General features: G+C 73.1%; 53 protein-coding genes and 1 riboswitch (1 of these 54 cut by a window edge). Of the genes, 23 read left to right on the top strand and 30 right to left on the bottom strand.

The window, feature by feature from the left end; all coding sequences use genetic code 11:
- Together NOD94_RS16335 and NOD94_RS16330 are read left to right on the top strand one after the other, a co-directional pair.
- Positions 1-66: the end of a neutral zinc metallopeptidase gene (locus NOD94_RS16335; RefSeq protein WP_281206653.1), read on the top strand. Its footprint begins 825 nt before the window's first position; only the last 66 of its 891 coding nucleotides appear in the window; its start codon lies off the left edge, out of view; the stop codon is at positions 64-66.
- 76 nt (positions 67-142) lie between these two features.
- Complete coding sequence (locus NOD94_RS16330; protein WP_281206652.1) at positions 143-538, top strand: VOC family protein; 396 nt, start codon at positions 143-145, stop codon at positions 536-538.
- Between the two features lie 37 nt (positions 539-575).
- Here the strand turns inward: NOD94_RS16330 and NOD94_RS16325 are convergent, their stop codons facing one another.
- A complete protein-coding gene (locus NOD94_RS16325; protein WP_281206661.1) occupies positions 576-1,916 on the bottom strand; it encodes a hypothetical protein in 1,341 nt (446 codons plus the stop codon).
- A 242-nt stretch (positions 1,917-2,158) separates the two neighbouring features.
- Positions 2,159-3,289, bottom strand: a complete 1,131-nt coding sequence (locus NOD94_RS16320; RefSeq protein ID WP_281206651.1) for a hypothetical protein — start codon at positions 3,287-3,289, stop codon at positions 2,159-2,161.
- Positions 3,290-3,674: 385 nt separating this feature from the next.
- On the opposite strand from NOD94_RS16320, the gene NOD94_RS16315 reads away from it, so the two are divergent.
- From NOD94_RS16315 to NOD94_RS16285, 7 genes are all read left to right on the top strand, one after another.
- Positions 3,675-4,949 (top strand): inorganic phosphate transporter, encoded by a 1,275-nt coding sequence (locus NOD94_RS16315; protein WP_281206650.1) that lies wholly within the window; start codon positions 3,675-3,677, stop codon positions 4,947-4,949.
- 28 nt (positions 4,950-4,977) lie between these two features.
- The gene (locus tag NOD94_RS16310) at positions 4,978-5,199 is read left to right on the top strand and encodes a hypothetical protein (RefSeq protein ID WP_281206649.1); all 222 of its coding nucleotides are present in this window, start codon (positions 4,978-4,980) and stop codon (positions 5,197-5,199) included.
- Between the two features lie 127 nt (positions 5,200-5,326).
- A riboswitch (cobalamin riboswitch) is annotated at positions 5,327-5,483 on the top strand.
- A gap of 35 nt (positions 5,484-5,518) precedes the next feature.
- The gene (locus tag NOD94_RS16305; RefSeq protein WP_281206648.1) at positions 5,519-6,481 is read left to right on the top strand and encodes a cobalamin biosynthesis protein; all 963 of its coding nucleotides are present in this window, start codon (positions 5,519-5,521) and stop codon (positions 6,479-6,481) included.
- The gene (locus tag NOD94_RS16300; protein ID WP_281206647.1) at positions 6,478-8,040 is read left to right on the top strand and encodes a cobyric acid synthase; all 1,563 of its coding nucleotides are present in this window, start codon (positions 6,478-6,480) and stop codon (positions 8,038-8,040) included. The genes NOD94_RS16305 and NOD94_RS16300 overlap by 4 nt, the downstream gene beginning before the upstream one ends.
- Before the next feature lie 169 nt (positions 8,041-8,209).
- Positions 8,210-10,357, top strand: coding sequence for a putative cobaltochelatase (locus NOD94_RS16295; protein WP_281206646.1), 2,148 nt, complete (start codon positions 8,210-8,212; stop codon positions 10,355-10,357).
- Positions 10,357-10,956, top strand: a complete 600-nt coding sequence (gene cobO, locus NOD94_RS16290; protein WP_281206645.1) for a cob(I)yrinic acid a,c-diamide adenosyltransferase — start codon at positions 10,357-10,359, stop codon at positions 10,954-10,956. Before NOD94_RS16295 ends, cobO begins: the two co-directional genes overlap by 1 nt.
- Positions 10,956-12,341: a cobyrinate a,c-diamide synthase gene (locus NOD94_RS16285; RefSeq protein ID WP_281206660.1), complete on the top strand. Its 1,386-nt coding sequence runs from the start codon at positions 10,956-10,958 to the stop codon at positions 12,339-12,341. Before cobO ends, NOD94_RS16285 begins: the two co-directional genes overlap by 1 nt.
- A 13-nt stretch (positions 12,342-12,354) precedes the next feature.
- Here NOD94_RS16285 and NOD94_RS16280 read toward each other — a convergent pair whose 3' ends face one another.
- A complete protein-coding gene (locus tag NOD94_RS16280; RefSeq protein ID WP_281206644.1) occupies positions 12,355-13,080 on the bottom strand; it encodes a ZIP family metal transporter in 726 nt (241 codons plus the stop codon).
- Between the two features lie 173 nt (positions 13,081-13,253).
- Between NOD94_RS16280 and cobC the strand changes: the two genes are divergently transcribed.
- Together cobC and NOD94_RS16270 are read left to right on the top strand one after the other, a co-directional pair.
- Complete coding sequence (gene cobC, locus NOD94_RS16275; protein WP_281206659.1) at positions 13,254-14,663, top strand: Rv2231c family pyridoxal phosphate-dependent protein CobC; 1,410 nt, start codon at positions 13,254-13,256, stop codon at positions 14,661-14,663.
- Between the two features lie 417 nt (positions 14,664-15,080).
- Positions 15,081-16,244 (top strand): CapA family protein, encoded by a 1,164-nt coding sequence (locus NOD94_RS16270; RefSeq protein WP_281206658.1) that lies wholly within the window; start codon positions 15,081-15,083, stop codon positions 16,242-16,244.
- A 121-nt stretch (positions 16,245-16,365) separates the two neighbouring features.
- Here NOD94_RS16270 and NOD94_RS16265 read toward each other — a convergent pair whose 3' ends face one another.
- Positions 16,366-17,319, bottom strand: a complete 954-nt coding sequence (locus NOD94_RS16265) for an SCO1860 family LAETG-anchored protein (protein ID WP_281206643.1) — start codon at positions 17,317-17,319, stop codon at positions 16,366-16,368.
- A gap of 333 nt (positions 17,320-17,652) precedes the next feature.
- On the bottom strand, positions 17,653-18,744 hold the full coding sequence (locus NOD94_RS16260) for an amidohydrolase family protein (protein WP_281206657.1): 1,092 nt from the start codon (positions 18,742-18,744) through the stop codon (positions 17,653-17,655).
- Positions 18,745-18,826: 82 nt separating this feature from the next.
- Here NOD94_RS16260 and NOD94_RS16255 point away from each other — a divergent pair, with 82 nt between their 5' ends.
- Complete coding sequence (locus NOD94_RS16255) at positions 18,827-19,897, top strand: aminotransferase class V-fold PLP-dependent enzyme (RefSeq protein WP_281206642.1); 1,071 nt, start codon at positions 18,827-18,829, stop codon at positions 19,895-19,897.
- Positions 19,898-19,949: 52 nt separating this feature from the next.
- On the opposite strand, the gene NOD94_RS16250 is transcribed toward NOD94_RS16255, so the two are convergent.
- The 8 genes from NOD94_RS16250 to NOD94_RS16215 form a co-directional block, all read right to left on the bottom strand.
- The gene (locus NOD94_RS16250) at positions 19,950-21,008 is read right to left on the bottom strand and encodes an aminotransferase class V-fold PLP-dependent enzyme (protein WP_281206641.1); all 1,059 of its coding nucleotides are present in this window, start codon (positions 21,006-21,008) and stop codon (positions 19,950-19,952) included.
- Between the two features lie 120 nt (positions 21,009-21,128).
- The gene (locus NOD94_RS16245) at positions 21,129-21,833 is read right to left on the bottom strand and encodes a DsbA family oxidoreductase (protein ID WP_281206640.1); all 705 of its coding nucleotides are present in this window, start codon (positions 21,831-21,833) and stop codon (positions 21,129-21,131) included.
- A 77-nt stretch (positions 21,834-21,910) separates the two neighbouring features.
- A complete protein-coding gene (locus NOD94_RS16240; RefSeq protein WP_281206638.1) occupies positions 21,911-22,411 on the bottom strand; it encodes a GNAT family N-acetyltransferase in 501 nt (166 codons plus the stop codon).
- A gap of 96 nt (positions 22,412-22,507) precedes the next feature.
- Entirely contained in the window at positions 22,508-23,956 is a 1,449-nt protein-coding gene (locus NOD94_RS16235) for a penicillin-binding transpeptidase domain-containing protein (protein ID WP_281206637.1), read from the bottom strand.
- A gap of 62 nt (positions 23,957-24,018) precedes the next feature.
- Positions 24,019-24,684, bottom strand: a complete 666-nt coding sequence (locus NOD94_RS16230; protein WP_281206636.1) for a response regulator transcription factor — start codon at positions 24,682-24,684, stop codon at positions 24,019-24,021.
- The gene (locus NOD94_RS16225) at positions 24,681-25,976 is read right to left on the bottom strand and encodes a histidine kinase (protein ID WP_281206635.1); all 1,296 of its coding nucleotides are present in this window, start codon (positions 25,974-25,976) and stop codon (positions 24,681-24,683) included. Before NOD94_RS16225 ends, NOD94_RS16230 begins: the two co-directional genes overlap by 4 nt.
- A 175-nt stretch (positions 25,977-26,151) precedes the next feature.
- Positions 26,152-27,135, bottom strand: a complete 984-nt coding sequence (locus tag NOD94_RS16220) for a hypothetical protein (protein ID WP_281206634.1) — start codon at positions 27,133-27,135, stop codon at positions 26,152-26,154.
- Between the two features lie 154 nt (positions 27,136-27,289).
- Complete coding sequence (locus NOD94_RS16215; RefSeq protein WP_281206633.1) at positions 27,290-28,165, bottom strand: IclR family transcriptional regulator; 876 nt, start codon at positions 28,163-28,165, stop codon at positions 27,290-27,292.
- 137 nt (positions 28,166-28,302) lie between these two features.
- Here NOD94_RS16215 and NOD94_RS16210 point away from each other — a divergent pair, with 137 nt between their 5' ends.
- From NOD94_RS16210 to NOD94_RS16195, 4 genes are all read left to right on the top strand, one after another.
- A complete protein-coding gene (locus NOD94_RS16210; RefSeq protein ID WP_281206632.1) occupies positions 28,303-29,826 on the top strand; it encodes an aldehyde dehydrogenase family protein in 1,524 nt (507 codons plus the stop codon).
- Between the two features lie 74 nt (positions 29,827-29,900).
- Positions 29,901-30,122 carry a hypothetical protein gene (locus NOD94_RS16205; RefSeq protein ID WP_281206631.1) on the top strand — a complete coding sequence of 74 codons (222 nt, stop codon included), beginning with the start codon at positions 29,901-29,903 and terminating at the stop codon, positions 30,120-30,122.
- A gap of 62 nt (positions 30,123-30,184) precedes the next feature.
- The gene (locus NOD94_RS16200) at positions 30,185-31,432 is read left to right on the top strand and encodes a TerD family protein (RefSeq protein ID WP_281206656.1); all 1,248 of its coding nucleotides are present in this window, start codon (positions 30,185-30,187) and stop codon (positions 31,430-31,432) included.
- Between the two features lie 101 nt (positions 31,433-31,533).
- The gene (locus NOD94_RS16195; protein ID WP_281206630.1) at positions 31,534-31,707 is read left to right on the top strand and encodes a hypothetical protein; all 174 of its coding nucleotides are present in this window, start codon (positions 31,534-31,536) and stop codon (positions 31,705-31,707) included.
- A gap of 52 nt (positions 31,708-31,759) precedes the next feature.
- Here NOD94_RS16195 and NOD94_RS16190 read toward each other — a convergent pair whose 3' ends face one another.
- Together NOD94_RS16190 and NOD94_RS16185 are read right to left on the bottom strand one after the other, a co-directional pair.
- A complete protein-coding gene (locus NOD94_RS16190) occupies positions 31,760-33,199 on the bottom strand; it encodes an alkaline phosphatase PhoX (RefSeq protein ID WP_281206629.1) in 1,440 nt (479 codons plus the stop codon).
- Between the two features lie 224 nt (positions 33,200-33,423).
- Positions 33,424-34,950, bottom strand: coding sequence for a hypothetical protein (locus tag NOD94_RS16185; RefSeq protein WP_281206628.1), 1,527 nt, complete (start codon positions 34,948-34,950; stop codon positions 33,424-33,426).
- 427 nt (positions 34,951-35,377) lie between these two features.
- On the opposite strand from NOD94_RS16185, the gene NOD94_RS16180 reads away from it, so the two are divergent.
- Together NOD94_RS16180 and NOD94_RS16175 are read left to right on the top strand one after the other, a co-directional pair.
- Complete coding sequence (locus NOD94_RS16180) at positions 35,378-37,225, top strand: endonuclease/exonuclease/phosphatase family protein (RefSeq protein ID WP_281206627.1); 1,848 nt, start codon at positions 35,378-35,380, stop codon at positions 37,223-37,225.
- Between the two features lie 249 nt (positions 37,226-37,474).
- Positions 37,475-37,729, top strand: a complete 255-nt coding sequence (locus NOD94_RS16175) for a hypothetical protein (RefSeq protein WP_281206626.1) — start codon at positions 37,475-37,477, stop codon at positions 37,727-37,729.
- Between the two features lie 103 nt (positions 37,730-37,832).
- On the opposite strand, the gene dapD is transcribed toward NOD94_RS16175, so the two are convergent.
- Together dapD and NOD94_RS16165 are read right to left on the bottom strand one after the other, a co-directional pair.
- Entirely contained in the window at positions 37,833-38,813 is a 981-nt protein-coding gene (gene dapD, locus NOD94_RS16170) for a 2,3,4,5-tetrahydropyridine-2,6-dicarboxylate N-succinyltransferase (RefSeq protein WP_281206625.1), read from the bottom strand.
- A 9-nt stretch (positions 38,814-38,822) separates the two neighbouring features.
- Positions 38,823-40,055: an MFS transporter gene (locus tag NOD94_RS16165; protein ID WP_281206624.1), complete on the bottom strand. Its 1,233-nt coding sequence runs from the start codon at positions 40,053-40,055 to the stop codon at positions 38,823-38,825.
- 95 nt (positions 40,056-40,150) lie between these two features.
- Between NOD94_RS16165 and NOD94_RS16160 the strand changes: the two genes are divergently transcribed.
- Complete coding sequence (locus NOD94_RS16160) at positions 40,151-41,026, top strand: winged helix-turn-helix transcriptional regulator (protein ID WP_281206623.1); 876 nt, start codon at positions 40,151-40,153, stop codon at positions 41,024-41,026.
- Positions 41,027-41,074: 48 nt separating this feature from the next.
- Here NOD94_RS16160 and NOD94_RS16155 read toward each other — a convergent pair whose 3' ends face one another.
- The 12 genes from NOD94_RS16155 to NOD94_RS16100 form a co-directional block, all read right to left on the bottom strand.
- The gene (locus tag NOD94_RS16155) at positions 41,075-41,608 is read right to left on the bottom strand and encodes a TetR family transcriptional regulator (RefSeq protein WP_281206622.1); all 534 of its coding nucleotides are present in this window, start codon (positions 41,606-41,608) and stop codon (positions 41,075-41,077) included.
- Positions 41,608-41,931 (bottom strand): multidrug efflux SMR transporter, encoded by a 324-nt coding sequence (locus NOD94_RS16150; RefSeq protein WP_281206621.1) that lies wholly within the window; start codon positions 41,929-41,931, stop codon positions 41,608-41,610. Before NOD94_RS16150 ends, NOD94_RS16155 begins: the two co-directional genes overlap by 1 nt.
- Before the next feature lie 62 nt (positions 41,932-41,993).
- Positions 41,994-43,409, bottom strand: coding sequence for a DUF3616 domain-containing protein (locus tag NOD94_RS16145; protein ID WP_281206620.1), 1,416 nt, complete (start codon positions 43,407-43,409; stop codon positions 41,994-41,996).
- A 189-nt stretch (positions 43,410-43,598) separates the two neighbouring features.
- Entirely contained in the window at positions 43,599-43,943 is a 345-nt protein-coding gene (locus tag NOD94_RS16140; RefSeq protein WP_053681645.1) for a metal-sulfur cluster assembly factor, read from the bottom strand.
- A complete protein-coding gene (gene sufU, locus NOD94_RS16135; RefSeq protein WP_281206619.1) occupies positions 43,940-44,404 on the bottom strand; it encodes a Fe-S cluster assembly sulfur transfer protein SufU in 465 nt (154 codons plus the stop codon). Before sufU ends, NOD94_RS16140 begins: the two co-directional genes overlap by 4 nt.
- Before the next feature lie 36 nt (positions 44,405-44,440).
- Positions 44,441-45,697: a cysteine desulfurase gene (locus NOD94_RS16130; RefSeq protein ID WP_281206618.1), complete on the bottom strand. Its 1,257-nt coding sequence runs from the start codon at positions 45,695-45,697 to the stop codon at positions 44,441-44,443.
- Complete coding sequence (sufC, locus tag NOD94_RS16125) at positions 45,694-46,458, bottom strand: Fe-S cluster assembly ATPase SufC (RefSeq protein WP_281206617.1); 765 nt, start codon at positions 46,456-46,458, stop codon at positions 45,694-45,696. Before sufC ends, NOD94_RS16130 begins: the two co-directional genes overlap by 4 nt.
- Before the next feature lie 7 nt (positions 46,459-46,465).
- The gene (locus tag NOD94_RS16120) at positions 46,466-46,795 is read right to left on the bottom strand and encodes a bifunctional 3-phenylpropionate/cinnamic acid dioxygenase ferredoxin subunit (RefSeq protein ID WP_281206616.1); all 330 of its coding nucleotides are present in this window, start codon (positions 46,793-46,795) and stop codon (positions 46,466-46,468) included.
- Positions 46,795-47,973 carry a Fe-S cluster assembly protein SufD gene (gene sufD, locus NOD94_RS16115; RefSeq protein WP_281206615.1) on the bottom strand — a complete coding sequence of 393 codons (1,179 nt, stop codon included), beginning with the start codon at positions 47,971-47,973 and terminating at the stop codon, positions 46,795-46,797. Before sufD ends, NOD94_RS16120 begins: the two co-directional genes overlap by 1 nt.
- Positions 47,974-48,035: 62 nt before the next feature.
- On the bottom strand, positions 48,036-49,451 hold the full coding sequence (gene sufB / locus NOD94_RS16110; RefSeq protein ID WP_281206614.1) for a Fe-S cluster assembly protein SufB: 1,416 nt from the start codon (positions 49,449-49,451) through the stop codon (positions 48,036-48,038).
- Complete coding sequence (locus tag NOD94_RS16105) at positions 49,448-50,203, bottom strand: MarR family transcriptional regulator (protein ID WP_281206613.1); 756 nt, start codon at positions 50,201-50,203, stop codon at positions 49,448-49,450. The genes sufB and NOD94_RS16105 overlap by 4 nt, the downstream gene beginning before the upstream one ends.
- 101 nt (positions 50,204-50,304) lie before the next feature.
- Positions 50,305-51,096 carry a formate/nitrite transporter family protein gene (locus tag NOD94_RS16100; RefSeq protein WP_281206612.1) on the bottom strand — a complete coding sequence of 264 codons (792 nt, stop codon included), beginning with the start codon at positions 51,094-51,096 and terminating at the stop codon, positions 50,305-50,307.
- Between the two features lie 122 nt (positions 51,097-51,218).
- On the opposite strand from NOD94_RS16100, the gene NOD94_RS16095 reads away from it, so the two are divergent.
- The 4 genes from NOD94_RS16095 to NOD94_RS16080 all read left to right on the top strand — a co-directional run bounded on the left by NOD94_RS16095 (position 51,219) and on the right by NOD94_RS16080 (position 55,138).
- Positions 51,219-52,145, top strand: a complete 927-nt coding sequence (locus NOD94_RS16095; protein ID WP_281206611.1) for an ABC transporter ATP-binding protein — start codon at positions 51,219-51,221, stop codon at positions 52,143-52,145.
- Entirely contained in the window at positions 52,142-52,924 is a 783-nt protein-coding gene (locus NOD94_RS16090; protein WP_281206610.1) for an ABC transporter permease, read from the top strand. The genes NOD94_RS16095 and NOD94_RS16090 overlap by 4 nt, the downstream gene beginning before the upstream one ends.
- Before the next feature lie 84 nt (positions 52,925-53,008).
- Complete coding sequence (locus NOD94_RS16085; protein WP_281206609.1) at positions 53,009-54,145, top strand: hypothetical protein; 1,137 nt, start codon at positions 53,009-53,011, stop codon at positions 54,143-54,145.
- A gap of 33 nt (positions 54,146-54,178) precedes the next feature.
- Positions 54,179-55,138: a COX15/CtaA family protein gene (locus tag NOD94_RS16080; protein ID WP_281206608.1), complete on the top strand. Its 960-nt coding sequence runs from the start codon at positions 54,179-54,181 to the stop codon at positions 55,136-55,138.
- 28 nt (positions 55,139-55,166) lie between these two features.
- Here the strand turns inward: NOD94_RS16080 and NOD94_RS16075 are convergent.
- The coding region (locus NOD94_RS16075; protein WP_348652334.1) for an amidohydrolase family protein at positions 55,167-55,765 on the bottom strand (599 nt) is incomplete at its 5' end.

Below are 55,765 nucleotides of genomic sequence, written 5' to 3'. Positions count from 1 at the left end.
CGCCGGCAGTGGTTCTACCAGGGCTACCGGACGGGCGACATGGCCCAGTGCAACACCTTCCGCTGACTGCCGACGGCGCCTGCCATGCTGTGGTGCGGGTCACATCGACGCACCAGCACGTCCACGAGAGGAAGTGATCGTCATGGCAGGCGTTCCGTCCATCGTCCCGACCCTGCTCTACCGCGACGCGAAGGCGGCGATCCAGCAGCTGACGGAGGCGTTCGGCTTCACCCAGGTCTCGGTCTACGAGGGGGACGGCGGCACCGTGGTGCACGCCGAGCTGTCGTACGGGAACGGCGCGGTGATGCTGGGCAGCAAGGGCACCGGCGGCGCCTTCGACAAGGCCATGGAGGGCGCCGGGCCTGCCGGGGTCTACGTCGTCGTGGACGACGTGGACGCGCACCACCGCCGGGCCGCCGAGCACGGGGTGGAGATCCTCATGGAGCCGACCGACCAGGACTACGGCTCGCGGGACTACATGGCGCGCGACGGCGAGGGCAACGTCTGGAGCTTCGGCACGTACGCGCCGCAGGTCTGACCCGCGGCGCGCACCCGTCCGTTCGGGTCCGCCCCGGCTACGCGCCGCCGGTGTGGACCTGGAAGGCCGCCCGCCGGACGGCCTTGGCCAGGGCCGGGTCGGGGTGGGCGGCGGCCAGCGCGACCAGGACCTGCACGGTGCGGGGGTGCCCCACCGCGCGGACCTCGTCGAGCAGCCGGGGGACGGTCGTGCGGACGGCCGAGTCGAGGTGGCGCGCCAGCAGGTCGGCCTCGCCGTGGTCGGCGATGGCGGCCGCCGTGTCCACCCAGAGCCAGGTCGACTCCTCGGCGGTGAGGACCTCCTGGGCCTCGTCGGGGTCGACCCCGTCGTGCTCGGCGAGCCACAGCAGGGCGTACGGGCGCAGGGCGGGTTCGCGTACGGCGGCGCGGACCTCGCGCTCGGCGGGGGCGCCGACCACGCGCAGCGCCTCGAAGGCCAGGCCGCGCAGGAGGGCGTCCTCGCCCCGGGCGGCGTGCAGCAGCTCGCTGACGGCGTGCCCGACGGGCCGGGCGGCGAGCCAGGCCTGGTACTCGGCGCGGGCCGGTCCCGGGGTGAGCCGGGCGCAGCCGTGGAGCATGGCTGCGGCGGACTGCTCGATGTTCCCGGCCGGGCTCTGCGCGGCGACGCAGATCTGCTCCAGCTTGACCCAGACGGCCCAGCTGCCGAGCGGGGTGAGGGTGGCCCGCGCGGGGCCCAGGGTGACGGCGTCGACGGCGGCGAGGCCCCCGAGCGCCCAGCGCAGCAGGCGGGCGAGGGGAAGGGGCCGGGATTCGGCGGGTACGGCCTCGCCGGCCGGGTCCCGGGATCCGGCCGGCTCCCCCGCGTACGGGACCTCGCAGCGCTCGTCGCGCAGTTCGGTGACGCGCTGGCCCAGCAGGTCCAGCAGATCGGGGACGGTGACGGGACCGGCCGACAGCTGGAGGAGGGAGAGGAGCTGGGGCATCGCCTCGACGACCTCGGCGACGGCCCCGGGGGCGATGTCGGCGGGGGCGGGGTGGACGAGGGACCAGGCGTCGAAGAGGGCCACCCAGCCGCGCAGGACGGCGGTGTCGTCGCGGTCCCAGGCGCGCAGGCGCCAGCCGGGGCGGGCGTGGCCGCCGTGCACCTCGACGAGGCCGGAGAGTCGGGCGCGGTCCCAGCCGACCCGGATCTGACCGTGCGTCAGGCGTAGTTCCGCGGCGGCCCGTTCCACGTCGGAGGCGGGCAGCGCGCCCGCTGTCGCGGGGCGCCCGCCATCGCCCGCCCCGAGGTTCAGCTCGGCCCAGCGGGCCAGCCGTACCGCGTCGGCGAGGGAGGCGCGGGCCCGGTTCGCCAGGTCTGCCGTGGCGGGGGTGCCCGCCGGCGGCCGGGGGGCCGGCCGGGTTCGCCGGTCGGTCACCGCCTTGCGCGCCGTGGCGACGGAGCGCGGGGAGACGAGTCGGAGTCTGGAGTCGCGAGCCAACTGCTCATCAGGCTTTCGGGACGTCACGGATGCAGTCTCGCCCGTCACTGGCCGAAAGCCCAAACGGAACCAGCCGTTTCCACAGGTCAACCGATGGATGAACCGGGACAATCCACCCTCTACGCCGCGTCCGGCACGACCCCTTCACCCCCGCGCCGCACGGCATGCCCGACGGCGCATCACATGAGGGGGGTGAGGAAGCGGCGCAGCGCCTCCTCGTACCCCGCCGGGTCGACGTTCCACATCGCCCCGTGCGGGGCGCCGCGCACGGTGTGCAGGGTGACCAGGTCGGGCCGGGCGGCGGCCAGCCGCCGGGAGGGCTCCCAGGGGGCGAGGGTGTCGTCGGGCCCGTGGAGGATCAGCACCGGGACGCGCAGCGCCGCCGGGTCCGCGCCCGGCGGCCGGCGGTCGGCGCGCAGCCCGGCCCGACCCTCGGCGGCCCGTACCGCGAGCGGGATCAGGGGGCCGGGGGTGCCGCGGGCGGCGGCGAGGGCGCGCAGGGTCGTGTGCCAGTCCAGGACCGGCGAGTCCAGCACCAGTCCGGAGATCCGGTCGGCCAGCGCGGAGCGTTCGACGGCGTGCAGGGCCATGGTGGCGCCGGTGGACCAGCCGTGCAGGACCACCCGCCGCGCTCCGTAGCGCAGGGCGTAGCGGATGGCGGCGTCCAGGTCCCGCCACTCCGACTCACCGAGGTGGCCGAGGCCGTCCGGGGAGGCGGGGGCACCGAGGTCGCCGCGGTAGGCGAGGTCGAGGACCGGCAGGCGGTTGCGGTGCAGGAAGGGCATGACCACCATCGGGTGCTCCCGGCCGGCGCCGAGCCCGTGGACGGTGATGACCCAGGTGTCCCGGGCCGCGGGCACGAACCAGGCGGGCAGTGCGCCGAGCTCGCCGGGGACGTCCACGTCGGCGTGGTCGAGGCCGAGCGCGGTACGCGGGTTGCCCAGGTGCACCTGGGGGGTGAGCGTGACCCGGGCCCGCGGGGTGAGGCTGCCGTGGGTGACGGCGAGGAGGCGGCGCACGACGGTGTCCGGGTCGCGCGGGACGTCGGGCAGGACGGGGCCGACCACGGCGTGCACGCCGGGCGCGGACAGGCCCCAGGTGCCGGGCAGCAGGGAGGCGAGCGATCGGGTGAGCGTCACCCGGCCCGCGGCGGTGGAGTGGACGCTCAGCCGGGGCCCGCCGGGCAACGGGCGGCCGGGTTCGGGCCGCAGGGCGGCGTCGGCGGCGTACCGGCCGGCCGCGACCGCGGCTGCTCCGGCACCGATCAAGGTCGTTGTGACGGCCGCTGCCGTCGCTGTGGCGGTACGCACGGCTCCAGTGTCGGGGCGGGCCGGCGGTCGGGCCACCGGAGGCGATCCCTTCGCGCCGGCGGCCGACGGAACCGGAACCCGGCCGGAACGCGTTCGGGGTGATGGCCGGAACGGGGTCGGCCGGCGCCGGCCGAGGGCCCTCGCGCGTGATCTGGGTCTCTTCCGTGCCACCGCGGGCAGGTTCCCCGGGCCGGAAGTCCTCCCGGAAGGGGCGTGTTCGCCCCGCTCTGACGTGCACGAATCGCTATATTCGCGGTGGAACCGGGAGATAGGTCCCGATCACACGGCGCACCGGGACACCACTCCGCCCGCCCCAGTTCACCTTCCGTTCATCCAGGTTGCCTACGGTCGCCGAGCCAATGACGTCAAACAGAAGCCTGGGTAAATGGAGCACATAACGCTTCTCCTCGGGATCGTGATCATCACCGCTCTCGTGTTCGATTTCACGAACGGTTTCCACGACACGGCCAACGCGATGGCCACCACCATCTCGACCGGCGCCCTCAAGCCCAAGACCGCGGTCGCCATGTCCGCCGTGCTGAACCTCGTCGGCGCTTTCATGTCCGTGGAGGTCGCCAAGACGATCTCCAAGGGCCTGGTCAACGAGGAAGGCATTCAGCCGGAGGTGATCTTCGCCGCCCTGGTCGGCGCGATCCTCTGGAACCTCGTCACCTGGCTGGTCGGACTCCCCTCCAGTTCTTCCCACGCCCTCATGGGTGGCCTGATCGGTGCCGCGGTCGCTTCCGCCGGCATGGGCGCGGTCAACGGCAGCGTCGTCGTGACGAAGGTGCTGATCCCCGCGATCGCCGCCCCGCTCGTCGCCGGCGTGGCCGCCATGCTGGCCGCGAAGTTGACGTACAAGCTGGGCAACAAGGTCGGCGAGAAGACCTCCGCCAAGGGGTACCGCGCCGGTCAGATCGCCTCGGCCGGTCTCGTCTCCCTCGCGCACGGCACCAACGACGCGCAGAAGACGATGGGCATCATCACCCTGGCGCTGATCGCCGGAAACGCCCTGCCCGCCGGCGCCAACCCGCCGGTCTGGGTCATCGTCTCCGCCGGCCTGGCCATCGCGATGGGCACCTACCTGGGCGGCTGGCGCATCATCCGCACCATGGGCAAGGGCCTCACCGACCTCCAGCCGCAGCAGGGCTTCGCCGCCCAGACCTCGGCCGCGAGCGTCATCCTGGCCTCCTCCACCCTCGGCTTCTCCCTCTCCACCACCCACGCGTGCTCCGGCGCCGTCATGGGTGCGGGCCTGGGACGCAAGGGCGGCGTGGTCCGCTGGTCCACCGCCACCCGCATGTTCATCGCCTGGGGCCTGACCCTGCCGGCCGCCGCGCTCGTCGCCTCCATCGCCGAGCTCGTCATGCGCACCGGTGACATCGGCATCGCCGCGGTCACGGTCTTCCTGGTCGGCTCCTGCTTCGCCATCTGGCTCATCTCCCGCCGTCAGGTCGTCGACCACAACAACGTCAACGAGCTGGAGACCTCCACCGGCGCGACGGACGAGCCGGGTGTCGTCACCACGGCCATGGCAGCCGTCACCGTCCCGCCGACCACCGCCGCGGCCGGTACCACCGCCGCGGTGACCGACGAGGACCTCAAGGCCACCATCCCGGCCTCGACCGCGACCCCCGCGGCTCCGGCCGCAGCGGTCTGACCCCGAGAACGACAGAGGATTCTGCGGTATGAAGATCGACTGGGCATCACTCGGCTCCGTCTTCGGAGTCAGCCTCACCGCCACGGTCGCCCTCGTGGCCCTCTTCACCCTTGGCCTGGTGGGCCTGTCCAAGCACGAGGCCGCCACCGAGCAGGGCGGCGCCGCGGTCATGGCCCGCAGCGGCGCGTATGTCTGCTTCGCGCTCTGCGCGGCGGCCGTGTCGTACGGGATCTACCTGATCGTCAGCTGAGACGGTGCGCCTGAAGCTCCCTCCGGGTCTCCCGGGGGGAGCTTTCGCATGCCCCGGCGCACCCCCGCCCGGCACCCCGCCCGGCACCTGACCGCGCACCCGCCGCAGGTCAACGGCAAGTTGACGGGCGTTCTCGGTGCGTGGTGGACTGCGCGAGCCAATACGGCGGCATGGAAGAGGAAGTCCGGTGCGAATCCGGCGCGGTCCCGCCACTGTCACCGGGGCGGCGCACACGGTGCGCGCCCCGGGAGCCAGGAACTCTCGCCGCCGGACACGTCGAACCAGGGCGCGGACCCTGAGTGAGGACATAGCTGCCACCATGCGTGCCGATCGCGTCTTCGCGTACGGCGCCGCGGCGGGCCTGATCGGCGACCGGATCCTCGGGGATCCGCGCCGAGGGCACCCCGTGGCCGCCTTCGGGAGAGCCGCCGCCGCCGTCGAACGTGCCCTGTGGCGCGACGACCGCGCCCGCGGCGTCCTCCATACCCTGGTGTGCGCCGGGGGCGCGACAGCCGTCGGCGTCCTGGCCGCCCGCGCCGTGCGATCCCGCCCCGCCACCGCCCGCGTCGCCCTGACCGCCGCCGCCACCTGGGCGGTCGTCGGGGGCACCTCGCTGGGCCGGGAGGCCCGTGCCATCGGTGGGGCGCTGGCCGTCGGGGACACCGAGGTCGCCCGTGAACGGCTGCCCCACCTGTGCGGGCGCGACCCCCAGTCCCTGGACGGGCAGCAGATGGCCCGGGCCGTCGTGGAGTCCGTCGCCGAGAACACCTCCGACGCAGTCGTCGGGGCGCTGGTGTGGGGGGCCGTCGCCGGGGTGCCCGGCCTGCTGGCCTTCCGCGCCGTGAACACCCTGGACGCCATGGTGGGCCACAAGTCGCCCCGCCACCTGCGCTACGGCTGGGCGTCCGCCCGCCTCGACGACCTGGCCGGCTGGCCCGGAGCCCGGCTGACGGCGCTCGCCGCCGTCGTGGCCGGTCCCGACCGGCGGGGAGCCGTACGCGCCTGGCGCGCCGACGCCGCCGCCCACCCGAGCCCCAACGCCGGACCGGTGGAGGCCTCCTTCGCGGGGGCCCTCGGCGTCCGGCTCGGCGGCACCCTGTCCTACGGCGGCCGGACCGAGCACCGTGCCGTACTCAACGGGGAGACCGGGCGGCCCGTGGAGGTCGCCGACATCGAGCGGGCCGTACGCCTGTCGCGGCAGGTGACCTGGCTGGCGCTGGGTGCCTGCGTCGCGGGCCGGCTGCTGGTCTCCCGTACCGATCGGAAGGGACGGCGCGCATGAGCGGCGCGAGGCGCGGCGGCGGAATGCTGGTCGCCGGCACCACATCGGACGCGGGCAAGAGCGTGGTCACGGCGGGCATCTGCCGCTGGCTGGCCCGCCGGGGCGTGAAGGTGGCCCCCTTCAAGGCCCAGAACATGTCGCTGAACTCGTTCGTTACCCGGGAGGGCGCCGAGATCGGCCGCGCCCAGGCCATGCAGGCCCAGGCGGCCCGGGTGGAACCGACGGCCCTGATGAACCCGGTGCTGCTCAAGCCGGGCAGCGACCGCAGCAGTCAGGTCGTGCTGCTCGGCAAGCCGGTCGGCGAGATGAGCGCGCGCGGCTTCTTCGGGACGGCGGGCCCCGACCGGATCCCCGGCTCGGCCGCGCCCGGTGGGCACCGCGAGCAGCTCCTCGGCGTCGTCACGGACTGCCTGGAGCAGCTGCGGGGCACGTATGACGCCGTGATCTGCGAGGGGGCGGGCAGTCCGGCCGAGATCAACCTGCGCCGGACCGACATCGTGAACATGGGCATCGCGCGGGCCGCGCGGTTCCCCGTCGTCGTGGTCGGGGACATCGACCGGGGCGGCGTCTTCGCGTCCTTCTTCGGGACGACCGCCCTGCTGTCCCCCGAGGACCAGTCGCTGATCGCCGGATACCTGGTCAACAAGTTCCGGGGCGACGTCTCCCTGCTGGAGCCCGGCCTGGAGATGCTGCGCGGGCTCACCGGCCGGGCGACGTACGGGGTGCTGCCCTTCCAGCACGGGCTGGGCATCGACGAGGAGGACGGGCTGCGGGTCTCCCTGCGCGGAGCCGTCCGGGAGTCCGTGGTGGCCCCGCCCGTCGGCGAGGACGTGCTGCGGGTCGCGGTGTGCGCGGTGCCGCTCATGTCGAACTTCACCGACGTCGACGCCCTCGCCGCCGAACCGGGCGTGGTCGTGCGGTTCGTGGACCGGGCCGAGGAACTGGCCGACGCCGACCTGGTCGTCGTCCCGGGCACGCGCGGCACCGTGAAGGCGCTGGCCTGGCTGCGGGAGCGGGGGCTCGCCGACGCGCTGTCGCGGCGGGCCGCCGAGGGCCGTCCGGTGCTCGGGATCTGCGGCGGCTTCCAGGTACTCGGTGAGCACATCGAGGACGAGGTCGAGTCGAGGGCCGGCGCGGTGGACGGCCTCGGCCTGCTGCCCGTACGGGTCCGCTTCGCCCGGGAGAAGACCCTGGCGCGGCCGGTCGGCTCGGCGCTGGGCGAGCCGGTCGAGGGCTACGAGATCCATCACGGGGTGGCCGAGGTGCTGGGCGGGGAGCCGTTCCTCGACGGCTGTCGCGTCGGCGCCGTGTGGGGCACCCACTGGCACGGCTCGCTGGAGTCGGACGGCTTCCGGCGGGCCTTCCTGCGGGAGGTGGCCGCGGCCGCCGGCCGCCGGTTCGTGCCGGCCCCGGACACCTCGTTCGGGCTGTTGCGCGAGGAACAGCTCGATCTGCTGGGCGACCTGATCGAGGAACACGCCGACACCGCCGGGCTGCTGCGACTCGTCGAATCGGGCGTCCCGGACGGGCTGCCGTTCCTGCCGCCGGGTGCGCCGTGACGGCGCCGCGCGTCCCGGGGGGCCTCCCGGCGGACCCGGGGACCGCGGTGGTGCGCTACGCGGCGGTGGAGCGGCCCCGGACGCACCGGGAACAGAAGAACCCCATGGCCCACGGCCGTCGCGGCTCGATCAGCGACCGGCCCAGTCCACTCGAAGGAGTGATCAGCGGATGAGCAGCACCCACTTCCCCTTCACGGCGGTGGTCGGGCAGGACGACCTGAGGCTGGCGCTCCTGCTGAACGCCGTCAGCCCGGCGGTCGGCGGCGTGCTCGTGCGCGGCGAGAAGGGGACCGCCAAGTCCACCGCCGTGCGCGCGCTCTCCGCGCTGCTGCCGCAGGTGGACGTCGTGCCCGGCTGCCGGTTCTCGTGCGCGCCCGCCTCCCCCGACCCGGCCTGCCCCGACGGTCCCCACGAGCCCGGTGCCGGCAGCGCCCGTCCCGCGCGGATGGTGGAGCTTCCGGTCGGCGCCTCGGAGGACCGTCTCGTCGGCGCCCTCGACATCGAACGGGCCCTCTCCGAGGGCGTGAAGGCCTTCGAGCCGGGCCTGCTCGCCGACGCGCACCGCGGGATCCTGTACGTCGACGAGGTCAACCTCCTGCACGACCACCTGGTGGACGTGCTGCTGGACGCCGCCGCGATGGGCGCCTCGTACGTGGAGCGCGAGGGCGTGTCCGTGCGGCACGACGCCCGCTTCCTGCTCGTCGGCACCATGAACCCCGAGGAGGGCGAGCTCCGACCGCAGCTCCTGGACCGGTTCGGGCTGACCGTCGAGGTCGCCGCGTCCCGCGAGCCCGCCCTGCGGGTCGAGGTGGTGCGCCGCCGGCTCGCGTACGAGGACGATCCCGCGGGCTTCGCCGGCCGCTGGGCCGGGGACGAGCACGAGGTCCGGGCCCGCGTGGTGGCGGCGCGGGCCCTGCTCCCGAAGGTGGTGCTGGACGACACGGCGCTGCTGCGGATCGCGGCCACCTGCGCCGGTTTCGAGGTCGACGGCATGCGCGCCGACATCGTGATGGCCCGTACGGCGACCGCCCTGGCCGCCTGGGCCGGGCGGACGGCCGTCCGCAAGGAGGACGTCCGGCAGGCTGCCCTGCTGGCGCTCCCGCACCGGCGCCGCCGCAACCCGTTCGACGCGCCGGGCCTGGACGAGGACAAGCTCGACGAGATCCTGGACCGCTTCCCCGACGACGAGCCGGACGAGGAGCCCGAGCCCGACCCGGAGCCCGAGGGCCCGGACGACGACGGCCCCGACGGCGGTCCCGACGGCGGCGGCACTCCCCCGCCCGACGAGGGTCCGGGGCAGCCCGCTCCGCCCGCGCCCGAGGGCTCCGGGGACGACCGGTCCCCCGAGGCCGAGCCGTCGGAGCCGTCCGAACCCCGGCCCGAGCCGCAGCCCGCTCAGGGCGAGGCCGGCGCCGACGGGCCCGAGCAGGCCGCCGTACGGGCCTCCGAGCCGTTCCGGACGCGGATGCTCAGCGTGCCCGGACTCGGCGAGGGCGGCGCGGCCGGTCGGCGCTCGCGCGCCCGTACCGCGCACGGCCGGACCACCGGCGCCCGGCGGCCCCGGGGGCAGCTGACGAAGCTGCACCTGGCGGCGACCGTCCAGGCGGCGGCCCCGCACCAGAGGGCCCGCGGGCGCAGCGGAACGGGCCTGGTGGTCCGCAAGGACGACCTGCGGCAGGCGACCCGCGAGGGCCGCGAGGGCAACCTCGTGCTGTTCGTGGTCGACGCCTCCGGCTCGATGGCCGCCCGGCAGCGGATGAGCGCGGTCAAGGGCGCGGTCCTGTCGCTGCTGCTCGACGCCTACCAGCGCCGGGACAAGGTCGGTCTGGTCACCTTCCGGGGTGCGGCCGCCGAGCTGGCGCTGCCGCCGACCTCCTCCGTGGACGCCGCCGCGGCCCGGCTGGAACGACTGCCCACCGGGGGTCGCACCCCGCTGGCCGCCGGGCTGTTGAAGGCCCGCGAGGTGCTGCGGATCGAGCGGCTGCGCGATCCGTCGCGCCGGCCGTTGCTGGTGGTCGTCACCGACGGCCGGGCCACCTCGGCCGGGGGCGTCGGCGGTTCGGCGCAGGGGACGCCCCGCGAGCTGTCCGAGCGCGCCGCCCTGTTGCTCCGGGCGGAGGGGGTCACCTCGGTGGTCGTGGACTGCGAGGCCGGTCCGGTCCGGCTGGGGTTGGCCGGGGTGCTGGCCGCGGACCTCGGTGGTCCGTCCGTCACCCTCGACGGGCTGCGGGCCGACGCGCTGGCCGGGCTCGTGAAGAACGTACGTACCTCGGTGGCGTCCACCGCCGGGCACAGCAGCAACAGGAGGGTCGCGTAATGCCTCAGGGACAGCCGTCCGTCGTTCCGGACGACGGGCTCACGACGCGTCAGCGCCGCAACCGGCCGCTCGTCTTCGTCCACACCGGCCCGGGCAAGGGCAAGTCGACGGCCGCCTTCGGGCTGGCGCTGCGCGCCTGGAACCAGGGCTGGCCGATCGGGGTGTTCCAGTTCGTCAAGTCGGCGAAGTGGAAGGTCGGCGAGGAGAACGCGCTCAAGGCGCTCGGGGAGACCGGCAAGGGCGGCAGCGTCGTCTGGCACAAGATGGGCGAGGGCTGGTCCTGGGTCCAGCGCGACGCGCAGCTCGACAACGAGCAGGCGGCCAAGGAGGGCTGGGAGCAGGTCAAGCGCGATCTGGCGGCCGAGACCCACAAGCTCTACGTGCTGGACGAGTTCGCGTACCCGATGCACTGGGGCTGGATCGACGTGGACGAGGTGATCGAGGTGCTGCGGAACCGGCCGGGCACCCAGCACGTGGTCATCACGGGCCGCAACGCCCCGGAGAAGCTGGTGGAGTTCGCGGACCTGGTCACCGAGATGACCAAGGTCAAGCACCCGATGGACACCGGCCAGAAGGGTCAGAGGGGCATCGAGTGGTGATGTCCGTGAACGTGCCCCGGCTGGTCATCGCCGCGCCGTCGTCCGGCAGCGGCAAGACCACCGTGGCGACGGGCCTGATGGCGGCCTTCGCGGAGCGCGGCCTGGCCGTGTCCCCGCACAAGGCCGGGCCCGACTACATCGACCCGGGTTACCACGCGCTGGCCACCGGCCGCCCGGGCCGCAACCTCGACGCGTTCATGTGCGGGCCGGAGCTGGTGGCGCCGTTGTTCGCGCACGGTTCCGCCGGCTGCGACCTGGCCGTGGTCGAGGGCGTGATGGGGCTGTACGACGGGGCCGCGGGGCGGGGCGAGCTGGCCTCGACGGCGCAGGTGGCGAAGCTGCTGCGGGCGCCGGTGGTGCTGGTGGTGGACGCCTCCTCGCAGTCGCGTTCGGTGGCGGCGCTGGTCCACGGCTTCGCCTCCTTCGACCCGTTGGTCCGTCTCGGCGGGGTGATCCTCAACAAGGTGGGTTCCGACCGGCACGAGGTCATGCTGCGGGAGGCGTTGGAGGAGGCCGGGATGCCGGTCCTCGGCGTCCTGCGCCGGGCCCCGCAGGTGGCGACTCCTTCCCGGCACCTGGGGCTGGTCCCGGTCGCCGAGCGGCGTACGGACGCCCTGGCCTCCGTGGCGGCGCTGGCCGAACAGGTCCGGGCCGGCTGCGACCTGGAGGCGCTGATGGCGCTGGCCCGGACGGCGCCGGCCCTGGAGTGCGAGCCCTGGTCGCCCGGGGCGGCCCTGGTCGAGGAGGGCGGGGAGGCGGCCGCCGGCCCGCTCGACGGGCGGCCCGTCGTGGCCGTGGCGGGCGGGGCGGCCTTCACGTTCTCCTACGCCGAGCACGCGGAGTTGCTCACCGCGGCGGGAGCGCGCGTCGTCACCTTCGATCCGCTGCGGGACGAGGCGCTGCCCGACGGTACGGCCGGCCTGGTGATCGGGGGCGGGTTCCCCGAGGTGTACGCGCCGGAGCTGTCGGCCAACGAGCCGCTCCGCAAGGCCGTCGCCGCGTTCGCCGAAGCGGGCGGGCCGGTGGCCGCCGAGTGCGCGGGGCTGCTCTACCTGGCCCGGAGCCTGGACGGGAAGCCGATGTGCGGGGTCCTGGACGCGGACGCCCGGATGTCGGAGCGGCTGACGCTGGGCTACCGCGAGGCGGTCGCGGTGTCGGACAGCGCCCTGGCCGCCGCCGGTACCCGGCTGCGCGGGCACGAGTTCCACCGGACGGTGATCGAGCCGGGCGCGGGCTCCGCTCCGGCGTGGGGGTTCACCCATCCGGAGCGCCGTGTCGAGGGCTTCGTCCGGGACGGCGTGCACGCCAGCTACCTGCACACCCACTGGGCGGCCCGGCCGTCCGTGGCCCGTCGTTTCGCGGAAGCCGCGGCGCGGCACCGGTGACCGACAGGTGAGTTCACTCCGCGAGGCCCACGACGAGCCAGATGCCCGCCACCCCGCCCACCGTGCACATCAGTGTCGACAGGGCGGGGTGTTCGTGGTGCGCCTCGGGCAGGATCTCGGCCGCCGCCAGGTACAGCAGGACCCCGCCGAAGAAGCCGAGGTACGCGCCCAGAGGTTCCTCCGGAAGGGTGAACAGCAAAGTGGACGCGGCGCCCACGACGGGTGCGGCGGCGTCCGCGAAGAGCATCAGCACGGCCTTGCGGCGGTCGTTCCCGTACAGCCGGGTGAGCGTGTACGTGTTGAACCCGTCGGCGAAGTCGTGGGTGATGACGGCCAGCGCGACAGCGAGCCCCATGCCGCCGCCGACCTGGAACGCGGCGCCCAGCGCAACCCCGTCGGCGAGGCTGTGGCCGACCATCGCGGCGGCCGCGGTGAGCCCGACCTGGGGGACCCGGGTGCCGTCCTCGGCGCCGTGCGCGGCCTGGCGTACGGCCAGCAGGCGTTCCACGACGTGCCCGACGAGGAAGCCGGCCACGAACAGCAGCAGGGCGAGGGGGACGCCGAAGACCTCGCGGCCCGCCGCGTGCATCGCCTCGGGGAGCAGGTCGAGGCCGACGACGCCGAGCATCAGGCCTCCGGCCAGGCCCAGCACGAGGTGGCGGCGGTCGGTGACGCGTTGCGCCGTCCAGCCGCCCGCCAGCGTCATCAGGAACGCGCCCAACGCCACGATCACCGCCATGTGCCCCTGAATACCGACTGCGGGGCACGGGCGCACTTCCGTGTGCGGGTGGCGGACTACGCGGTGTTGACGCGGGAACCCGGTCCGGGGCGAGTGACGAAGGACGTACGGACGGATGGCCGACGGGTGACCGCGACCGTGACGAGAGGGGGAGGATCCCGGTGGGCGACTACGTGACGCGGCTGGTGGTCGGGGTCGGCGGACGCGCGGGGGTTTCCGTGGCGGAGGTCTGCGCGCTGATCGAGGAGACCCTGCGGGGGGCCGGGCTCACCGTGGAGGCGGTGGCGGCGCTGGCGACCGTGGAGGCCAAGACGGCGGAGCCCGGCATCGTGGGTGCGGCGGAACGTTTCGGCGTGCCGTTGGTGGGCCATCCCGCCGAGGAACTCGCGCGGATCTCCGTACCGCACCCGTCGGGGGCCGTGCGCGAGGCCGCGGGGACCGGCTCCGTCGCGGAGGCGGCGGCGCTGGCGGGCGGCGGGGAACTCCTGGTGCCCAAGCGCCGGTCGATGGCGGCGACCTGCGCCGTGGCCACCGTCCAGCCGCACGACCTGCGCCACCACGGGGACGCGGAAGTCCTTGACGCGGGCGGGGCCCTGGTCGACCTGGCGGTCAACGTACGGGCGGACACGCCGCCGGTGTGGCTCAAGGAACGGATCGCGGCCTGCCTCGGGGACCTCGCCGCGTACCCGGACGGTCGGGCGGCCCGCGCGGCCGTCGCCCGGCGGCACGGGCTGCCGACCGAGCGGGTGCTGCTGACGGCGGGGGCCGCGGAGGCGTTCGTGCTGATCGCGCGGGCCCTGGACGCGGTGCGGCCCGTGGTGGTGCACCCGCAGTTCACCGAACCGGAGGCGGCCCTGCGGGACGCCGGGCACCAGGTGGAACGGGTGCTGCTGCGGGCCGCGGACGGCTTCCGGCTGGACCCGGAGGCGGTGCCCGAGGACGCGGACCTGGTGGTGATCGGGAACCCCACCAACCCGACGTCCGTCCTGCATCCGGCGGCGACCTTGGCCGCGCTGGCCCGGCCGGGCCGGATCCTCGTCGTCGACGAGGCGTTCATGGACGCCGTCCCGGGAGAGCGGGAGGCCCTCGCCGGGCGGCTCGACGTGCCGGGCCTGGTGGTGCTGCGCAGCCTGACCAAGACCTGGGGGCTGGCGGGGCTGCGCATCGGCTACGTCCTGGCGGAGCCGGAGGTGATCGCGAAGCTGGCGGCGGCGCAGCCGCTGTGGCCCGTGTCGACCCCGGCGCTGGTCGCGGCCGAGGCCTGCCTGGAGCCGTCCGCGCTGGCGGAGGCCGAGGCGGCGGCGGGGCGGATCGCCGTCGACCGGGCGCACCTGCTGGCCGGGCTCTCGGAGTTCGACGAGGTCACGGTGATGGGAGAGGCCGAGGGGCCGTTCGTCCTGATCCGGGTGGAGGGGGCGATGGAGGTACGGACCCGACTCCGGGCCCTCGGCTTCGCCGTCCGGCGCGGGGACACCTTCCCGGGCCTCGACGGGTCATGGCTGCGGCTGGCCGTCCGCGACCGGGCGACGACGGGCCGGCTGCTCCAGGCCCTGGACCACGCCCTGGCCCTGGCCGGTCGGTAACCGGGGCGGGCGGTAACCGGGGCGGGCGGGCCCGGGACCGGTTGCGGGCCCGAAGGCCGAGGGGGCGACGGCCGGCGGGGTGGCCGGACCGGGACCGTCTGCGGCGTGCGGCCGGGGGCACACGGGGATCCGGGCCTCGATCGACAGCGCGCGGCCCGCGAGTCCCGGATGCCCGGTCCACCGCGCCGGGCTCAGGGCGTACGGCCCCCGGCGGCACCACGGGATCGTGTGGCGCCCGCGGGGCGGGGCGCGGTCCCCGGACGGCGGGCCCCGACGGCGGGGCGCGCGGGGCGCGCCTACGATGGCGGCCCCGGCAGGTGTGCCGACAGTGTGCGACGACAGGGGGCGGCGGCCGTGAAGGCTTCCATACGAATAGGCGTGGCCCTGGCGGGGCTGGTCGTGGCGGGCGGCGCGGCCGTGTACGCGGTCCCGAACCTGCTCGACACCGGCGGCGCGACGGACCAACGGTTCCAGGGCCGGCCAGGGGGGACCGAATCCGGCCCGGCGGCGACCGGCGGCAGCCCCGGAAAGCCGTTCACGCTGGTGGCGACCGGTGACATCATCCCGTACCCGTCGATCATCCAGCGGTCGGCGGCTGACGCGGGCAAGGCGGGCGAGTACGACTTCCGGAAGATACTCGCCGGCGTGAAACCGGTGGTGTCCGCCGCCGACCTGGCGATCTGCCACCACGAGATACCGTACGGGCGACCCGGCGGCCCCTACACCGGGTACCCGACCTTCAAGGCCCCCCACCAGCTGGCCGACGCGCTCAAGGACGCCGGGTACGACAGCTGCTCGACCGCCTCGAACCACACCCTGGACGACGGCTACGACGGCCTCGTCCGCACCCTCGACCACCTCGACCGGGTCGGGATCCCCCACGTCGGTTCCGCCCGCAGCGCCGAGGAGGCCAAGGCCCCCGCCCTGCTCTCGGCGGGCGGCGCGAAGGTCGCCCAGCTGTCGTACACGTACGGCACCAACGGCATCCCGCTCCCCGCGGGCAAGCCATGGGCGGTCAACCTCATCGACCAGCGGCGGATCGTCGACGACGCCCGGGCGGCCCGGGCCGCCGGCGCGAACGTGGTGGTGCTCAGCATCCACTGGGGCACCGAGTGGCAGACCGCGCCCGACCAGCAGCAACGTGATCTGGCGCAGGCGTTGACCGCCTCGCGCTCGGCCGACGGCCTCGCCGACATCGATCTGGTCATCGGCACGCACAACCACGTGCCCCAGCCCTACGAGAAGATCAACGGCACCTGGGTGGTCTTCGGCATGGGCGACCAGGTCGCCAGTTTCGTACCGGCCGACAAGCTGCGCGGCAACCAGTCCTCGATCCCCCGGTTCACCTTCTCCCCCTCGGCGGCGCATCCGGGCCGCTGGGAGGTGGTGAAGGCCGAGTACCTCACGCAGTACTCGGACATGGGGCCCCCGTTCCGGGTGGTCTGCGCCTCCTGTTCGACCTCCGACACCGCCCTCCCGGCGGCGAAGCGCGCCAAGTACGGGCGCATCGACCGGCAGGTCACCGAGGCCGTGACCTCGCGCGGGGCCGGCGCCCAGGGCCTGGAGCACGCCACCCGCTGAGCGGGCCGCGGGAGGGGCGTCGGTCGACGCCCGCTCCCGGTGCGCGCCACCGGCCCCCCACGAGTCCGGCGGGAACTCGCCGCGCCGGGTCACGAACCCCGCGACGCCTTGCCCGCGCCGGTCACGAACCCTGCGGGGCCTTCCCGCGCCGGGTGACCACGAGCGCGCACCCGCCGATGCCGAGCAGGAGCAGCGCGCCGCCCGCCACGTACGGGGTCACCGAACCGGCGCCGGTCTCGGCGAGGTTGGCCTGGGTGGTGGCGGGCTTGCCGCCCGTCCCGGACTGCGGCTTGACGTCGGCGACGGCCGCCGGCTTGGTGTCCGGCTTGGCCACGGGCTCGGCCGACGCGCTCGGGGCCGGGCCCGCCGGGGAGGTGCAGTGCGCCTCGGCGAGCACGATCTCGCCCTCGACCCGCGCCACGTTCAGGTCGAGCGGGTTCACCAGCACCTTGAGCCGCAGCGCGGTCGCGGCGGCCGTGGTGGACGTGGTCCCCGTACTGGAGAGCTGCAGGGTGACCGAGCCGACGCCCGGGACGTCCACCCGGGTGGGACCACCGGCGGACAGGGTGACCTTCTTGCCCAACGCGGTCACGGTGCCGAGGATATTGGAGGTGGCCACCGGCTTCTTGCCCGCTTCGCAGACGGCCTTGGAGGTGACCTTCTCGACCTCGACGAGGGAGAGGGCGGGCAGTCCCGGGACGTGCACGCGGGCCTTCGCGAGGTTGGCCTCGGCCTCGGCCCGGTTCTTGTCCGCGGTCGCCTCGGCGGTGGCGACGTCCGCCTTCAGGACGCTGACCGGCTTGCCCTGCTCGACGCCGTCGAGGGTGACGGTGAGGGCGGTCTTCTGGGCCGTCTCCGGCGCGCTGACCTCGTTCAGGGTGGTCTTCAGCGGGACGTGCACGGTCTTGTTGAGCAGGCTCACGTCCAGTCCGGCCCGCAGGACGACGGCGCCGGAACTGCCCTCGCCCCCACCGCCGGCGCCGCCCGTGGCGAGGGCGGGCGGAGCGGTGAGGAGGGCGACCGCCCCCGCGGCGAGGAGGGCGGCCGCGGGCATGCGGAAGCTGTTGCTGTTCAAGGTGGTGGAACCCCCGGGGAGATGGGAGCCGTCGCGCCGCCAATGGGGGACATTGCGCGCGCCGACGGCCTCGACCCTGGGAATTTTTACGCACTCCGGGTGAACGGGCGGATACCCGGAGGGAGTTCACCCCAACGGGTGGTTTCCACGCATACATTCGATTCATTGCGCCCCGGGTGGCACACAAGTACTCCCCCGCCACGCCCACAGGGCCCGTCACCCCCCTGACAGGGCGTTTCAAACGACGGACGGGCCACGACGACACGGCCCGTCAACCCGGCGGGTCGACGGTCCGGTGCTGCGGCCGGGCGGTGGACCCTTCCGGCCACGGCACTAGGCGCGGACCGTCCCGTTCACGATCACCCGGTCCGGCGCCGCCAGCGCCCGTACGTCGGCCCGCGGATCGGCGCCGTAGACGACGAGGTCCGCCGGCGCGCCCTCGGTCAGACCGGGCCTGCCGAGCCACTCGCGCGCCGCCCAGGCCGTCGCCGAGAGGGCGTCCAGGGCGGGGATCCCGGCCTTGACGAGTTCCATGACCTCGGCGGCGACCAGCCCGTGCGGCAGGGAGCCCCCCGCGTCGGTGCCGACGTACACCGGGACGCCCGCGTCCCAGGCCGCCCGGACCGTGTCGTACCGCCGCTCGTGCAGCCGCCGCATGTGCGCCGACCAGCGGGGGAACTTGGCCTCGCCACCCGCGGCCATCTTCGGGAACGTGGCGATGTTGACGAGGGTCGGCACGATGGCGACGCCGTGCTCCGCGAACAGCGGGATGGTGTCCTCGGTGAGCCCGGTGGCGTGTTCCACGCAGTCGATGCCCGCTTCGACGAGGTCCCGCAGGGAGTCCTCGGCGAAGCAGTGCGCGGTGACCCTGGCGCCCAGCCGGTGCGCCTCGGCGATGGCCGCCTCGACCTCGGCGCGCGGCCAGCAGGCCGTCAGGTCGCCGACCTCGCGGTCGATCCAGTCGCCCACCAGCTTGACCCAGCCGTCGCCGCGCAGGGCCTCGCGGCCGACGTACTCGACGAGGTCGGCCGGTTCGATCTCGTGGGCGTAGTTGCGGATGTAGCGCCGGGTGCGGGCGATGTGCCGGCCGGCCCTGATGACCTTCGGAAGGTCGTCGCGGTCGTCGATCCAGCGGGTGTCGGAGGGGGAACCGGCGTCGCGGATGAGGAGGGTGCCGGCGTCCCGGTCGGTGAGGGCCTGCCGTTCGGCGGTCGGCGCGTCGACGGCGCCGTGGCCGTCCAGGCCGACGTGGCAGTGCGCGTCGACCAGGCCCGGCAGCGCCCAGCCGGTGACCGTGGTGACCTCGCGGGCGGTGCGCGGCCGCTCGTAGGAGATCCGGCCGCCGACGATCCAGAGTTCGTCGCGCGCCTCGTGGGGCCCGACGAGCACACGTCCCTTCACATGCATGACTGCGCCGTCATCCATGGCCATTGCATCGGTCATGTCGGCACTGTACGTGCGTGCTGGGTACGCTCGACCGGAAACCCCGGACGAAGAGAGCACCGCCGTGACCCACCCCCTCCTGGACCTTCCGCCGCTCACCGCCGAGCACTTCGCGTCGATCGAGCGGGGGGTCGCGCGGCTCCTCGACACCCGGCAGGACGTGGTGATCACCCAGGGCGAGGCGCTGCTGCCGCTGGAGGGGTGCATCCGCTCGGGGGCGCGGCCCGGCTCGACGGCGCTGAACGTCGTCACCGGCCCCTACGGAACCACCTTCGGCAACTGGCTGCGCGACTGCGGGGCGAACGTGGTGGATCTGGCGGTGCCGTTCGACACGGCGGTGACGGGCGCGCAGGTGGCCGACGCCCTCGGCGCGCACCCGGAGATCGACTTCGTGTCGCTCGTGCACGCCGAGGCGGCCACCGGCAACACCAACCCGGTCGCGGAGATCGGCGAGGCCGTACGGGCCCACGGGGCGCTGTTCATGCTGGACGCGGTGGCCTCGGTGGGCGCCGAGCCGCTGCTGCCGGACGCGTGGGGCGTCGACCTGTGCGTGATCGGCGCGCAGAAGGCGATGGGCGGCCCGGCGGGCGTCTCGGCGGTGTCGGTGTCGGAGCGCGCGTGGGCGCGGTTCGCCGAGAACCCGGCGGCTCCGCGCCGCTCGTACCTCTCCCTCCTGGACTGGAAGGAGCGCTGGATCGACGGGGGTCGCAGGACGCTGCTGCACGCGCCCGCGCAGTTGGAGATGCTGGCGCTGGAGGCCTGTCTGGAGCGGATCGGGGCCGAGGGCCCGGACGCGGTCCTGGCCCGGCACGCGGGCGCGGCCCGGGCGACGCGGGCGGGCGCCTCGGCGCTGGGCCTGTCCCCCTGGGTGCGCGAGGCGGCGCAGGCCGCTCCGGTGGCGACGACGCTGCGGGTCGCGGACGCCTCGTCGCTGGTGGCGAAGGCGCTGGCGGCGGACCCGGCGGCCCCGCTCGCCGCGGGCGGCGGGGCGCTGGCCTCGGAGATGATCCGGGTCAACCACTACGGCCCGGCGGCCTCGCCGGAAGCGGTCGAGGCGTCCTTGCGCGCCCTGGCCGCGGCCCTGTCCGCCGACCCGGCCCCGGCCCTCTCGGCGGCGGCTTCGGCCTGGCGGTAGGGGCGGGGAACGGTCCCCGTGCCGGCCGGACGGCGACGGGGACCGTGGGCGGTCAGCCCTCCAGTACGTCGAGCAGGCGGTCGACGTCCGCCTCGGTGTTGTAGAGGTGGAAGGAGGCCCGCAGCGCGCCCGCGCGGGCGGCGGTGGACACTCCTGCGGCGAGCAGTTCCGGCCGGCGGGAGGCCAGGCCGGGGACGGAGACGATCGGTGCCGTGCCCGGCACGGGTTCGTGGCCGAGTCGGGCCAGGCCGGCCCGGTAGCGGGCGGCGAGGGCGGTGTCGTGCGCGTGGACGGCCTCGATGCCGATCCGCTCCAGCAGGGCGAGCGAGGGCTCGGCGGCGTGGTAGGCCAGGAAGGCCGGCGACTCGTCGAAGCGGCGTGCGTCGTGGGCGAGTTCCGGCATCGGGCCGTAGGTCGCGTCCCACATGGACTCCGCCGCCACCCACCCCGCGTGGAGGGGCGTCAGGTCCTGCTGGGCCTCCTCGGACACCGTCAGGTACGAGGCCCCGCGCGTGCCGAGCAGCCACTTGTAGCCGGCGGTCACGGTGTACTCGTAGGGCGCGGCGTCGAAGGGCAGCCAACCCGCCGCCTGGGTGGCGTCGACGAGCATGCGCGCGCCGTGGGCTCGCGTCGCCGCGCGGACGGCGGCGAGGTCGGCCGTGCGCCCGTCGGCGGACTGCACGGCGCTCAGGGCCACCAGCGCCGTCTCGGGGCCGACCGCTCCGGCCATCTCCTCCAGGGGCGCGTAGCGGACCTTGAGGTCCCCGCGCACTACGAAGGGGTTGATGACGGAGGCGAACTCGTTCTCGGGGCAGAGGACTTCGGCTCCGGGCGCGAGGGAGGCGGCGACCAGCCCGACGTGGGTGGCGACGGCCGAGCCGACGGCCACCCGGGCCGGGGCGACCCCGACCAGCCGGGCGAAGGCGGCCCGTACCCGGTTCACCCGGTCGAAATCGCCGAAGCCGGCGGGGTCCGCGGCCCCGGCCGCTTCGGCCAGGGCCCGTACCTCCGCGACGGCCGCCCGCGGGAGGATCCCGCAGGTGGCCGTGTTCAGGTAGGTGGTGGAATGCGCGAACTCGGCGCGGGACACGTCGGAGAGCGGAAGACCCATGCCGTCAACTCTGCGCCAGGATCACCCCAAAGTCCATTGCCTAATTCTGCGCGCCCACCCCAAGGTTCCCTTATGTGCGGCGGGGTCGCCGGGTGACCCCGGTTCCGAGCCTGTCCGTCCTCACCTCTGAGGGACGGCGCAGGAGCCGTCGGGCTCGCACGCGTCGGCAGCGGCGGGCTCGGCGACCTCGCGGCCGGCCCAAGCCTGCTCCAGGGCCCGGGTGAACACCTCGGCCGGCTGCCCGCCGGAGATGCCGTAGCGGCGGTCCAGGACGAAGAACGGCACCGCGTTGGCGCCGAGTTCGGACGCCTCCCGCTCGTCGGCCCGGACTTCGGCGGCGTAGGCGGAGTCGTCGGCGAGAACCGCGCGGGCCTCGACCTCGTCCAGCCCGGCCTCCACCGCGAGGGTCACCAGCACCTCGGCGTCGAAGACGGAGCGCTCCTCACCGAAGTTGGCGAGGTAGGCCAGGTCGAGCAGTTCCTCCTGGCGGCCGCGGGCGGCGGCCAGGTGCAGGAGGCGGTGGATGTCGAAGGTGTTGCCGTGGTCGCGGCCCTCGGTCCGGTACGTCAGCCCCTCGGCGCGGGCGGCGGAGGCCACCTGCTCCTCCATGCCGCGGGCCTCTTCGAGGGTGCGGCCGTACTTGCGGGCGAGCATGTCCACGACGGGGGCGGTGACGCCCTTGGCGCTGCCCGGGTCGAGCTCGAAGGAACGGAAGACGACCTCCACCTCGTCGCGGTGCGCGAAGTCGGCCAGACCCTTGGTGAAACGGGCCTTTCCGATGTAGCACCAGGGGCAGGCGATGTCGCTCCAGATCTCGACGCGCATGTTCCTTCTTCTCTCCGGGTCCGGGGGTTGACGGTTCGAACTGAACGGTTTGAGCTTCAACCATTCGCCCCGGTGTCTCATTCCCCGGACACGGCGGGCACGGCGGGCACGCGCAACCGCAGGGTGAGGTGCGAGCCGGAACGGCCGGACGACGGCTCCGGCTCCCAGCCGTGGGCCGCGTAGAAGGCCTGGGCGCGGAGGTTGTGCTCGAAGACCTCCAGGCGGACCCGTTCGATCCCGGCCCGGCGCCAGGCGTCGAGGCAGGCCTCGTGGAGGGCTGCGCCGGTGCCCCGGCGCCAGTGGTCGGGGTCGACGTGGAACTGGGTGAGGGTGGTCTCGCCGTCGGCGTTGCGGAAGGCGGCGACCCCGGTGACCTCTCCGTCCCGCGCGGTGGCCAGGACCTCGCCCTCCGGCGCGGTCCTGGCCACCGCGCGGGACCAGGCCTCGCGGGCCCGCGCCTGCGCGAGGTCGCCCGCGTACGTCTCCTCCGGGGCCCGGCGCTCGTAATAGGTGGCCCGGGCCCGCACGTGCAGGGCGGCTATGGCGTTGACGTCGGCGGCGCGCGCGTTCCTGATCACGGAGGGGAAAACGCGCCGGGAACCGGGTCGGTTCCCGGCGCGCCGGTCCTGCGGGAAGGCCGCGGGGGAAGGCCGCGGGGGTGGCCGTGCCCGGGGCTAATTCTTGATCCAGGCCGCCATCATCTTCTGGGCGATCGGCGCGGCCAGCTTGCCGCCGCCGATCTCGGTGCGGTCGGTGTCCGAGTTCTCGATCATCACGGCCACCGCGATCTGCTTGTCCCCGGCCTTGGCGTACGAGGTGAACCAGGCGAGCGGCGGGATGCTGTTGTTCACACCGCGCTGGGCGGTACCGGTCTTGCCGCCCACCTCGGCGCCCGCCACCTGGGCGGGCTTGCCGCCGCCCTCGGTGGCGACCGTGCGCATCGCGTCCGCGAGCATCGACGCCGTCTTCGGGCTCATGACCTCTTCGGACTTCGGGTCCTTGAAGCTCTCCAGGACGTTGCCGTCCGCGTCGGTCACCTCGGAGACCATGTGCGGGGCGACCAGCTTGCCGCCGTTCTGGATCGCGGCGGTCACCATGGCCATCTGGAGCGGGGTGGCCTGCACGTCGAACTGGCCGATGCCGGTCTGCGCGACCTGGTCGACGGACATCTTCTTCGACGGGTACTTGCTGGACGGGTTGGTTCGGATCGGGGTGTCGATCTGCTCGTTGAAGCCGAGCTTCTCGGCCATCGCGCGCATCTTGTCCTGGCCCAGCTTGGAGGCCAGTTCCGCGAAGACGTTGTTGCAGGACAGTTTGAGCGCGGTGCGGGCCGAGACGTTGTTGCAGGCCGCGTCGCCCGCCTCGCTGGGCAGGTTCGTGCGGGTGCCGGGGATCGTGTACGGGGCCTGGATCCCGGTCTGCTGGTCGATGCTGGTGATCAGCTTGTTCTCGATCGCCGCGGCGAGGGTGACCAGCTTGAAGGTGGAGCCGGGGGCCTGCGGCTTGCGCAGGGCGACGTTCTCCATGGCCTTGCCCTTGTCGGCCGCGAGTTCCTCCCAGGCCGCCGAGTCATTGGCACCCGAGATGCGTCCCGGGTCGTAGGACGGGTTGTTCACGACGGCGAGGATCGCGCCGGTCGCCGGGTCGATCGCCACGGCGGAGCCCTGCTTGCCGTTGAGGGCGTCGTACGCGGCCTTCTGGACGCCCTTGTCGATCGTGGTCAGGACGTTGCCCGGGTCGGCCCGCTTGTTGGTGAGCATGTCCATCACGGTCTTCAGCCGGGTGTCGTTGCCGTTCAGGATGTTCTTGTAGACACCCTCCAGCATGCTCGTGCCGTAGGCCTGCGAGCTGTAGCCGGTGATCGGCGCGTAGAGCGGGCCGTCGACGTAGGTCCGCTTGTACGCGAAGTCCTTGCCGCCCGTCTTCTCCGAGCCGGTGATCGCCTCCCCGCCCACGATGATGTTGCCCAGCGGGTTCTCGTACTGCCCGATGAGGTTGCGCCGGTTGTGTTTGTCGTCTGCGAGGGCCTGGCCTTGGTACGCCTGCACCCAGGTGACCCGCACCAAAAGGGCCAGCACCAGAAGCAGACAGAAGACCGACGCACGCCTGATCGTCTTGTTCATCCCCCAGAAGGACGCACCAATGGCCCCGCGCGTTCCGCTCTGCCCCGATTGTGGCGGGGTTCTCAGTCTTTCTTCATGATGAAGCCCCCCTCGTAGGCCGCGATGACCGCCTGCGTCCGATCGCGGGAGCCGGTCTTGGCGAGGACGGACGCCACGTGCGTCTTGACGGTCTGCGGTCCCACCCCGAGCCGCTCGCTCAGCTCGTGATTGGACAGGCCGGTGGCCATCAGACGCAGCACGTCCGCCTCCCGCTCCGTCAGCCGGGCCGCCCAGCCCGGGGCGGCGGGCGGGGTGGCCGCGGCGTACGCGGCGGCGAGGTTGCGGACGGCTGCCGGGAAGAGCAGTGAGTCCCCCCGGGCGACGAGGCGGACCGCGCCGATCAGCTCGTCCGGATCGGCCCGCTTGAGGAGGAACCCGGCGGCGCCCGCGCGCAGCGCGTCGTACACGTAGGCGTCGTTCTCGAAGGTGGTGACCACCACGATCCTGGGCGGCGACGCCATGGTCCGGAGGATCTGCTCGGTGGCCCTGATCCCGTCCGTCTCGGGCATCCGCACGTCCATCAGCACCACGTCGGGGGCCAGGGAGCGGACCACCGAGACGGCCTCGGCGCCGGAGGCCGCCTCGCCGACGACCTCCATGTCCGGTTCGGCCTCCAGGATGACCCGCAGAGCGGTACGGACCATGCGCTCGTCGTCGGCGACGACGATGCGCAGCGGCGGCCGGCTCATCGCGCGACCCCGCCGAGCGGCAGGACCGCCCGCAGCCGCCACCGGCCGTCGTGCGGTCCGGCCTCGATGAGGCCGCCGAGGAGTGCGGCCCGTTCGGCGGAGCCGCGCAGTCCGCGGCCGCCGCCCGTGCGCGGTTCCGGTGGCCCTCCCCCGTGCGGGGAGGGGCGGGCGGCCGTCGGGTTGGTCATGGTGATCTCCAGTTCGCGGTGTGCGTCGTGGACGCGGGCGACGATCGACAGGACGACGGGGCCCGCGCCGTGGCGCAGGGCGTTGCTGAGGCCTTCCTGGACGATGCGGTACGCCTCGCGGGAGGTGATGGCGGGCAGGTGCGCCCAGTCACCGGCCGGCCCCGGGTCCTGGTGGGCGGTGACGGTGGTGCCGCCCGCCCGGGTGCGGGCCAGCAGACCGGTGAGGTCGGAGGCCAGGGTCGGGGCGGGGGCGGCCTCGGCGCGGGCCGGGTCGCCGTCCCGCAGGAGCCCGAGGACCGCGTCCAGTTCGCCGACCGTGCGCCGGGTGGTGTCCTCGATCGCGGCGAGCGCCTCCCGGACGAACTCCGGGTCGCGGTCGAGGACGCGGCGGGCCGCGCTCGCCTGGAGGGTGACGGCGCTCAGCGCGTGCCCGACGGCGTCGTGCAGTTCCCGGGCCAGCCTGTTGCGCACCGCCAGATCGGCGGCCCGTTCCTCGGCGGCGGCCAGCCGGTCCGCGGCGGTCGGTCCGAGCAGCAGGGGGGCGCACCGGGCCAGTAGCGCCCCCGCCCCGGCGGCGCACAGGGTGAGCCCGACCAGTATTCCCGCCCCGAGCAAGGGGGCCGCGTACACCGTGGCCCCGGTACGGAACCAGCCGCCCGCGACCGGGGACTCCCGCAGCCCCTCCGAGAACGGCAGCACCATCAGGAGCACCGCCATCGGCGGCAGCGCCAGGCTGAGCCCGCTGACCAGCGCGCCGACCCCCAGGTGCAGGGTCCACCAGGCCGAGGCCCGCCACCGCGCGGCCCAGGACCGGGCCGGCCCCTCGGCCAGCCGCTCCCCCGGCACCCCGCACAGGGCCCGCACGGCGGCCACCGACAGCGGCCGGACCGGCCCGAACAGGGCCGTGGCGGCGGCCATCGGGAGGGCCACGGCGTAGGAGAGGAGGGCCCGAGGCAGGGAATCCAACATCTGCCCCCCACCGAGGGCCATGGCGGTCCCGACACCGGCGAGGAAGAAGTAGGGCATCAGCATGGCGCCGCCGAGGATCAGGTGCACCCACCGCAGCCGAACCCGCACCGCCGCCACCCCCCGAAGCCATGCCACGCGCGCCGCCCCCTCCCCCCACGATCCCGACCGCCGCACGCCGGGCCCCGCCGCACCCGACCCGCACGCCCCGGCACCCTGCCCGTCGGGCCCCCGCACGTCCGGCTCCAGCCCGCCCGGCCCGGCCGTCGTGGTGGGGTCTCCTCCCGCACCGCCCCTGGTCATCGCTTCCCCCTCAGGCCGCGCGGTCGGAGCCGAGGTACCGGATCAGGACGGCGGCCGCGAGCAACCCGGTGAGCGTCTGGCCAGCGTAGGTCAGCATGATCATGACGGTGGGCGGTTCGGCGGGACCGAAGTCCAGGCCGAGTTGCATCGTCAGCATCCACAGTCCCCAGGCCGCTGCCGCGGACCCGCCGACCCAGGTCAGGGCCAGCGGCCAACGCGCCGGGCGCTTTCCGCCCCGCGCCAGCATCACCGCTCCCGCCCCGGCGGCCAGCGCGCACGCCCCGTGGGCCACCGACACCACGCCCGTCTCCGCGGAGTACTCCGCGATGCGCGCGGCGGGCAGCCAGGCCGTCCCCCCGAAGGCCCAGTACAGGTGCACCGCGCCGACCGCCGCGCCCACCACCGCGACGGCCCCCGCCACCACCCCCGTGGGTGACGGGAGCCGCCGCCGCGGCGCACCCGGGCCGCGCCCGCCCCAGCGCTCCCGCGCATACGGGACGAACAGACCGGCCAGGGCCAGCCCCTGGAGCGTGAAGCCCCCGTAGACGACGGTGAACACCCACGGGTCGAGGAAGGGTTCCCGCGCCGCCCGCACGGCCTCCCCCGCGCCCCACCCCATCGCTCGGAGCAGCATCTGGCCCGGGAAGCCGATGAGGATCGGGGTCAGCAGACCGGTGGCGACGAACACGGGAACGGTCAGCAGCCATCCCGGTACGCGCATGCCCCAGGGCCGGGTGAGAACCAGCACGAGGACGATCAGGCAGGCGTCCATGGCCAGGGTCGCGGTGTTCGCCACTACGACGATCGGCCCGGATTCCCGCAGCACGCTGCCCTCGGGTATCCCGATGTGACTCCCCGACACCCAGGCCGCCTTGAGGGCCAGGTAGGGCACCGTGGATGCCAGGGCGACGGCCCTCAGGATCCGCCGGCCCGTCCCCGGGGCGGGGACCGACGGCCGCGTCGGGTACGTGGGGTGGAGAGTTCGTGTGGTCATGCGCCAACGGTCCCGTGCGGGCGGCTCCGCCACCTCCCCCACGAAGGTGAACCGTCTCCCCCGCGTGGGGGAGACACCCCCACCGTCACCCCGTCACAGACCCTCCCCAAGAAGCCCCTCCCCACGAACTCGCCGCCGGGCTCCGGTCACCCCGTCACATGCGCCGCGTCACCACGGAGAGCCGGTCCCGGGCTTCGAACAGCGCGGCCTTGATCACCTGCTCGTGCCCCGCCGTCAGCCGGGCCACCGGCACCGAGCAGCTCACCGCGTCCCGTGCCGGCGTGCGGTACGGCACCGCCACCCCGAAGCAGCGCAGTCCGAGCGTGTTCTCCTCCCGGTCCACCGCGTATCCCTGCTCCCGAACCAGCGCCAGCTCCTCCACCAGCTGCTCCCGGTCGGTGATGGTGTGCTGCGTGACCGCTTCCAGCCGCCGCGGCAGCAGCCTTCGCACCTCCTCGTCGGTGTGCGTGGCCAGCAGCGCCTTGCCGAGCGCCGTCGAGTGGACCGGCAGTCGGCGTCCGACCCGGGTGAAGGGCCTCAGGTAGTGCTGGGACTGGCGGGTGGCGAGGTAGACGACGCTCGTCCCGTCCATCCGGGCCAGGTGGATGGTCTCGGTCGTGTCGTCGGAGAGCCGGTCGAGGGTCGGCCGGGCCGCGGCGACGACCTCGTCCCCGTCGATGTACGAGCTGCCGACCAGCAGGGCCCGGACGCCGATCCCGTACCGGGTGCCGGTGGCGTCCGTCTCCACCCATCCCAGGCTCACCAGGGTGCGCAGCAGCATGTACAGGCTGGACTTGGGCAGGGAGAGGTCGTTCTGGATGTCGGCGAGGCTGTGCAGGCCCGGTCGCGCCGCGAAGTGTTCCAGCAGCAGTACGGTCCGGACCGCCGACTTCACCGGCGCGGCCGGGACACCACCCGGCCCGCCCGGCCCGCCCGCCCCGTCCACGTCCGCCACGCCTGCCACGCCGTCCCCGCCCGCCCCGGCCACGCCCGCCTCGGCGGCCGGGTCCTCCGGCTCGGCTCTCGTCATACGCCTGGTTCCCCTCTGGTCGGCTCTGATCGCCTCTTGTCACGCGGTGGACGCGGAAATAGGCTCCGCAGCAGAAGTGATCATTCATCCACCGGAACGGCGTTCAGAATACTGAACGATCCAGGAGGTAGCGGGCGATGGCAGCGACACCAGTCTGGAGTGTGGACCCCCGCACCGGGAAGCAGCTCGAACGGGTTGCGGCGGAAGCCACACCCCGCGAGGTGGACGACGCCGTACGCGCGGCGCACGCCTCTCGCGGCGCACTGGCCGACGCCACCGCCCGCGCCGCCTTCCTGCGCGGAGCCGCCGACCTGCTCGACGGCTCCGCCGCCCGGGTCGTCGAGGCCGCCGACGCCGAGACCGCGCTGGGCCCCGCCCGGCTCACCGGCGAGCTGGCCCGTACGACCGGCCAACTGCGGGCCTTCGCCGACGCCGTCGACGAGGGGGCCTACCTCGACGTGCGCATCGACCGGGCCGACCCCTCCCTCACCCCGCCCCGCCCCGAGCTGCGCCGCTACAAGGTGCCGCTGGGCGTGGTCGCCGTCTTCGCCGCCTCCAACTTCCCGCTGGCCTTCTCCGTGCCCGGCGGGGACACCGCGAGCGCCCTGGCCGCGGGCTGCCCCGTCGTCGTCAAGGCGCACCCCGACCACCCCGCCACCTCCGAGCTGTGCGCATCGCTGCTGCGCCGGGCCGCCGTGTCGGCCGGGCTGCCCGCCGAAGTGGTCGGCCTGGTCCACGGTTTCGACGCCGGCCCGGAGCTGATCCGCCACCCGCTGGTCTCCGCCGCCGGCTTCACGGGCTCCGTCCGGGGCGGGCGGGCCCTGTTCGACGCGGCCGCGGCACGCCCCGTACCGATCCCCTTCCACGGCGAGCTGGGCTCCCTCAACCCCGTCGTCGTCACCCCGGCGGCCGCCGCCGAGCGGGCCGAGGAGATCGGCACCGGGCTGGCGGGGGCCGTCACCCTGGGCGTGGGCCAGTTCTGCGTCAAACCCGGACTGGTCCTGGTGCCGGAGGGCCCGGACGGAGACCTTCTCACCGCCGCGCTCGCCAAGGCCCTCGGGGACGGCGGGCCGGGCGTGCTGCTCGACCACCGGATGCGGGAGAACTTCCTCGTGGGGGTCCGCGAGCGCGCCGCCCTGCCCGGAGTCGCCGCCCCGGTCGCCGCGGGCCCCCACGGCGATCACGCCGTCGTCGCGGGCTTCCTGGACGTCGCCGCCCGGGAGCTGCTGGAGGGCGCCGGGCACGAGCTGCTGCTGGAGGAGTGCTTCGGTCCGGTCACCGTCGTCGTCCGGTACGCCGGGCAGCGCGAGGCGGTCGACGTGCTGGGGCGCCTCGGCGGGAACCTGAGCGCCACCCTCCAGCTGTCGCGCGCCGAGGGCGAGGGTGCGCCGGGTCCGGCCGCCGAGCTGCTCCGGGAGGTGACGCGGCTGGCCGGCCGGATCGTGGTGAACGGCTGGCCCACCGGGGTGGCCGTGGCCCCGGCCCAGCACCACGGCGGCCCCTATCCGGCCGCCACCTCCCACTCCACCTCGGTCGGCGGCACCGCCATCGAGCGCTGGCTGCGCCCGGTGGTCCACCAGGCGGTACCGGACGCCCTGCTCCCCCCGGAACTGCGCGAGGCCAACCCCCTCGGCGTCCCGCGCCGCGTGACCGGCGCCTGAACCGGGGCACGGCGGGCGCCGCCGGCGCCCTAATTGCGTTGCCGGCCCGCCCGCGCCCCGGCAGGCTGCCATCCATGCCGAAGCCACAGGGATTCACGTACGAGACGCACCGGGACGGGACCGTCGTCATCACGCACCGGGGCCGTGACGCGGGCACCCTGCGCGGTGGTCGGGCCGCCAAGTTCCTGACCGAGGTGGAGTCCGGTGACGCGCAGCTCGTGATGGCCCGCTGGACCGGCGCCTACAAGTTCGGCAACGAGCGCATGGCGAAGAACCACCCGCGCAACCGGCACTGAAATTGGCCACGAGGGTAAGGGAACGGCAAAGCCCCTCCGGTCGTTCTCCCGGCATGACCGCTATGACCCCTGGTTCCAACCTGCCGCTCAATACCGCCCGTGTGACGGTGGACGTGGCTGCCCCGGTGCGGCTCGACGTGTCGGGGCTCCTCCTCACGGCGGACGGCAAGGTGCGTTCCGACGCCGACTTCATCTTCTACAACCAGCCGTCCGGCCCCGGTATCAGCTACCGGTCCGGAGGCGGGTCGGCGCCCGACTCGATCACGGTGGACACCGCCGCGTTGCCGCCGGGCATCGAGCGCATCGTGGTCACGGCCAGTCCCGACGCCGCCGGGCAGACCTTCCAGGGCGTCGAGCCCACCGCCACCGTGCGGGACGCGGTCGGCGGCTCGGTGATCGCCACCTTCACCCCGCCGCAGCTCGGTTCCGAGACGGCGCTCGTGGTCGTCGAGGTGTACCAGCGGGGCGGCGCGTGGAAGGTCCGCGCGGTCGGCCAGGGGTACGCCAACGGCCTCGCCGGGATCGCGACCGACTTCGGTGTCTCGGTGGAGGACGAGCCCGCTCCGGCGCCCGTCGCGCCGCCCGCTCCCCCGGCTCCCCCCACCCAGCACGCCCCCTCCCCCTGGCTCGGCGGACCCACCACGCCCGCGGCCCCTCCCGTCCCTCAGGCGGCCCCTCCCGTGCCCCAGGCGGCCCCGTCGGCCCCGCCGGTCGCCGCCGCGCCCGGCGCCGGGAAGATCAACCTCGACAAGGGCCGGGTCAACCTCCAGAAGAACCAGACGGTGTCCCTCGTCAAGGGCGGGCGTCCGCTGTTGTCGCAGGTCAAGATGGGTCTGGGCTGGGAGCCCGCGTTCCGCGGCCGGGACATCGACCTCGACGCGTCCGTCATCGCGTACGGCCCGCAGCGCAACCACCTCGACAGCTGCTACTTCGGCAAGCTGTCCATCCTGAACGGCTCCATCAAGCACTCCGGCGACAACCTGACCGGTGAGGGCGCCGGGGACGACGAGGTGATCGTCGTGGACCTCGGCCGGCTGCCCGCCGACGCCACCGGCCTCGTATTCACGGTGAACTCCTTCTCCGGGCAGAAGTTCACCGAGGTCGCCAAGGCCTACTGCCGGCTGATCGACGCGGCGAGCGGAGAGGAGCTGGTGCGCTTCGACCTCACCGGCGCCGAACCGCAGACCGGCGTCATGATGGCCAAGCTGATCAAGCAGTTCTCCGGGGAATGGGAGATGACGGCCCTCGGAGACTTTGTGAAGTCCCGCACAGTGCGCGGCATGGTGAAGCCCGCTTCGCAGGCACTCTGAGCAGGTGGGCGGGCACATGGCGCTACGGGCGGCCGAACCGGGTGAGCGAACCCACCCGTAATACGGAAGTCTGCGCCGGTGCCCGCCCGTAGCCTTGACCCATGCAGAAGACACTCCGGCCCGCGGGTCCCGCGCGCCCGTCCGCCGCCGAGGCGAACGAGGCGATCCGGCACCTCGTCGAGACCCGGGTGGACGGCGAGTGGCCCTCGGACGCGTACGAGTTCCTGCTGGAGGAGTGGGCCACGGCCCGCGCCGAGGCGACCGCGGCCCAGTAGCGGCGCCGCGCCCACCCCCGCCCGCCCCCTCGACCGCCGCGCGGCGGCGGTCTCAGCGCCCGCGCCGCCAGGGTCCGGTGACGGCCAGCATGATGCCCGGGTCCTGGATGTTGGCGTACAGGGTGCGGCCGTCCGGGGAGAAGCACACCCCGGTGAACTCCGAGTACTCGGGCTCCTCGGCCGACCCGATGTTCAGCTCGTTGCGCGCCAACGGATAGGTGCGGCCCGATTCCGTGGCGCCGAACAGGTGCTGGAGGCCGCTGCCGTCCTCGGCGATGACCAGTCCGCCGTACGGCGACACGGTGATGTTGTCCGGGCCGTCGTAACCGCCGCCGGTCGACGGGTCGGCGTTCACCCCGATGAGGACGGTCAGCCGGACCGTCCGCCGCTTGGGGTCGTAGAACCACACTTGGCCGTCGTGCGCGGCGCCCGGGCTCTCCTCCCGCGCGTACGAGGAGACGAAGTAGGCCCCGCCGTCGGCCCACCACATGCCTTCCAGCTTGCGCCCCCGGGTGACGGCGCCGTCGCCGAACTGCTTGCGCACCGGTACCGTCCGGGCGTCGCGGTCGGCGACCGGCACCCAGTCGACCCCGTACACCGTGCCGATCCGCGTGGCCCGCGAGAGGTCGTCCACGAAGCGGCCCGAGCTGTCGAAGCACTTGGCGGCGGCGAGGACTCCGGCGTCGGCGGCGAGCGTACGCAGCCTGCCGCGTCCGTGTCGGAACCCGTGCGGCGGGGTCCAGCGGTAGAGCAGCCCGTTGGGGCCGGAGGCGTCCTCGGTGAGGTAGGCGTGACCTTGGCGCGGGTCGATGACCACGGCCTCGTGGTCGTACCTCCCGAAGGCCTTGATCGGGCGGGGGTCGCGGTTGGCCCGCCGGTCGCACGGGTCGACCTCGAAGACGTACCCGTGGTCCTTGGTCATGCCGTTCCTGCCGGCCAGGTCCGAGTTCTCCTCGCAGGTCAGCCAGGTGTCCCAGGGGGTGGAGCCGCCCGCGCAGTTGGTGGAGGTGCCGGCGATGCCCACCCATTCGGCGACCTCGCCGCCGCGCCGGACCTCGACGACCGTGCAGCCGCCCGCGGCGGCCGGGTCGTAGACGAGGCCCTCGGCGAGCGGGACGGGGTGCTTCCAGCCCGTGCGCGGGCCCTTCAGCTCGTGGTTGTTGACGAGGAGGGTGACGCCCCGGTGTCCCGCGAAGGCGGCCGTGCCGTCGTGGTTGGAGGGGGTGCTCTCACCGGATTCGAGGGTGGTTACGCCGCTGTGGGTGATCACCCGGTAGGTGAATCCGGCGGGCAGCGCGAGCAGTCCGGCCGGGTCCGGGAGGAGGGGGCCGTAGCCGGGGCCGTGCGGGCGGCCCTGCTCGTCGTGCCGCGTTCCGTCACCGGCCGCCAGCGCCCCGGGGGCGGTGGCGAGCGCGCCGACCGTTCCGGTCAGGGCGACGCCCGCCCCGGCGAGGGCGGTGCGGGTGGTGAAGTCTCTACGACTGAGGGGCATCGGGTCTCCAGGAGTGGGGAGGTGGCGCGCCTGACGTACGGTCGTCGGCGCACACGCTCCCGCCCGTACGTGAACGGCGGCTGAACTACCCAGAAATGGGGAACGTCCCCTTGAGAGAGCCCGAAATGGCGAACTCCGACCCGGGGAACGGCCTGTTGTGGGTCCCTGGAGGCACCACCGGACGCGTCCCCCGGTCGGAGCGGCTCGTAACGAGAGCCTGCGGGTCAGGGCTGCCGGGAGCGGGCCTTGAACGCCGCCTTGCGGGCCTCCTTGGACGCCTTCTTGTCCGGGTGCAGCCGACCCATGGCCTCCAGGACGTACGCCGTCGCCGGGTGCTCCACCCGCCAGACCTGGTCGAAGAATCCGGTGTGGTGTTCCGTCAACGACCGCATCAGCAGCGGGAGTTCTTCTGTCTCGCCGTCGGCGGCGAGCTGCGCCGCGATCGTGTCGACCGTCAGCCAGAACACCATGGTCCCGTCCGGCGCCGGTACGTCGACCGCCCCGCGTTCGGCCAGCCAGACCCGGGCGAGCCCGCCGAGCTCCGGGTCGTCCAGCACGGCACGGACGGCCGCCTCGGCCTCCGGTCCGGCGGGGGCGAGCGCCTGCTGGCAGCGCAGCCGGCGCAGCGGGCCGCCCTCGTCCACCCCGCGGGCCGCGGCCAGCAGTTCGGCGACCGCCGCGGGCAGGTCGCGGCCGGCCAGCCACTGCTCGATCTCGGCCTGGGCGGCGCTCTCCGGGTAGAAGGAGACCGTGTCGAGGAGGGTGTCCGCGCCCTTGTCGGCGAGTTCTCCGATCGCGGGGGCCTCCACCCCGGCCTCCAGCATGCGGGCGCGGACGCCGTACAGGCCGAGCGGGGTCAGCCGGACCATGCCGTACCGGGAGACGTCCTCGTCATCGTCGTCCCACCCGTCGGGGTCCGCGGCCGCGGCCGCCGCGGGAGCCTCGGCGCCCTCGTGGTCGGGGAGTTCCTCCGCTTCCACCATCAGGGCCTCGTCGACGGGCCGGAACTCGACCAGCCCGATCGGCTCCAGCTGCCGGAACTGGTCGTCGAGGCGCATCATCGCGTCCGAGACCTGCTCCAGTACGGCGTCGCTGGGATCACCCATGTCGTCGGGAACGATCATCGACGCGGCGAGCACGGGCAGGGGCACCGGCGCATCGCCCGCGCCGCCCTCGGCGACGCTGAGCAGGTAGAGGTTGGCGAGGACGCCGTCGAGGAAGTCGGCCTCGCGCTGCGGGTTCCAGTCCAGCCGGTCGAAGTCGATCTCACCGCCCGCGTCCATGGCCTCGACGAGGTCGTCCAAATCGGGCACGGCCGCGTCCGCGAGGACGGTGTCCAGGGCCGCCAGCCACAGGTCGAGCACGTCGCCGGGCGCCCCGCCGGTCAGCAGGGCGAGGTCCTCGCCCGGGGCGGCGGTGCCGTACTCCGGCTCCCCGCCCTCGACGCCGTCGCCGGCGTCCTCCTCGGGTTCGGTCACGTCGACCAGCCCGGTGTCCACGGCCACCCGCCAGGCCTGGCTCGCGTGGACCGGGCCGTCCTCGTCGGCGGCGTCGAGGCCGAGCACGGCCGCGGCCTCGGGCAGTTGGTCGGCGACGAGTTCACCGCCGACATCGACGCGGGTGTCGGGCCCGGCCCAGCGGGCGAGGCGGACGGCACGGGCGAACAGCGGGGCGACGAGGGCGTCGCGGGCCAGCTCCGCATCGGAGTGCAGCCGTACCGGCGGCAGCGTGGGGTGCGGCTCTGCGGACATGGGGTGGTTCTCCTCGGACACGACGGGACGTGGGGCGTTGAAGCGGTGGGACGTTGCGGCGACGGGGCCTTGAAGCGGCGGGGCGGTGACTCGACGGAACGGTGGCTCGGCAGGACGGTGGCTCGACAGGACAGGGACGTGATGCGACGCGGCGGCGACCCGACGGGACGGCCCCGCCCGGGCGAGCCCCCGCAGGGGCCCGTTCCGGGGCCGGTGCCGGGCCGTCAGGCCTCGTACGGCGACCCAGCGTAGACGCAATTCGGGCAGCTCCGGGGGGCCATCGCCTTTGGTTCATCCCACAGTCAGCCGGTGTATCCCCTGGAGGCCTTGACAACGTCGATGGTCACCCAGGAAATTGACGCGCGTAGATGTATCGGGACCCTCAGGGTTCACCCTCCACCTCCTCCACACACCGGAGTTCCCGCCCATGCGCTCCTCGCATCCCCGTTCCGCCGCCGTCGCGGCCCTCGTCGCCACCGCGCTGGCCACCGGCCTGCTCGTCGGTACCGCCGACGCGGCCGAAGGCGCCGTGTCCGCCGATCCGATACGCATTCACGACATCCAGGGCACGACCCGGATATCCCCGCTCAACGGCAAGGCCGTCGCAGACGTCGAGGGCATCGTCACGGGCGTGCGCACGTACGGTTCGCGCGGCTTCTGGATCCAGTCCGCCGACGACGCCACCGACGACGACGACGCGACCAGCGAGGGCGTCTTCGTCTTCACCGGTTCGGTCCCGACCGTCGCGGTCGGCGACGCGGTCAAGGTCTCGGGCACGGTCGGCGAGTACGTCCCGGGTGGCGTCAACTCCGGTAACCAGTCGGCCACCCAGATCTCGAAGCCGACGGTCACCGTGGTCTCCTCGGGCAACGCGCTGCCCCGGGCCACCGCCATCAACGAGTACACGGTCCCCGCCGAGTACGCCCCGGGCGGCGACACCGCCGCCGGTGGCAGCATCAACGGCCTGGCCCTGGAGCCCTCGCGCTTCGCGCTCGACTTCTACGAGTCGCTGGAGGGCATGAACGTCAAGATCGGCACCTCCCGCGTCGTCGGCGCCACCGACCCGTACTCCGAGCTGTGGGTCACGGTGAAGGGCTGGGAGAACGCCGCCAAGCGCGGCGGGACGGTCTACGGCTCGTACGAGTCCCAGAACACCGGCCGCCTCCAGATCCAGCAGCTCGCGCCCGTCGCGCAGCAGCCCTTCCCGGTCGCCAACGTCGGCGACAAGCTGACCGGCACCACCGAGGGCCCCCTGGACTTCAACCAGTTCGGCGGCTACACGCTGGTGGCGCGCACCCTGGGCACCGTCAAGGCGGGCACCCTCGCCCCCGAGAAGACCAAGGCGCAGGCCGCGAACGAGCTCGCGGTGGCCACGTACAACGTCGAGAACCTCGACCCGACCGACCCGCAGGAGAAGTTCGACGCGCTGGCCAAGGCCGTCGTGGAGAACCTCGCCTCCCCGGACATCCTGGCCCTGGAGGAGATCCAGGACGACAACGGCGCCAAGAACGACGGCGTCGTATCGGCCGAGCAGACCCTGACCAAGTTCACGGCGGCCATCGCGGCGGCCGGCGGCCCGGCCTACCAGTGGCGGACCATCGACCCGGAGAACAACAAGGACGGCGGCGAGCCCGGCGGCAACATCCGTCAGGTGTTCCTCTTCAACCCGGCGCGGGTCTCCTTCACCGAGCGCGCCCCGGGCGACGCGGTGACGGCGACCGGCGTGACCACGGTGAACGGCAAGGCCGCGCTGACCCGCTCCCCCGGCCGCGTCGACCCGGCGAACCCCGCGTGGGCGGACAGCCGCAAGCCGCTGGCGGGCGAGTTCTCCTTCAAGGGCAAGCCGGTCATCGTGATCGCCAACCACTTCGGCTCGAAGGGCGGCGACGAGGGCCTGACCTCGCACCACCAGCCGCCGGTGCGCTCCTCGGAGGCCAAGCGACTGCTCCAGGCCCAGGCGGTGAACGGTTTCGTCAAGGACGTCCTGGCGGCGCAGAAGAACGCCAACGTGCTCGTCCTCGGTGACATCAACGACTTCGAGTTCTCGGCCACGACGGACGCCCTCGCGGACGGCGGCGCGCTGTACCCGGCGATCAAGTCGCTGCCGAAGGCGGAGCGGTACTCCTACGTCTACCAGGGCAACGCGCAGGTGCTGGACCAGATCCTGACCAGCCCGGCGATCAAGACCTTCACGTACGACAGCGTGCACATCAACGCGGAGTTCGCGGCGCAGAACAGCGACCACGACCCGCAGGTGCTGCGCTTCCGCCCGTAACACCCACGGACCGCAGGGGGCCCGGGCGCCGTCCCGCCCGGGCCCCCTGCCCCCGTTCCGGGGCGGGAACGGCGCGGCCGGGTGGGCGCGGCTCGGCCGGCATTGCGGGACAAGTGGGGACTTTCGGCCCTGGCGTGAGCCTCGCCACATCTCTCCCGAATGGGCCGGTTGTGGTGGTTGAGTATGCGCACGCCCGATCTTCGACCCGTACGTACCGGCTCGTCCCGCTCGCACCCCGCGGAGGACCGCGTGTTCCCCTCCATCTCGCCCGCCCAGGAAATAGGCCTCGCGATCCTGTTCGTGGCCGCGCTCGTCTGGATCGTCGGCCTCGGCCACATGCTGTGGGACAGCCGCTTCCACCACCCCGAGCCGGCCGCCCACGAGGGCCTGCCGGTCATCCCGGCCCAGCGCGGCGCACAATCGCACCCGATGGAGTCGGTGGAGCTGACCGAGGCCGAGCGGGAGGCCTTCGCCGGCCTGATCCGCAGGATCCCGCTCCGCTGACGCCCCTCCCCCGGACCCCGCCCGCCCCGCGGGCGCACCGGGCACGCGAACGGCGCCCCTCACCCGTCGGGTGGGGGGCGCCGCGCGTACCGGCCCGCGAGGGTCAGTTGTGGCTGTGCAGGACCTCGTTGAGGCCGCCCCAGGCCGCCTTGTACGGGCGGGCCTCGACGGCGCCGGAGACCGAGTTGCGGCGGAAGAGGATGTTGTTGGCGCCCGAGAGCTCCAGCGCCTTGACGATCTGGCCGTCCGGCAGGGTGACGCGGGTGCCCGCGGTCACGTAGAGGCCCGCCTCGACGACGCACTCGTCGCCCAGCGCGATGCCGACGCCCGCCTCGGCGCCGATCAGGGTGCGCTCGCCGATCGAGATGATCTGCTTGCCGCCGCCCGAGAGGGTGCCCATCGTGGACGCGCCGCCGCCGATGTCGGAGCCGTCGCCGACGACGACGCCCGCGGAGATGCGCCCCTCGACCATGGAGGTGCCGAGGGTGCCGGCGTTGAAGTTGACGAAGCCCTCGTGCATGACGGTGGTGCCCTCGGCGAGGTGCGCGCCGAGGCGGACACGGTCCGCGTCGGCGATGCGCACGCCCTTGGGGGCCACGTAGTCGGTCATGCGCGGGAACTTGTCGATCGAGGTGACCTGGAGGTGCAGGCCCTCGGCGCGGGCGTTCAGGCGGACGGTCTCGACCTGGTCGACGGCGACCGGGCCCAGCGAGGTCCAGGCGACGTTGGTCAGCAGGCCGAAGACGCCGTCCAGGTTCTGGCCGTGCGGCTTGACCAGGCGGTGGCTCAGCAGGTGCAGGCGCAGGTACGCGTCGTGGGCGTCGAGCGGCTTGTCCTCCAGGGAGGCGATGACCGTGCGGACGGCTACGACCTCGACACCGCGGACCGCGTCCGAGCGGATGGCCTTGGCCGCGGCGGCGCCGAGGAGCTCCACGGCCCGCTCGGCGGTGAGGCGCTCGGTTCCGGCCGGGCCCGGCTCGGCGGCCAGCTCGGGGGCGGGGAACCAGGTGTCGAGGACGGTGCCGTCGGCGGTGATGGTGGCAAGTCCGGCGGCGACGGCGCCGGTGGTACGCGTAGCAGTCATGCCCGAAACCTAACCGGCGACGGCCCGCGGTCGCGAACCGGTCTCATGTGACGGTCTCGCGGCGCGTCGTGCCTGCCGCAGCGAGAGCCCGATGACGGCCGCGCCCGCCCCGCCCGCGAGCGCCGCGCACAGCGGCCACAGCAGCCCCGGGGCGGCCGCGTAGAGGGCGCCGCCCGCGGAGGGCCCGATGACGACGCCGCAGACCGAGACCCCCGCGTACAGGCTCTGGAACCGGCCGACGGCGTGTTCGGGGGCCTGGTCGGCCACGTAGGCGGTGGCGGTGGTCTTGTAGAGGATCTCGCCGAGGCTCAGCAGCACCATCATCGTGATGGCGCTCGCCGGCCCGGCGCCCGCGATCAGTACCGCGTACCCGGCTCCGACGAGGACGAGGCCGGTCCCGATGACCGCGAGCGGCGGCCGGTCGCGCAGGGCGACGGCGGCGGGCAGCTCCAGCAGCAGGACGACGGCCCCGTTGAGGGCGATGACGAGGCCGAAGGCGCGTACGTCGAGGCCGTGGTCGGCGAGGAAGACGGGGAAGGTGAAGTACTGCTGCCGGTAGACCACGTCCACCACCATGATCGCCGCGAGCAGCGCCGGCACGGCTGGGCGGGCCCGCAGTTCCGCGAGGACGCCGCGGCCCAGACCCCCGTCCGGGGCCGCGGCGCCCTCACGGACGGCTCCCCGGGCGGGTACGGCCCGGGCGGTCCACAGGGCGAAGAAGAGGGTGCCGAGGCCGTCGCCGACGAAGAGCCACTCGTACGAGAGGCCGCTCGCGACCAGGGCGCCCAGCGGCGGGCCGAGGGTGAAACCACCGTTGGCCGCGCACCGTACGACGGCGAACGCCTGGCGGCGGTTCCCTTCGGGGACGGTCACGGCCACCAGGGCAGCGTTGGCCGCGCGGACCACGCCGGAGGCGTACTGGGCCAGCGGCAGGGCCGCGTACAGCAGCGGGGTGGTGAGCAGCGGGAAGGCCATGAGCGTCAGGCCGCCGAGGGTGGAGGCGGCGAGCAGGACGCGGCGGTGGCCGAAGCGGTCGCCGTACCAGCCGCCGGTGAAGTTGCCGGCGACCAGCCCGACGCCCCCGATCCCGGTGACGAGGCCCGCCTCGGCGGCGCCGAGGCCGCGCGGGCCGGTCAGGTAGAGGAAGACGAAGACGAAGGTGAAGCTGACGACGGCGTTGACGAACACCCCCGCGGCCAGCAGCCACACGACCCTCGGCACGTCCTTGAACCCCTGCGGCACACCGCACCCCCAGCATTCCCCGTCATGAGTGAGTTCCTTTTAGGAACGGACTATGTCAGCATGACAGCCTGGGGTCAACGGACGAAGGAGTACCCATGGCCCAGCGCACGCACCTCGGCGACGCGGACTGTTCCATCGCCCAGGCCCTCGACGTCGTGGGCGACTGGTGGACGCTGCTGATCGTGCGCGACACCGCGCGCGGCCTGCACCGCTTCGACGAGCTCCAGCGCGAACTCGGCATGTCCCGCAAGGTGCTCACCGAGCGGCTGAAGATGCTGGTCGAGGCCGGGGTGCTGACGCGCGAGCCGTACCAGGAGCGCCCGGTTCGGCACGAGTACCGGCTGACCCCGCGCGGACGGGGGCTGCTGCCCGTCCTGGTGGCCCTCCAGGACTGGGGTGACACCTGGGTCCTGGGAGAGGGAGAGATGACGGCGACGGCGGGGGAATTCTCGAAGGAGGCGGTACGGGTCCACGCGCTGCGCGGCACCCGACTGCCCGAGTTGCTGCTGCCCGACCGGTTCGGCGAGCTCCGCGACCCGGTCGCGGACACGCCCTTCACCGTCCTGTACTGCTTCCCGGGCGCGTACGCCCGGTCGGAGTCCTACCCGCCCGACTGGGCGGGGATCCCGGGCGCGCGGGGCTGCACCCTGGAGTCGTGCACGTTCCGCGACCAGCTCGCGGAGTTCACCGCGGCCGGCGCCACCGTGCACGGCGTCTCGACCCAGCGCCCGGACGAGCAGCGGGAGTTCGCGGAGCAGGAGCGGCTGCGCTTCCCCCTGCTGTCGGACGCGGGACTCGACCTGGTGACGGCGCTGCGGCTGCCGACGTTCCGCGCGGCGGGGGTGACCCGGATCAAGCGGCTGACGCTGCTGGTGGACCGCGACCGGACGGTGCGCGAGGTGTTCTACCCGGTCCGGGACATCGAGGCGAGCGTGGCGGCGGCCCTGGCGGCGGCCCGCGGGGCCGCCTGAGCCCACCCGCCCGGGGCGCGGTCCGGGGGCCCGGGACGCGGTCCCGCCTCAGCCCCCGCCCAGCACCCGGGACAGGACCTCGCGGGCGTACGCCTCGTCGTACGGGACGTCCGTCAGCAGGACCTGCAGGCAGATCCCGTCGAACACCGCCACCAGCGCCCGCGCGGTCACCGGATCGGTGTGCCGCGCGAGGGCGGCGGCGACCGCCCCGCACCACTGCGCCGCGATCGGCCGCAGCGCGGGCCGGCGCAGCGCGGCCAGGTAGAGCTCGTACTCCAACTCCACCCGGCCCCGGTCGGCGGCCAACAGCTCGCCGAGCAGCCGGGCGAGGGCGCCCGCCAGGTCCCCGTCCCGCACGTCGGGCACCAGGACGAAATCGGCGTTCGCCTGCCGCAGGGCGGCGACCAACAGGTCGTCCAGCGTCTTGAAGTGATAGGTCGTCGAGCCCAGCGGCACGTCCGCCTCCGCGGCGACGCTGCGGTGGCTCAGCCCGGCGATGCCCCTGGCCGCCACCACCCGGATCGCGGCGTCGATGATCCGCTGCCGACGGTCCGGGTCGTAGCGGCGCGTCCCGGCGACCATCAGTGCGCCGCCCCGCCCAGGTTCAGCAGGACCACGCCGGCGATGATCAGCGCGATCCCGGCGATCTTCGCGGCGGTGGCCGCCTCCCCCATGAACACCATGCCGATCGCGGCGATGGCCGCGGTGCCGACGCCCGCCCAGATCGCGTAGGCGGTTCCCACCGACATGGACTTCAGCGTCTGGGCGAGCAGCGTGAACGCGATGAGGTAACCCAGCACCGTGCCCAGGGAGGGCCACAGTCGGGTGAAGCCGTCGCTGTACTTCATGGCGGTGGTGCCGGCGACCTCGGCGGCGATCGCCGCGGCGAGCAGTACGTAGGGCATGCGTACAACAGTACACATCGATGCGTACGTGCGTACACACGAACGGGTGGCCGCCGGCCGGGTCAGCGCAGGGTGAACCAGGCCGACCGGGCCTTCTTCCACTCCGGGTGCTCCAGGTCCTTGGCCTCGGTCCCGTCGCCGTACAGGTCGGCGGAGCCGCTGTCGGTGATCAGCTGGACGCGGGCCCCGCGCGCCCGCAGGTCGGGGACGTTCACCACGGCCTCCCAGCCGCCCGGGTCCCCGGTCGGCAGGTCCGCGCGCTTCTTCGGGGCGTGGCCCGCCACCCCGTCCCACTGGTAGAGGGCGTACGGGTCGGAGTTGTCGTCGGCCGCCCAGGAGCCGGCCAGGATCAGGTACTGGTTCGCGGCGTTCTTGCGGATGTCGCGCACCGCGAGCCCGCCGAGGTCCATCTCGATCGGACGGCCGAACACGGCCTTGGCCCCGTCCGCCACGACCTCGTCGATGTTGGTGACGGGCACGACCAGCGCCTTGCCGCCCGGTACGGCCGGGGCCAGCGGGGCCCGGAAGCCCAGGTAGGCGGTGGTCTGCGAACCGGGGGCGAACTCCATGCCCTCCACGTTGAAGCCGTCGATCTGCTTCGGCACCTCCCCGGCCGCCGTCCCGGCGGCGAAGCCGTAGCGGTTCCCGTTCGCCGCGTCCCAGGCGACCAGGTCCTCGCGCAGACCCTTGTAGGCGGCCCGGAAGGAGATCTCGGTCGCCGCGCCCGAGCCGGTGATCCGCGTGGTGAAGACGGTGTTCCGTTCGGCCTTGTACTTGCCGTCCTTGTTGTTGCCGAGCGAGCCCGTCCAGTAGACGGTGTCGCCCACCCGCGCGGCGCCCTCGATGTCGGCCTCCTTCTTCCAGCCCAGGGCCGGGCCGAGGTCCCAGGTCTTCACGGGACCGCCCGAGCGGGACCGGTCGTACAAACGGATCACGTTGGACTCGTCGTCGGCGACCAGGACGTGACCTCCACCCACGTCCACCGCGGCGGAGGCGTCCGAGGAGCCGGTGAGGTAGCGGGTCCCGGCCGCGTTCTCCGTCCGCGCCGAAGCAGCGTAGGAGAGGGTCGCCGTGGCGGTCTTCCCGCCGCGGCCGGTGACCTCCAGGGTCAGGTCGGTGTAGCCCTGGGCGCGGGCGGTCACCGTGAGCCTGCGGTCGCCGTCCAGCGTGCGCACCTGCTGTACGTCACCGACGCGCGCGACGGCCGGGTTGCTGGAGGAGACGACCCTCAGCCGCAGGAAACCGGCCGGCATGCCCTGCTGCTCCACGTCCACCGTGACGGCCGGGTCGCCGAAGGCGCCCACCGCGCCGCTCAGGTGCGTCGCGGACAGCGCGATCGTCGGGGCGGCCCAGTCCCGCGCGGGCCCGCTCGCGGCGTGCGCGGACGCGGGCGCGGTGAGTCCGGCCAGGAGCAGGGCCGCGGCGCCGGCGGCTCCGGCGGTGCCCAAGCGGCGTCCCGGTGCGAGGCGAAGGGTCACAGGTGTTCCTCTCGTGTGCTGCGTCACTGCGTGACGGCCGTCGAGAAGGCTCGGCCACGGCGGCGAACTCCCGGTGCACGGTGCCTGTCCGCCCGGAGAACAGCCCGCCCGCCCCGGCGCGGGAACAGGCGCGGGAACAGCGAGGGCCCCCGGCACGACCGTGCCGGGGGCCCTCCTGGTGTCCGTCGCTCAGACGTTGAAGCCGAGCGCGCGCAGCTGCTCACGGCCGTCGTCCGTGATCTTGTCCGGGCCCCACGGGGGCATCCAGACCCAGTTGATGCGGAGCTCGTTGACGATGCCCTCCGTCGCCGACTTCGCCTGGTCCTCGATGACGTCGGTCAGCGGGCAGGCCGCGGAGGTCAGCGTCATGTCGAGGGTCGCGATGTTCGCGTCGTCGACGTGGATGCCGTAGATCAGGCCCAGGTTGACGACGTCGATGCCCAGCTCGGGGTCGACCACGTCGTAGAGGGCCTCGCGGACCTCTTCCTCGCTGGCCGGCTTGATCGACGCCTCGGGCGTCGCGTTCTCGGTCATGCCGTCTTCCTCTCCGCGTCGCCGCCCAGTGCCTGGGCGGTCGCGTCCTTCCACGCCATCCAGCTCAGCAGAGCACATTTCACGCGCGCCGGATACTTGGAGACGCCGACGAACGCGACCGCGTCCTCCAGCACCTCCTCCATGGCCTCGTCGGGCTCGATCTGGCCCTTGGACTGCATCAGCTCCAGGAACACGGCCTGGATCTTCTGCGCGTCCGCCAGCTCCTTGCCGACGAGCAGCTCGTTCAGTACGGAGGCGCTCGCCTGGCTGATGGAGCAGCCCTGGCCCTCGTAGGAGACGTCGGTGAGCGTCTGCCCGTCGTACTTCACGCGCAGCGTGATCTCGTCCCCGCACGTCGGATTGACGTGGTGCACCTCGGCGTCGCCGTCGCGCAGGCCACGCCCGTGCGGGTGCTTGTAGTGGTCCAGGATCAGTTCCTGGTACATCGAATCCAGCTTCACAGCGTCCTCGTCAGCCTCTTGTCGTCCGACTCGTCGTCATCCGAAGAAGTTCCGTACGTGCTCCAGCCCATCGATCAGCGCGTCGACCTCGGCAGGAGAGGAGTACAGGTAGAAAGACGCCCGCGTCGTCGCGGGAATTCCGTACCGCAGGCAGACCGGACGCGCGCAGTGGTGTCCCACGCGGACGGCGATGCCCTGCTCGTCGAGCACCTGGCCGACGTCGTGCGGGTGGATGTCCCCGAGCGTGAAGGAGATCGCCGCGCCGCGGTCCTCGGCCGTCGTCGGGCCGATGATCCGCAGGTCGGGCACCTCCAGGAGGCGCTTGACCGCGTACTCGGTGATCGCGTGCTCGTGCGCGGCGATCTTGTCCATGCCGATCGCGGTCAGGTAGTCCACGGCCGCGCCGAGGCCGACGGCCTGGGCGATCGGGGGCGTACCGGCCTCGAACTTGTGGGGGGCCGGGGCGTACGTCGACGAGTGCATCGACACGGTCTCGATCATCTCGCCGCCGCCGAGGAACGGGGGCAGGTCCTCCAGCAGCTCCTGGCGGCCCCACAGGACGCCGATGCCGGTCGGGCCGCACATCTTGTGGCCGGTGAAGGCGACGAAGTCGGCTCCGAGGGCCTGGACGTCCAGCGGCATGTGCGGAGCGGCCTGCGAGGCGTCGATCAGCACCAGCGCGCCGACCTCCTGCGCGCGCCGGACGATCGCGTCGACCGGGTTGACCGTGCCCATGATGTTGGAGACCAGCGTGAAGGAGACGATCTTCGTCTTCTCCGTGATGACCTCTTCGATGTTGGACAGGTCGAGCCGGCCGTCGTCGGTGAGGCCGAACCACTTCAGCTTCGCGCCGGTGCGCTGCGAGAGCAGCTGCCACGGGACGATGTTGGAGTGGTGCTCCATCTCCGTGATGGCGATCTCGGTGTCGTGATCGACCCGGTAGGGCTCGTCGGCCCAGCCGAGCATGTTCGCGACGAGGTTGAGCGACTCCGAGGCGTTCTTGGTGAAGATCACCTCGTTGCGGCTCGGTGCGTTGATGAAGGCGGCGACCTTGTCGCGCGCGCCCTCGTACAGCGCCGTGGCCTCCTCGGCGAGCACGTGCACGCCGCGGTGGACGTTGGCGTTGTGCTGCTCGTAGTACTCGTTCAGCGCATCGAGCACCTGGCGCGGCTTCTGCGAGGTCGCCGCGTTGTCCAGGTAAACGATCTTCTTCCCGTCGTGGACCACACGATCCAGCAGGGGGAAGTCCTTGCGGATCGCCTCGATGTCGAGGAGGCCAGGCAGCTGTGTCACGCGGTCGCGCCACCCTTCACGTACTTGTCGTAGCCCTCGGCTTCCAGCTGGTCCGCGAGCTCGGCGCCGCCGGACTCGGCGATGCGGCCGTTCGCGAACACGTGGACGAAGTCGGGCTTGATGTAGCGCAGGATCCGCGTGTAGTGGGTGATCAGCAGGGTGCCGACCTCGCCGCTCTCACGAACCCGGTTGACGCCCTCGGAGACGATGCGCAGCGCGTCGACGTCCAGGCCGGAGTCGGTCTCGTCGAGGATCGCGATCTTCGGCTTGAGGAGCTCCAGCTGGAGGATCTCGTGGCGCTTCTTCTCGCCGCCGGAGAAGCCCTCGTTGACGTTGCGCTCGGCGAAGGCCGGGTCCATGTTGAGCTGCTCCATCGCGGACTTGACCTCCTTCACCCAGGTGCGCAGCTTGGGGGCCTCGCCGCGGATGGCGGTGGCGGAGGTGCGCAGGAAGTTGGAGACCGAGACACCGGGGACCTCGACCGGGTACTGCATGGCGAGGAAGACGCCGGCGCGGGCGCGCTCGTCGACGGACATCTCCAGGACGTCTTCGCCGTCGAGGGTCACGGTGCCACCGGTGATGGTGTACTTCGGGTGACCGGCCAGCGAGTACGCCAGCGTGGACTTGCCGGAGCCGTTGGGGCCCATGATGGCGTGCGTCTCGCCCTGCTTGACCGTGAGGTCGACACCCTTGAGGATCTCGCGGGCGCCGTTCTCGGCCTCGACGGAGACGTGCAGGTCGTGGATTTCAAGCGTTGCCATGGATACCTCAGGACTCCTGGGTGAGGGAGGCGCGTACGTCGACAAGGACGTTGCCCCCTTCGATCTTTACGGGGTATACGGGTACGGGGCGCGTCGCGGGCAGACCGGACGGCTTTCCGGTGCGCAGGTCGAAGGCCGACCCGTGCAACCAGCACTCGATCATGCAGTCCTCGACCTCGCCCTCCGAGAGCGAGACGTTCGCGTGCGAGCAGATGTCGTTGATCGCGAACACCTCGCCCTCGGTGGAGACGATGGACACCGGCGTGCCGTCGACTTCCACCCGCTTGGGGGTGTCCGCCTCCAGCTCGCTCAGCGCACAGGCCTTGACGTAATTCATCAGACGGAACCCTGGAGCTCGGTCTCGATCTTGGTGAGGAGGCGCTCCTCGATGTCGTCGACACCGATCTGCTGGACGAGCTCGGCGAAGAAGCCGCGCACGACCAGGCGGCGGGCCTCGTCGGCCGGGATGCCTCGGGCCTGGAGGTAGAACAGCTGCTCGTCGTCGAAGCGACCGGTCGCGGAGGCGTGGCCGGCGCCGACGATCTCGCCGGTCTCGATCTCCAGGTTCGGCACCGAGTCGACGCGCGCGCCGTCCGTGAGGACGAGGTTGCGGTTCATCTCGTAGGTGTCGGTGCCCTCGGCGGTCTTCTCGATGAGCACGTCACCGATCCAGACCGCGTGGGCGTCCTGGCCCTGGAGCGCGCCCTTGTAGACCACGTGCGACTTGCAGTGCGGGGCGCTGTGGTCGACCAGGAGGCGGTGCTCCTGGTGCTGGCCGGCGTCCGTGAAGTACAGGCCGAAGAGCTCGGCCTCGCCGCCGGGGCCCGCGTAGGTGACGCGGGGGTGCAGGCGTACGAGGTCGCCGCCGAAGGTGACCACGATCGACTTGAAGGTGGCGTCGCGGCCGACCAGCGCGTTGTGCTGGGAGACGTGGACGGCGGTGTCGTCCCAGTCCTGGACCGACACGACGGTCAGCTTGGCGCCGTCGCCGACGAGGAAGTCGACGTTGGCGGCGCGCACGCCGTCACCGGTGTGGTCGATGACGATGACGGCCTCGGCGAAGGCCTGGACGTCGAAGACGGTGTGGCCGAAGGTGGTGCCGCCCTCGCCGTGCAGCGAAACGCGCACGGGCTCGGTCAGCACGGCCTCCTTGGGCACGGTGACGACCGTGGCCTTGGCGAAGGACGAGAACGCCTGGGCGGCGATCCGGTCCACGGGGGTGCCGGCCTTGCCGATGCGGGCGTCGCCGCGCTCGACGGACTCGATCGTCACGCCCTCGGGCGCGTCGATCTGGGCCTTCATGGTGCCGTTGGCGACCGCGGTGCCGTCGTGCAGACCCTTGAGGCGGGCGAGCGGGGTGAACCGCCACTCCTCCTCGCGGCCGTGCGGAACCGGGAAGTCGGCCACGTCGAAGGACGGGGGCGCACTCATCCGGGTGGCGACGGTGGACTCGGCGGCCACCGCGATCGCGCCGGCGGTGGTGGAACCCGCCGGAATGTTCTGAGCCTCAGCCATGGCTGTCTTCGTGCTCTCTTCCTACGTCAAAGAATGTCTGCGGGACGGTCGGGCGGTCGGGACTATCCGACCGACCCCTCCATCTGCAGCTCGATCAGCCGGTTCAGCTCCAGCGCGTACTCCATGGGCAGCTCGCGCGCGATCGGCTCGACGAAGCCGCGCACGATCATGGCCATGGCCTCGAACTCGGTCAGACCGCGGCTCATCAGGTAGAAGAGCTGGTCGTCGGAGACCTTGGAGACCGTCGCCTCGTGACCCATGGACACGTCGTCCTCGCGGACGTCCACGTAGGGGTACGTGTCCGAGCGGGAGATGGTGTCGACCAGGAGCGCGTCGCAGAGCACGTTCGACTTGGAGCCGTGGGCGCCCTCGCCGATCTCCACGAGGCCTCGGTAGGAGGTGCGGCCGCCGCCTCGCGCCACCGACTTGGAGACGATGTTGGAGGAGGTGTACGGCGCCATGTGGACCATCTTGGAGCCGGCGTCCTGGTGCTGGCCCTCGCCCGCGAAGGCGATGGACAGGGTCTCGCCCTTGGCGTGCTCGCCCATCAGGTAGACGGCCGGGTACTTCATGGTGACCTTGGAACCGATGTTGCCGTCGATCCACTCCATGGTCGCGCCCTCGTACGCCACGGCGCGCTTGGTGACCAGGTTGTAGACGTTGTTCGACCAGTTCTGGATCGTCGTGTAGCGGCAGCGGCCGCCCTTCTTCACGATGATCTCGACCACGGCGCTGTGCAGCGAGTCCGAGGAGTAGATCGGGGCGGTGCAGCCCTCGACGTAGTGGACGTAGGCGTCCTCGTCGACGATGATCAGCGTCCGCTCGAACTGGCCCATGTTCTCCGTGTTGATGCGGAAGTAGGCCTGGAGCGGGATGTCGACCTTCACGCCCTTGGGGACGTAGATGAAGGAGCCGCCGGACCACACCGCGGTGTTCAGCGACGCGAACTTGTTGTCGCCGACCGGGATGACCGTGCCGAAGTACTCCTGGAAGAGCTCCGGGTGCTCCTTGAGCGCGGTGTCCGTGTCGAGGAAGATGACGCCCTGCTCCTCCAGGTCCTCGCGGATCTGGTGGTAGACGACCTCGGACTCGTACTGGGCCGCGACACCGGCGACGAGGCGCTGCTTCTCCGCCTCGGGGATGCCGAGCTTGTCGTACGTGTTCTTGATGTCCTCGGGCAGGTCCTCCCACGAAGCGGCCTGCTTCTCGGTGGAACGCACGAAGTACTTGATGTTGTCGAAGTCGATGCCCGAGAGGTCGGAACCCCAGTTGGGCATGGGCTTCTTGCCGAACAGCTTGAGGCCCTTGAGGCGGAGGTTCAGCATCCACTCCGGCTCGGACTTCTTCGCCGAGATGTCTCGGACGACGTCCTCGGACAGGCCCCGCTTGGCAGCGGCGCCCGCCGCGTCGGAGTCGGCCCAGCCGTATTCGTAGGTGCCGAGGCCATCGAGCTCAGGGTGAGCAGTCTCCGTGGTCATGCGGGGTTCCTCCCGGCCGTACTTGCAGATACTGATGTGTCGGTCTGTGTGGCGCTTCGCGGAATGAACGTCGTGCACACCCCGTCGCCGTGGGCGATCGTGGCGAGGCGCTGCACATGCGTCCCGAGCAGGCGGGAGAAGACCTCGGTCTCCGCCTCGCAAAGCTGCGGGAACTGCTCGGCGACGTGCGCGACCGGGCAGTGGTGCTGACAGAGCTGTTCACCGCTGTGCGGACCGGGAGCGCTCTTCGCCGTAGCAGCGTACCCGTCCGCGGTCAACGCCTTGGCAAGGGCCTCGGCGCGGTCCGCGGGTGCGGCCGCCTCGACGGATTCCCGGTAGGGCTCCGCCTGCGCCTCCATCCGCGCCCTGGCGAAGGCGGCCACGGCCGCCTCCCCCGGCTCCCCGCCGCCGGCGGCCTGCGCGATCCAGCGCAGGGCGTCCGCGGCGAGCGTGTCGTAGGACTGGTCGAAGGCGTCGCGGCCGCAGTCGGTGAGCGCGAAGACCTTGGCGGGCCGACCCCGGGTGCGTGCGCCGTACACACGCTGCTCACGGGGTTCGACCACGTCGTCGGCGACGAGCGTGTCGAGGTGGCGGCGCACGGCGGCCTGAGTGAGGCCCAGACGCTGCGCGAGGTCGGCGACGGTGGACGGACCATGGTCCAGGATGGAGCGCGCGACCCGGTTGCGGGTTGACCGCTCCCCGGTCACGAGTTCCCCCTGGGGGGTCTCGATCGTCCGTTCGCCGTATTTCACAACGCCATTGTTGCGTAATTAACCGAGCGACGACAAGCCGTGATGGACGCCACTCCTGGTGGCATCCATCACTAAGGGTTACCTAATTTGTCTACGGAGAGTTAATCGGACCCCATGATTCCGCGCTCTCGGTGAGCACCGCCGGTGAACCAGCAAACGGCTCCCACCAGCAAGCCCCCGCCCACGATGTTCCCGGGAACGGTAAACATCAAGTTCCGGAAAAGGTCACCGAAACCGACTGGGCCATCCAGGATCGCCAGGCTGAAAAGAGCCATGTTCGCGACACAGTGTTCGAATCCGACGGCCACGAATACGGCCACGGGCAGCCACAGGACGAAAATCTTCGCCGCGTCCCCGCGGGCCCGGGTGAACATCCAGATCGCCAGGCAGACGAGCATGTTGCACAGCACCGCCCGCCAGAACAGCTGACCGCCGCCGAGCTCCGTCTTCGCGTGGACCATCTCGGTGAGCATCGCCCGCGCGGACGGCGAGGAGGTCACCCCCGAGGCGTGCACCATCGCCCCGAACACGAACGCGCCGACCAGGTTCCCCGCCGGCGACAGCCCCCAGGACGCGAACAGGTCCCGAGGCCCGGTCCGCCCGGACAGCGCGCCGACCAGCATGACCATCACGTTGCTCGTGAACAGCTGGGCCCCGGCGAACATGACGATGGTCAGCGCCACCGGGAAGACCGCGCCCTCCAGCAGCTTCACCGCCGCCGAGCCCTTGGCCACGAACGGCGAGATCGCCACGAGCAGCAGTACCTCGCCGATGCCGATGTACGCGCCCGCCAGCATCGCGGAAACGAAGTAGCGCGGCGGATGTCCCAGGTCGTGGGCCTTGTGCGCGGCCTGCCCGGAGGTGGCTTCGACGTTCTGAGCGATGCTGTTCACCATTCGACGCCAGGGCCGCGGCAGGGCCCCGAACGCCCGAAAAGGTCACCTACCGGCGGACCCCCGACCCCGCCACCCCCGGGACCAAGGACCCCTCCCCGCGCTCCGTAGACTCGACCCCCATGAGCAACGACCCCGCCGTGGAGATCCGCGGACTGGTGAAGCGGTACGGCCCCAAAACAGCGGTGGACGGCCTGGACCTCACCGTCCCCGGCGCCTCGGTCACCGCGGTTCTCGGTCCGAACGGCGCGGGCAAGACGACGACGGTGGAGACCTGCGAGGGCTACGTCCGGCCCGACGCGGGCACCGTCCGCGTCCTCGGCCTCGACCCCGTCGCCCGGGCCGAGGCCCTGCGCCCCCGGATCGGCGTCATGCTTCAGTCCGGCGGGGTCTACTCCGGCGCCCGCGCCGTCGAGATGCTCCGCCACATGTCCAAGCTGTACGCGCACCCCCTCGACGTGGACGTCCTGGTCGACCGCCTCGGCCTCGGCGGCTGCGGCCGCACCCCCTACCGGCGCCTCTCCGGCGGCCAGCAGCAGCGCCTCGCGCTCGCGATGGCCGTCGTGGGCCGCCCCGAGCTGGTCTTCCTCGACGAGCCGACCGCCGGCCTCGACCCCCAGGCCCGCCGCGCGACCTGGGACCTCGTACGGGAACTGCGGGCCGACGGGGTCACCGTCGTCCTCACCACCCACCACATGGACGAGGCCGAGCAACTGGCCGACGAGGTCGCCATCGTCGACGCGGGCCGGGTCATCGCCCACGGCAGCCCCGACCAGCTGTGCCGCGGCGGCGCCGAGAACACCCTGCGCTTCACCGGCCGCCCCTCCCTCGACCTCGCCTCGCTGCTCAAGGCCCTGCCCGACGGCACCCAGGCCGCCGAGCTGACGGCGGGCTCCTACCGGGTCACCGGCGACGTGGACCCCCAGCTGCTGGCCACCGTCGCCTCCTGGTGCGCCCAGCACGGGGTGATGCCGAGCAGCCTCTCGGTGGAGCGGCACACCCTGGAAGACGTCTTTTTGGAACTCACGGGCAAGGAGCTGCGCGCATGAGCGCCGGTACGTTCACCCCCCGGCCGGGGGCCGCGCCCGTGTCCCGGATGATCCTGGCGCAGGCCGCGCTGGAGACCCGGATGCTGCTGCGCAACGGCGAACAGCTGCTGCTCACCGTGATCATCCCGGCGCTGCTGCTGACCCTGTTCTCCTCCGTGGACATCATCACCGTGCCCATTCGAGCGGACGGCGCCGAGAAGTCCGTCGACTTCCTGGCCCCCGGCATCCTCGCCCTCGCCGTCATGTCCACCGCCTTCACCGGCCAGGCCATCGCCACCGGCTTCGACCGCCGCTACGGCATCCTCAAGCGGCTCGGCGCCTCACCCCTGCCCCGCTGGGCCCTGATGGCCGCCAAGACCCTGTCGGTGCTGGTCACCGAGGTGCTCCAGATCGCGCTGCTGACCGTGATCGCCTTCGCCCTCGGATGGTCCCCGCACGGCAACCCGCTCGCGGTGGCCGCCCTGGTCCTGCTGGGCACGGCCGCCTTCTCCGGCCTCGGGCTGCTGATGGCCGGCACCCTCAAGGCCGAGGCGACCCTGGCCGCCGCGAACCTGGTGTTCCTGCTGCTGCTCGTCGGCGGCGGGGTGATCGTCCCGCTGGACAAGTTCCCCGGAGCGGTCCAGTCCGTCCTCGGGCTGCTGCCCATCTCCGCGCTCTCCGACGGGCTGCGCGAGGTGCTCCAGCACGGGGCCGCGCTGCCCTGGACCGACCTCGCGGTCCTGGCCGGCTGGGCCGTCCTCGGCCTGGGCGCGGCGGCCCGCACCTTCCGCTGGGAGTGAATCCCTTCCCCTGAGCGTTGGCCTGGCAGGAGGATGAGCGCCTCCACACATCAGCGACGCACGACCAGGATGCCGGGGGCGGGCATGGCGCAGCGGGAAGCCGTTCTGCGGCTGGACGAACAGTGGGCACGGATCCGGTCGGGCGCCGCCCTGGCGGACCCCGTCGAGAGCGAGCGGCTGCTCGGCGAACTCATCGGCGCGCTCCGCGAACCCGCCCGGACGGACGCCGAGTGCGCCGCCCGGCTCGGGCTGCGCCTCGGCGACCTCGCGGCGCGCCGCTTCGCGGCCGGGGACCGGGCCGGGGCACTGGCCGCCATCGAGGAGGGGCTGCACCACGGGCAGCAGGCCGCCGGACACGCGCCGGAGTACGCCCGGTGGTACGCCCGGGGCCTGATCAATGAGGGCGTCTGGCTGGCCTGGCCGCTGAGCGACGCCGACCGCCTGCCGCGCCACCCGCTGGGCACGGGCTCCGAGAACGGCCCCAACGCGATGGAACGGGCGGCCGGTGAACGCGCCCGCGACCTGACCCGGGCCGCCGTCGAGGTGTGGGCCGGTCTCGACCAGCACGACCCGGTCAACCGCCGGGGGCTCGCCCAGGCCAAGGTCTTCCTCGGCGACCGGCTCGCGGAGCTGGGCTTCGCGGCCGACGCCGTCGCATGGGCGGTGGACGCCGAGGCGGGCTTCCGCGCGCTGCTGCTCGCCGCGCCCGGTACGGAGGAGGCGCAGGAGGCCGAGGAGGCCCTGGACCACATCGGGCGGCAACTGGAACTGCGGCTGCGTTTCCTGGCCTTCGATTCCCTCGCCCGGCTGCGCGCCGACGGACTGCTGCCCGAACGGCTGCTGCCTCAGGCCGTGGTGGCCGCCCGGATCCAGGGCGTGCCCGGTCCGGAGATCGCGGCCCGGCTGGGGCTGGAGGTCGAACAGGTCTCCACGATGTTGGAGGTCACGCCCTGGCGGGCCGTGTGGCGCGTCGACGTGCGCGGCGCCGACGGACTATGGAATGTACAGGGACATCCCTGGCGTGACGGGGCAGACGTGCGGAATCGGACGGCCGAGGACGTAGCGGGCGAACTCGTCCGCGGCTTCAGGGAGTCGCCGGACTACCCCGGCGACAGCGGCCTTTGGTGCGTGCGCGTCTGGTGGCACACCGAGGGCGACCCGGCCGGCGCCCGGTTCCGCCTGGTCATCGGCCCGGACGCGGCGGCACCCACCCCCTCGTGAAACTTTGCACAAGGCGCGGCCTACGATGGGGGCGTGTTCAATCCCTTCGCCTACCTCGCCGCCCGCTGGACGCCCTCACCCCGGATCGTCCAGCGAGCCGCCCTCGCCGCGCTCGTCATGACCGTCGTCATCGTCATCACCGGTGGGGCGGTGCGGCTGACCGGATCCGGTCTCGGCTGCGACACCTGGCCCAAGTGCACCGACGACAGCCTGATCACCACTCAGGCCCAGGGCATCCACGGTGCCATCGAGTTCGGCAACCGGATGCTGACCTACGTGGTCAGCGCCGCCGTCGGCTGGTGCATCCTGGCCGCCCGGTGCGCCAAGCCCTGGCGCCGGTCGCTGACCAAGCTCGGCTGGGCGCAGTTCTGGGTCGTGTGCGGCAACGCCGTGCTCGGCGGGATCACCGTCCACACCAAGCTCAACCCGTGGAGCGTGGCCGGGCACTTCCTGCTCGCCACCGCGCTGATCACCGTGACCACGCTCACCTGGCAGCGCGCCCGCGAGGGCGACGGCGCCCCCAAGCCGCGGGTTCCCGCCCCGGTGCGCAAGCTGTCCTGGGCGCTGGTCGCCACCACGTTCGTCCTGATCGCGGCGGGCACCGTGGTGACCGGCTCCGGTCCCCACGCCGGCGACAGCAGCGAAGTGCCGCGCATGCCGTTCGACTGGGCGACCACCGCCCACGTCCACGCCATCGCCGCCTGGCTGGTCTGCGCGCTCGCGGTCGCGATGTGGCTGGTGCTGCGCGTCGTGGACGCCCCCACCGACACCCGGGCCCGGGCCCGCGACCTGCTGGTCGTACTGCTGGCCCAGGGCGCCATCGGCTACGTGCAGTTCTTCACGGAGCTGCCCGAGGTGCTCGTCGCCGCGCACATGTTCGGCTCCTGCCTCGTGTGGATCGCGGTGCTGCGCGTGGCCCTCTCCCTGCGCGAGCGCCCCGCGGTGCACGCGGAGGTCCCCGCCCAGGGCGACCCGCAGCTCTCGACCGTCTGACGGGTTCCCGGCGCGACGGGCGGGGCGGTCAGCCCCGCTCGTCCAACCGGTAGACCCGGCGGGCGTTGCCGGCCGCGAGCATCCCCGCGACCCGGTCCGCGTCCCGCCGGGACCAGGAGCCGTCGGCGGCCCAGCCGCCCAGGACCCGGCCCAGCGCCTCGCGGAACACCAGGGCGCCCACCGCGTGGAGTTCGGGGAGCGCTCGACCTCCGCTGGAGAACAGCAGCTTCCCGAACGGCGCGAGCTCCAGCAGCTCCGCCAGGACGGCGGCCGCCCGGGCCCCCGTGCGCGCCGGATCGGGGCCGAGGTCGGCGTACACGTGCGGGTGGGCCGCCGCGAGCCGGGCCGCCTGCCGGTGGTGCGGGTAGGTGCCGAGCAGCACCAGCCGCGTACCGAGGCCCGCGGTGGCCCGTACGAACCCGGTCAGCGGCTCCGGACCGGCCCCGCCGGTGTGCAGTTGGACCGGCAGTCCCGACGTCACGGCGCTCCACAGCAGGTGCCGCAGCAGGACGGGGTCCCGTACGGCACCGCCCCTGCCCCGGGCGGCGAGCCACCGCCCGGCCGCCCCGCGCACCTCGCCGGGCCCCCGCGGGTGGAGATCGGGACAGCGTCGTGTTTTGTAAAATT

The organism is Streptomyces sp. Isolate_45, assembly GCF_024721315.2.
GTDB lineage: Bacteria > Actinomycetota > Actinomycetes > Streptomycetales > Streptomycetaceae > Streptomyces.
The sequence above is the reverse complement of the archived record's forward strand: the minus strand, read 5'-3'. Positions and strand labels throughout refer to the sequence as shown.

What these genes read in the sequence shown, in the direction of transcription:
- NOD94_RS16305 (WP_281206648.1), top strand. Translation starts at nt 5,519, where the DNA reads ATGCGTGCCGATCGCGTCTTCGCGTACGGCGCCGCGGCGGGCCTGATC.
- NOD94_RS16315 (WP_281206650.1), top strand. Translation starts at nt 3,675, where the DNA reads ATGGAGCACATAACGCTTCTCCTCGGGATCGTGATCATCACCGCTCTC.
- NOD94_RS16160 (WP_281206623.1), top strand. Translation starts at nt 40,151, where the DNA reads ATGGCCCAGCGCACGCACCTCGGCGACGCGGACTGTTCCATCGCCCAG.
- NOD94_RS16120 (WP_281206616.1), bottom strand. Translation starts at nt 46,795, where the DNA reads ATGAATTACGTCAAGGCCTGTGCGCTGAGCGAGCTGGAGGCGGACACC.
- sufD (WP_281206615.1), bottom strand. Translation starts at nt 47,973, where the DNA reads ATGGCTGAGGCTCAGAACATTCCGGCGGGTTCCACCACCGCCGGCGCG.
- NOD94_RS16140 (WP_053681645.1), bottom strand. Translation starts at nt 43,943, where the DNA reads ATGACCGAGAACGCGACGCCCGAGGCGTCGATCAAGCCGGCCAGCGAG.
- NOD94_RS16200 (WP_281206656.1), top strand. Translation starts at nt 30,185, where the DNA reads ATGACCCCTGGTTCCAACCTGCCGCTCAATACCGCCCGTGTGACGGTG.
- NOD94_RS16280 (WP_281206644.1), bottom strand. Translation starts at nt 13,080, where the DNA reads ATGGCGGTGATCGTGGCGTTGGGCGCGTTCCTGATGACGCTGGCGGGC.
- NOD94_RS16300 (WP_281206647.1), top strand. Translation starts at nt 6,478, where the DNA reads ATGAGCGGCGCGAGGCGCGGCGGCGGAATGCTGGTCGCCGGCACCACA.
- NOD94_RS16295 (WP_281206646.1), top strand. Translation starts at nt 8,210, where the DNA reads ATGAGCAGCACCCACTTCCCCTTCACGGCGGTGGTCGGGCAGGACGAC.
- NOD94_RS16260 (WP_281206657.1), bottom strand. Translation starts at nt 18,744, where the DNA reads ATGGATGACGGCGCAGTCATGCATGTGAAGGGACGTGTGCTCGTCGGG.
- NOD94_RS16205 (WP_281206631.1), top strand. Translation starts at nt 29,901, where the DNA reads ATGCCGAAGCCACAGGGATTCACGTACGAGACGCACCGGGACGGGACC.
- NOD94_RS16190 (WP_281206629.1), bottom strand. Translation starts at nt 33,199, where the DNA reads ATGCCCCTCAGTCGTAGAGACTTCACCACCCGCACCGCCCTCGCCGGG.
- sufB (WP_281206614.1), bottom strand. Translation starts at nt 49,451, where the DNA reads ATGACCACGGAGACTGCTCACCCTGAGCTCGATGGCCTCGGCACCTAC.
- NOD94_RS16195 (WP_281206630.1), top strand. Translation starts at nt 31,534, where the DNA reads ATGCAGAAGACACTCCGGCCCGCGGGTCCCGCGCGCCCGTCCGCCGCC.
- sufC (WP_281206617.1), bottom strand. Translation starts at nt 46,458, where the DNA reads ATGGCAACGCTTGAAATCCACGACCTGCACGTCTCCGTCGAGGCCGAG.
- NOD94_RS16085 (WP_281206609.1), top strand. Translation starts at nt 53,009, where the DNA reads ATGGCGCAGCGGGAAGCCGTTCTGCGGCTGGACGAACAGTGGGCACGG.
- NOD94_RS16090 (WP_281206610.1), top strand. Translation starts at nt 52,142, where the DNA reads ATGAGCGCCGGTACGTTCACCCCCCGGCCGGGGGCCGCGCCCGTGTCC.
- NOD94_RS16215 (WP_281206633.1), bottom strand. Translation starts at nt 28,165, where the DNA reads ATGACGAGAGCCGAGCCGGAGGACCCGGCCGCCGAGGCGGGCGTGGCC.
- NOD94_RS16245 (WP_281206640.1), bottom strand. Translation starts at nt 21,833, where the DNA reads ATGCGCGTCGAGATCTGGAGCGACATCGCCTGCCCCTGGTGCTACATC.
- NOD94_RS16235 (WP_281206637.1), bottom strand. Translation starts at nt 23,956, where the DNA reads ATGAACAAGACGATCAGGCGTGCGTCGGTCTTCTGTCTGCTTCTGGTG.
- NOD94_RS16150 (WP_281206621.1), bottom strand. Translation starts at nt 41,931, where the DNA reads ATGCCCTACGTACTGCTCGCCGCGGCGATCGCCGCCGAGGTCGCCGGC.
- NOD94_RS16155 (WP_281206622.1), bottom strand. Translation starts at nt 41,608, where the DNA reads ATGGTCGCCGGGACGCGCCGCTACGACCCGGACCGTCGGCAGCGGATC.
- NOD94_RS16220 (WP_281206634.1), bottom strand. Translation starts at nt 27,135, where the DNA reads ATGACCACACGAACTCTCCACCCCACGTACCCGACGCGGCCGTCGGTC.
- NOD94_RS16095 (WP_281206611.1), top strand. Translation starts at nt 51,219, where the DNA reads ATGAGCAACGACCCCGCCGTGGAGATCCGCGGACTGGTGAAGCGGTAC.
- cobO (WP_281206645.1), top strand. Translation starts at nt 10,357, where the DNA reads ATGCCTCAGGGACAGCCGTCCGTCGTTCCGGACGACGGGCTCACGACG.
- NOD94_RS16330 (WP_281206652.1), top strand. Translation starts at nt 143, where the DNA reads ATGGCAGGCGTTCCGTCCATCGTCCCGACCCTGCTCTACCGCGACGCG.
- NOD94_RS16185 (WP_281206628.1), bottom strand. Translation starts at nt 34,950, where the DNA reads ATGTCCGCAGAGCCGCACCCCACGCTGCCGCCGGTACGGCTGCACTCC.
- NOD94_RS16310 (WP_281206649.1), top strand. Translation starts at nt 4,978, where the DNA reads ATGAAGATCGACTGGGCATCACTCGGCTCCGTCTTCGGAGTCAGCCTC.
- dapD (WP_281206625.1), bottom strand. Translation starts at nt 38,813, where the DNA reads ATGACTGCTACGCGTACCACCGGCGCCGTCGCCGCCGGACTTGCCACC.
- NOD94_RS16230 (WP_281206636.1), bottom strand. Translation starts at nt 24,684, where the DNA reads ATGAGCCGGCCGCCGCTGCGCATCGTCGTCGCCGACGACGAGCGCATG.
- NOD94_RS16285 (WP_281206660.1), top strand. Translation starts at nt 10,956, where the DNA reads ATGTCCGTGAACGTGCCCCGGCTGGTCATCGCCGCGCCGTCGTCCGGC.
- NOD94_RS16210 (WP_281206632.1), top strand. Translation starts at nt 28,303, where the DNA reads ATGGCAGCGACACCAGTCTGGAGTGTGGACCCCCGCACCGGGAAGCAG.
- NOD94_RS16250 (WP_281206641.1), bottom strand. Translation starts at nt 21,008, where the DNA reads ATGGGTCTTCCGCTCTCCGACGTGTCCCGCGCCGAGTTCGCGCATTCC.
- NOD94_RS16180 (WP_281206627.1), top strand. Translation starts at nt 35,378, where the DNA reads ATGCGCTCCTCGCATCCCCGTTCCGCCGCCGTCGCGGCCCTCGTCGCC.